Origin of the sequence: Shewanella sp. 1CM18E (genome assembly GCF_023161665.1) — a bacterium.
Lineage (GTDB): Bacteria > Pseudomonadota > Gammaproteobacteria > Enterobacterales > Shewanellaceae > Shewanella.
The window spans coordinates 338,515-382,095 of record NZ_JALNTW010000004.1 but is presented as its reverse complement, the minus strand read 5'-3'; the positions used below and the strand labels follow the sequence as shown (position 1 = coordinate 382,095).

The window sequence follows — 43,581 nt, the reverse complement described above, 5'->3', positions numbered from 1 at the left end:
GAACTCAGAAGTGAAACGCAATATCGCCGATGGTAGTGTGGGGTCTCCCCATGTGAGAGTAGGTCATTTCCAGGCGCAAAATAACGAGAAAGCCCGCTACAATTGTAGCGGGCTTTTTTGCGTCTGCGATATTGTCTGGAAAGATGACAACTTGAATATAGAAAGTCCGAACGTAGTGAGGTTCAGTACCTATGTTTTCGCTTAGATTATTTCCAGACTTTAAATTAAGTGAAGAAGCCACCTACTCTTATATGATAAAAGCAGGTGGCTTTTTTGTGCAGGAAGTACTTATCCTCGAATGCCATGGATGGCATCGGAGAAGAGTTGCGTTTGGGCACTTGTAAAAGACTGTTTGGTATTATTTCAGTAGGGCTACTCTATACAGCTAACCTTGTCTTCGCTATCAATAGTTAGCTCAAGCACTTTCATGTATTGGTCATGAGTCACTGAGCCGCATCGACCATTTATGTATTCACCTGACGATAAGCGTATGCGGTAGGCATATTCTCCATCGGCCTGATCTGTGCTGTGATGAATGCGGGCTGTTTTACTTGGAGCGATATTATCAAATACGAGGTTATTGCTGGGGAGTGAAATTTCTACTCGGGTGAGGATCTGCCCTGATTGATTGACTACTTTTACGCTTGGCATAACAAACAAGTACAGGTTGTAAGCGATAAATATGCAAATAGCTGAAGCGAACAGAAATAATAGGCAATTGCGCATTTATACTCCTTATAAATTAGCAAAGCAGGGACGATATACACTTATATTGATTGGTGTAGATAGCTAAGTATAGAAAATAGCTCAGTTATTTCATTTTATTTTTAAGAGTGACTTCTGCAGGCTTGTTAGGAGCGAATTTTCGCTCCAATAGAAAAATAGCTACTAGCCACGGGTTATAGTGATATCGCTAATATAACCGTGTTCACTGGCTTGTAGTGCTTGTTTTAGCATTGTGGCCGCTTCGGTTGCACTCATAAAACTCTCGGTATTTGCCGGTTTTCCACTGGTGGGCCAAAAGCCGGTATCCATACCGCCTGGGTAAACTGCTATTAGCTTCATTGGACTTGTTTTTAGCTCTAATCGTACTGATTCTACTAAGCCCTTTACCGCCCATTTTGCTGCACAGTATGTTGACTCTTCGGCTTTAGCGGCAAGTGCTGCTGTAGACATCACAATGACGACTGTAACTGCTTGGTCTTTATAGCGTTTAACAGCTTCGCGAAGCATCAAAACCGCAGAGGTAATATTGTTGTCTAGTAGTTGCTTGATTTGCGTTACTGATTGAGTCTCGATTGGACCAAAGTAACCGCTGCCTGCGCAGTGGATAATCATACTCGGCGTGCTTGGTAAGGCGTCAAATAGGTGCGCAACCGATTGCTCGTCGCTTAAGTCGCAAACATAGGAATTAGTCTGAGGTTTAATAGATTCGGCAACTTGTGCTAAACGTTCAGCATTACGCCCTGTAATTGCAATATCATCTTGCTCGGCATAAAGTTGAGCTAAAGAAGCTCCTAAACCACTGCTAGCGCCGGTAATTAATATCATTGCATTAGAGTCCTTTATTGAAGCTTGTTCAGCCGAATATTTAGATTAGTAGATTATTAGCTACCCAATGGATTTATCGTGTTGGTTATTACTCTATTTCGATTAGCGGCTGCTCAAAATCAATCGCTTGGCCGTCATCAACTAAAATGGCACTAATCACACCGTCTTTATCTGCTGCAATACGGTTACTCATAGTCATAGCTTCAATGATACAAACGATATCGCCAGCCTTCACTGTTTGACCCACATGGCAAAGTGGAGCTTGGCTTTGCTTATCAATTAGATAAACAATACCGACCATAGGCGAGATTAGCTGGTGTGGCTCATCGTCGTTATAGCTATTATCAGAATCACTATTATTACGTTTGATTTGTTGGTTAGGTATTGCTGCAGCGACGCTACTAGCGGGGGCAAGGTAAGTCTGGTTATTAGCTTGTATAGGTACCGGGCTATGGCGACAAATACGTACTGACTCTTCACCTTCTTTTATTTCAAGTTCAGCAATATCTGATTCTTGCACTAACTCGATGAGTTTTTTGATTTTACGAATATCCATACGAGACTAGACCTTAATGTTTGTCTGAAGTGCTTAAGCGTGCAACAGCGGCTTGCAGAGCAAACTGGTAGCCTTGGGCGCCTAATCCACAAATAACGCCGATAGCTTTATCTGAAAAGTAAGAATGATGGCGGAATGGTTCGCGACTATGCACGTTTGAAAGGTGCACTTCAATAAAGGGAATCGCTACACCAAGTAACGCATCACGCAGCGCAACACTGGTATGAGTAAAAGCAGCAGGGTTGATAATAATCATATCTGCATCAGTGTTATGGATTGCTTCAATTAATAAGTGCTCGGCGTTTGACTGGATATGCTCTAACTGAACATTGGCCTGTGTTGCACTTTGAGTGAGCTCCTGCACAATTTGGTCAAGCGTATGGTGGCCATAATGTCCGGGTTCACGGCGCCCAAGTAAATTTAAATTAGGACCATTAACTAATAAGATTTTTGCTTGGTTGCTCATGGAAATTCCCTTGCAATACATAAGTGTGGCGGTAAAGAACAGTTTACCTTTACCACTGATTTCAACAAAAAAACGTTGGTTTGTCGATTATTGTTCTGTGAAAGGTAAAAAATGTAACTTTGCTGCTTTGGTTGCTAGTAACTGGCTTTGTTTTGCCTTAGGGCTTTAGTTGCCCCTTTTTGCTTTTTAGCATCGACTCGGCGGCGTTGGCTACCTTTAGTCGGTTTGGTTGCAATGCGCTTTTTCTGCACATTATTAACACTGGTGACTAAAGCAATAAATTGTTCAAGCGCGGTTTGGCGATTAAAGTCTTGGCTGCGACTTTGTTGGCACTTAATAATGATTTTGCCGCTTTTGGTAATGCGATGGTCAGCTTTGGCAAGTAAGCGTTGCTGATAAAACTCAGGTAGTGAAGAGCTGCTAATATCAAAAATAAGCTGGGCAGCAGTAGACACTTTATTGAGATGTTGCCCGCCTGCACCACTTGAGCGAATGAATTGCCATTCTAGCTCACTGTCTTGAATCGATACTGAATTTGATATTTTGATAAGTGCCAAAGCAGTACGCCTATTATTGATGGTTTACCTTACGCGTAACTAGGCGTAGGCTCTTAAATTTCCTTTGCTCAATATTAACAGACTTTTAGTCGAAATAAGGCAATGCTTAACTTTTCCTTAGCGGCGGGTTTGCTATTATCAAGCAATGTTCCAATCACTATTGATAATTACGGAGCCGAAGTATGCTGTGTAAGATCCCTGATATTACTGAGGGTGTGATCAGTTTATTTGCCAGTGGGCGCTTATCTACCGAAGATTATGGCCAGATAATGCAGCCGCTTATTGAAAGCTACCGCGACTCAAGCGGCAAGATTTGTATTTACGTAGAAGCAGACGTGTTGCTTGAAGGCTGGCAACAACAATCGTTAACCGGTAGTGGCGAAGTGCAATTACCTAATTTTGATGCCTTAGTGCTGGTTGGCGGGCCTGATTGGTTTGGTAATGCAGTGAGGTTGATGGGACCGTTTATGCAAGGCGAAGTTGCATGGTATCCATTAGAGCAAAAAGAGTTGGCTATAGAATGGATAGCTGCGCGAACTTAACGTGGATCTTGTTATAATCGCTCTAAGCAGATTTAATTTTAGTCATCATTTTAGAAGGATTTACCCATGTCGTTATCTAAGCTGTCTGGTTTGTCATTAGTTTGTGCATTAGTTTTTGGCCTAAGCGCCTGTGCTCCTGAAGTAGGCAGTGAAGCTTGGTGCAAGCAAATGAAAGAAAAACCATCAGGTGATTGGACGGCTAATGAAGCCACTGACTACGCTAAACATTGCGTATTTAAGTAAATATTAATTACTTAATTAGTAAAAAAAGAAAGTGAGAGCAAGTTCACTAACAACTCGATAATATCTTGTTTGCAGTGAACTTTCGTTTATTATGCGGGTCAGAAATGTTACCGCTAGCTAATGCAGTAGCATAGCCAATAATACAATAGGTCAACTTTGCGTCTATTTACTCCTCAATCTCTATACAAAATGGCAGCTGCGCTGATTGCCGTTGTTGTTCTGCAATTTGCAGGCGGCAACCTTGGCATGCACCAGTTACATTTGGGAGATCATGAAGAGGAAAGTGCACCGCATCCGCATATTCAATTTACCGCTGATGTGATTACGCTTGCAGAGTGTGTTGATTGCGCTTGTGCATTTGATTCGCCGGAGCAAGCAGCTGAGCTAGAAGTTGCTCATAGCCATACGGTAAGTAAAACTGAATCTAAGAGCTTTGACCTTTGTTTAGATTGTCCGTGTCATGGTGGTCATGTCACTGCTATGTCTCACGTTGCAATCGTTCCATCAGTTCCGGTTGGTGATGTGCTAAATAGCATTGATGGCCAATATCTACCCCCTGAACAACTTCCTAATTACCGCCCTCCAATCGTTTAATCCTTCGATATTGAAGTTTCCACTAAGTCTTAATCATTACTGCTGATTCGGCTGTGATATTAACGCTTTAACTCATGCTTATATTGGCGCTTTTACTCGCCCGGATATTGGCATAAAAGTCATACTTCAATGTCGTTAAATCTCTATCAAATACTGTGTGTTTTTTGCGGTTAACTTACTGATCTCGAGCGTTACTGAATCAGGTTGACTGGCTAAATCTACACCAAGCTAATATTGATTTAGGCCCTTGTAATCACGCCTTTGAACTTCCGGCTAGCGCTATTGCTAGGCCCGAGCAATCACGTGCTTATTACTGGGTAACAGGATTTTTGATGAAAAAAACGATAATCGCGAGTCTGCTGCTAAGCATCTTAGGCGGTGCGACTAATATTGCTATTGCTGCAACCACTGAAAATGGCGCAATGACCTCAGCAGTAATGGCAAGCGCAGTAGTTCAAGCACAGCAAATTGAGCCAAATGCTCAGTTTAGCCAATGGCTGCCACAAGTGATGGCACGCTTTAATAATTTACCTGAAGTGCAAGCGCAGGCCGCGCAGGCTGAACAAGCTAAGCTCAGTATCGCGGCCGCCGATAAAGCTGTTTATAACCCTGAGCTAGGTTTGGGCTATCAAAATGCGACAGAAGATACCTATAGCATTGATATCAGCCAAACCATTGATTGGGGTAACAAGCGCGGCGTGGCGACTCGTATTGCTCAGCTTGAAAGTGAGATCCTATTTTCGAGTATCACGCTTGAGCGTAACCAAATGTTAGCCGAAAGACTGCAAGCTTTGACCAATCAAAGCCAAGCACGTAAAGCATTAGAGTTTCAACAGCAGCAGTTTAACTTAGCTAAAGGCCAGCTTGATATCGCCCGTCAACGTACAGAAGTGGGTGACTTGTCGAGCGTTGAATTGCAACTTATGCAGCTTGATGTGGCTAGTAATGCTGCTGATTACGCGTTAGCTGAGCAAGAGTCTATCGCCGCTGACGGTACCGTTCTAGCCTTGTTTGGTGAGCATGATCTGCCGTTTGCTGATTTTGTTAATAGCTTAACTCAGCAAGCCAGTAACCTTGAGGTATCGCCACAATTGCCGGCACTCAAAAGTGCTTACCAGCAAGTGTTAGTGGCAAAGGTCACTGCAGAGCAAGCCAAAGCAGATACAAGTGCCGACCCGAGTATTAGCCTAAGCGCAGAGCGCGAAGGTAATGAAAATAAGGTAGGGCTTGGCTTATCTATTCCCCTGCAGATCCGCAATAACTATAGCGAGGCGATTGCCGTTGCCAATCAAGGCATCATCATTGCCGAGCAAACATATCTGGCCCAAGAGCGAGCCTTACTGCAGCAACAAGCGCAGTTTTCATTGAGCTTTCCAAGGCTTGCTGCACGTTACCAAGACTGGAGTGAGCTTGTTCTAACCTCAGGTGCTCAGGCAGCAAAGTCATTGTCACAACAATGGCAGTCTGGCGACATCAACACCAGTGATTATCTGCAAAGCCAAAGGCAAATGAGTGGCAGCTATTTAGCCGGCTTGTCGCTCGAATCAGCTCTTTATAAGAGCTGGCTCAGTTGGATGGGCGATAGCGGGCAATTAGAAGATTACTTGAATCGCCAATTACCAAGTCAAGGTGCTGTTGCATCAGCTCCGGTGCAGAATAAATAAGGGCTTTGAAAATGAAAACAAAAACTAATCTAGTCACACAAAAAGCGATGTGTACCGATATGAATTGCGCAGTGAAATTGAATACCTCTAACTTTAATCTTTTCGGTTTAAATGCCATTACTCGAGCAATGAGTTTTGGCTTGTTCATCTCCTTGTCTACAGCATTGGCGTTGCCTGCAATTGCAACCGCTGGTGATGGACATGATCACGGCGCAGAAGCTGCTGTGGTTAAGGTTGTTAAAGAGGCTGATGATGGCCACGGTCATGGCGTGGAAGAAGCTGAAGATAGCCATGGCATTGTATTAACATCGGAGCAAAAAAACTTAGCGGGCATTAAAGTTGCGCAGTTAAGTGAGCAAACCTTTAGCTTAGAGGCTGTGGCAACTGCTACTTTAGTGGTTGATAGAGACAGAACCGTGACTATTGCACCACAGGTTGATGTGCGTGTACTTAAGCGCAGCGTAGTGCCGGGGCAAGAAGTGAATAAGGGCGATGTGTTACTGACATTGGGCGGTGTTGCCGTTGCACAGGCACAAGCTGACTATATTAATGCCGCTGCAGAATGGAGCCGAGTTAAACGCATGAGCGCCAGCGCTGTCAGTGCGAGCCGCCGCTTACAAGCGCAAGTTGATGCTGAGCTTAAGCGTGCCACGCTAGAAGCGATGAAAATGACATCAGCACAGATTAAAGCGCTAGCCGATGCACCAGAAACCATAGGTAGCTACCAGCTAATCGCGCCAATCAGTGGCCGCGTACAAAAAGATATCGCCATGCTAGGGCAAATCGTGCCAGCAGGCACAGCCTTGATGCAACTAACCGATGAGTCTCACCTATGGGTAGAAGCAGAGCTGACGCCTGTACAGGCTGAAAAAGTCAGTATCGGCAGCAAGACTGTGGTTAAGGTGGGTGATAAGAGCCTAGAGGGCACCATTATTGGTCGCTCGCATGAGCTTGATAGCGTGACTCGCACAGAACAAATTTTAGTGGCATTTGAAAATGCGGGCCATGTATTACATGCGGGGCAATTTGCTGAATTGTATCTGCCAGATGCGTCAGAAGGCGGGGTAATTTTACCGGATTCGGCATTAACTCGCAGCAGCGATGGCCATTGGCAGGTATTTATTCAAGGCGCAGAAGGCTTTGAAGGGGTTGAGATTGAAGTGGTTGAGCGTCAGCGCGGCATGAACTTAGTGCGCGGCTTAGCTAAAGATGCGCAGGTGGTGATCTCTGGTGCGTTCTTCCTAGCATCAGAGCAAGCCAAATCTGGCTTCGATATTCATAACCACTAAGAGGCGACTGCTATGTTACAAAAACTCATAGACGTTGCGGTACGCAACCGTCTGATAGTAGTACTTGCACTGCTGGGTCTGATTGTTGCCAGCGTTGCCATGTTACCTAAATTGAACTTAGATGCCTTTCCTGACGTGACTAACGTGCAGGTGACGGTAAACACCGCCGCTGAAGGCTTAGCGGCTGAAGAAGTTGAAAAACTGATCAGCTACCCCGTTGAATCGGCCATGTACGCTTTGCCTGAGGTAACCGAAGTTCGTTCACTTTCACGTACCGGTCTGTCGATTGTGACGGTCGTATTTGCCGAAGGCACCGACATTTATTTTGCGCGTCAACAGGTGTTTGAGCAGTTACAAGCGGCTCGTGAAATGATCCCTGATGGTGTTGGGGTGCCTGAAATCGGCCCTAACACCTCAGGTCTTGGGCAAATCTATCAATACATCTTACGTGCAACGCCGGAGTCGGGCGTAGATGCGTCAGAGCTACGTAGTATTAACGACTACATGGTTAAGCTGTTGCTGATGCCAGTTGGTGGCGTAACTGAAGTCTTGTCATTTGGTGGTGAAGTCCGTCAATACCAAGTGCAAATTGAGCCTAATAAGCTGATGAGTTACGGCTTATCAATGGCGCAAGTGACTAGCGCGTTAGAGAGCAATAACCGTAACGCTGGCGGCTGGTTTATGGACCAGGGGCAAGAGCAATTAGTGGTGCGCGGTTACGGCATGTTGCCAGCAGGTGATGCAGGCCTTAAAGCGATTGCACAAATTCCATTAACCGAAGTTGCAGGCACGCCAGTGCGCATTGGTGATATTGCTAAAGTCGATTACGGCAGTGAAATTCGTGTCGGCGCAGTGACCATGACTCGCCGTGACGAAGCAGGCAGTACGCAAAACTTAGGTGAAGTGGTTGCTGGCGTTGTGCTTAAACGTATGGGCGCCAATACCAAGGAAACTATCGACGACATTAGTGAACGCACTGCCATGATTGAGCAGGCTTTGCCTGACGGTGTGTCATTTGAAGTCTTCTACGATCAATCAGACTTAGTGAACCAAGCGGTAAGCACTGTACGTGACGCGCTATTAATGGCGTTTATGTTTATTGTGGTGATCTTAGCGCTGTTCCTTGTCAATATTCGTGCGACCTTACTGGTGCTGTTGTCTATTCCAGTTTCAATCGGTCTAGCATTGCTAGTCATGTCTTACTTTGGAATGTCGGCCAACTTAATGTCGCTTGGTGGTCTCGCGGTCGCCATTGGTATGTTGGTAGATGGCTCGGTGGTAATGGTGGAAAACATCTTCAAGCACTTAACTCAATCGAGTAAGGGGAAACAAGATGATCCGGCACCAAGCTCAGGTATTGTTGGCCAAGTGATGTTGGCAGCAAAAGAAGTATGCAGCCCAATCTTCTTTGCGACCGCAATTATTATCGTGGTATTTGCGCCGCTGTTTGCCCTTGAAGGCGTTGAAGGTAAATTATTCCAGCCAATGGCTGTGAGTATTATTTTAGCCATGCTTTCTGCACTATTAGTGGCATTAATCGCTGTGCCTGCATTAGCGGTTTATCTGTTTAATCGCGGTGTGGTGTTACGTGAAAGCGCAGCGCTTAAGCCAATTGAAGCGCTATATCGTAAATTGCTGAGCACGACGATGGCACATCCAAAGGTACTATTGAGTGCCTCAGTGGTGATGTTCGCCTTGAGTATGATGTTACTACCAAGACTGGGTACTGAGTTTGTGCCTGAGCTTGAAGAGGGCACCATTAACTTACGTGTGACCTTAGCGCCAACAGCAAGTTTAGGAACATCTCTTGATGTGGCACCAAAGCTTGAGGCGTTAATACTTGAGTTCCCTGAGGTTAACTATGCGCTGAGCCGTATTGGCGCCGCTGAATTAGGTGGCGACCCAGAGCCGGTGAATAACATCGAGATTTATATCGGTCTTAAGCCTGTTGATGAATGGACCAGTGCCAGCAACCGTTTTGAATTACAGCGTAAAATGGAGCACAAGCTTAACGTTTATCCAGGTTTATTGTTCACCTTCTCTCAGCCAATTGCCACTCGCGTTGACGAACTACTATCGGGTGTTAAAGCGCAGCTAGCGATTAAGATCTTTGGCCCAGACTTAGATGTACTGTCTGAGCGTGGTCAGGTGTTAACTGATTTAGTGGCGCAAATTCCAGGTGCGGTGGATGTATCGCTTGAGCAGGTGAGCGGCGAAGCGCAGTTAGTCGTGCGCCCTAAGCGTGATCAACTAGCACGCTATGGTATTAGCGTCGATGAAGTGATGGCATTGGTTAGTCAAGGAATTGGTGGCGGCAGTGCTGGGCAAGTGATTGATGGTAATGCGCGTTACGACATTTATGTGCGCTTAGCTGAAAAGTACCGTAGCTCACCTGATGCGATTGAAGATCTATTACTAACCGGTGTTAGTGGGGCAAATGTACGTTTAGGTGAGGTCGCGGATGTTGCCATTGAAATGGCACCGCCGAATATTCGCCGTGATGATGTGCAGCGCCGTGTAGTGGTGCAAGCTAACGTGGCTGACCGTGACATGGGCTCAGTGGTAAATGATATTTACGCTATTGTGCCAAAGGCTGACCTACCACCGGGATACACTGTAGTGGTCGGTGGTCAATATGAGAACCAGCAGCGTGCACAGCAAAAGCTAATGTTGGTTGTACCTATCTCTATCGCGCTAATTGCCTTGTTACTGTTCTTCTCATTTGGTTCGGTAAAGCAAGTTGGTTTGATTATGGCTAACGTACCTTTAGCTTTGATTGGTGGTGTGGTTGCGTTATTTGTTAGCGGCACTTACTTATCTGTGCCTAGCTCGATTGGCTTTATCACTCTATTTGGTGTGGCAGTGCTTAACGGGGTAGTGCTGGTGGATTCAATTAATCAGCGCCGTAAAATGGTGATTAATGAAACTGACTCTTCACTCTATGAGGCCGTTTATGAAGGAACTGTTGGCCGTTTACGTCCAGTATTGATGACGGCGTTAACATCGGCATTAGGCTTAATTCCTATTTTGTTATCTTCCGGTGTCGGTAGTGAAATTCAGCAGCCTTTAGCTGTGGTGATTATTGGTGGCTTGTTTAGCTCAACAGCGCTGACATTGTTAGTGTTGCCAACAATGTATCGTTGGATTTACCAAGGGCGTAACTAAGCTCTAAGCGGCCATAATCCATTTATGTTGTGGCCGCTTTATTTGAATAACACTCCATCTGGACGGTGGAGAAAATCTGAGAAAGTCAGTGATGCATTAGTCTGCCATCATATATTCTTGGTTTTTTTAGCTACGGTTTACCAACAGATTTTATGCACATTATTTGCTAGTCGATGAGTTTTTCTCAAGGTTATGCCTAACCTACACAAGTAAATAGTGCTCCTAGAGGTTTGGTATATTTAGTACGCGGAGCAGGACTGCTCCGCATTTTTTGCCTATCTGTTTACTTGCTTGTTTTATCTATAACTTAGTTTTGCTGTTTCTCTATATAAAATGGTTCACCAGTCAGTTAGCGACGGCTTAGCAAATGTTCACTAAATTGGCTATTTGAGCTGGCTTCACTACACTCAGTGCAGGGCAATTATGGATGATTGCTATCAGTGCAAGGGAGGTGCAATGTGCTATTTAAGTTACGCTGGAGCTTAGCCGCGATTCTAGTGTTGGCATTTAGTTTATATCTGTATGTCACAGTGAGTCAGGTTGATGCCAGCTTACCCTCGGTTGCCAAGTCGGCAGAAGCTTGGAACTCTAAGACTCTTTCAAGCGATCCCTTTTCTGTTTCTGCCATTCCTGTAAGCGTAATTACTCCTGAACAAAAACCGATGCTTAAGCTGGGGATGCGGCTATTTTTAGACCCTCGCTTATCGTCAAACGGTGAGGTTAGCTGTGAATCTTGCCATCATATTGCGGATAACGGCGCTGAGCTTATTGCCGTATCGACTGGAGTAAATGGTCAAGGTAACCGTAATTCTCCCACAGTATTCAACGTTGCATTTAACACCCGATTTTTTTGGGACGGCAGAGCGAACAGCTTACATGAACAAATCGATGGACCTATTCACAATCCGTTAGAAATGGATAGTAACTGGCAAGCAATCCGTAATCGCTTGGCTGAGATCCCTAGTTATAAAGCAGCCTTCAACCAAGTGTATGCCGATGGTATTACTGAAACCACAATTAAGCATGCCATCGTAAGTTTTATGATGCAGCTTAATACCCCCGGCTCAGCATTTGATGATTACCTCAATGGAGATGAGAAGGCGTTGTCAGCAACCGCACTAAATGGTTGGCATAAATTCCGCTCCTTAGGCTGTATTTATTGCCATCAAGGACAAAATATTGGTGGCAACTTATTTCAAAAGTTTGGCAACGTGCATGCTGTTGCAACAGAAAGCGAAGATTTAGGTCGATTCTCAATTACTCAGCAAAGTAATGACAAGCATGTGTTTAGGGTGCCGAGCTTACGCAATGTTGCCGATACTCCACCGTATTTTCATGATGGCAGTGCAGCGAGTCTGGAAGAGGCTGTAATTGTGATGGCAAGAGTGCAACTTGGTAAAGAGCTCGAACCTGCAACCCTGATTGAGCTGGTGGCTTTTCTAAATTCACTTTCAGCGCCAGTGCCAAGTGTTATTAAGGAGCTTAATCAATGAAACCCTTAAGCTATCAGCAAAAGAGTTATGCTTCAGTGATTATGGCTGTGGCGGTACTATTAGTGCTGGCAACCTTATTTGCAAAGTTGAATTTGGTACAGCAGTATCAATACGCCTATACCGAACTTAGCCATCAAGTGCAGTTTATCCGAGATCAAGTTTATAAAGTTAAGGTTAGCGATAATCACAGTTACGACAAAATCACTCAATCGTTAGTGAATGTTGAGCGCCAAGTTCAACAATTACAGCAGCGTTTACAACCATTACACGCCTCAAAAATCGGTAGCTCAATTATTATTGATGAAAATATGCGAGAGCATGCAAAGCAATATTCATCGACAGTTAAGGAGCTCATCGCCAACTTAGAAACCTTATTACGCCTGAAGATCTCCCAAGAGTACTCGGTTCACACAGTTAGCCTGTTGCAGCAAGATTTACTTAATAGTTACACAGATGCTGATAGTAAAATGCACATTTTTGCTTTGGCTGCGGGCAATCCGCAAATTAATACCTCAGAAAACCCACTTTTTAACACCAGCCAATATCAGAGCCTTGCTGTACATATTGAACTATTGGCAAAACTCGATGAGCAAATAAAGCTAAAAAGTCAGCAAGTGTTTAATGCCAATGTAAGTGACAGCATAGCTGAGCAGGCAAGGTTTTGGTTGGTATTGGTTGATGATATCAAGTTCTATCTACTATTGATGAGTATTTGCTTACTGGGAATATATGCCATTAACTACCGCATTCAGCTTCGCGAACAAGCTCGAAAGGAAAGTAAGATACTGCATGACTTATCTAAAATTGAACAAGAAAAGGCGCAATTGTCGTTAGTGGCTGAGCACGCTCAAGACGCGATTATTATTACAGATAGTAGCGGCTGTATCACTTGGGTTAACAAAGGTTTTGTAACCTTGTCAGGCTATAAACCAGAAGAAATTAGAGGTAAAAAGCCGGGTAAAATATTGCAGGGTAAAAACACATCTAAACAAGAAGTTGATAGGATCCGTCAAGGCATTAATCGGCAAGAATCGATTAAGTCTGAGCTGATTAATTATCACAAAGATGGCAGTGAATACTGGATTGATATTGCCATCAATCCAATTATTAACCCTAAGGGGCAGGTCACCCATTTTATTGCGGTTGAAAGAGACTCTACCGCACGCAAAAGGATGGAGAGCCAATTAGCACAAGCGGTAATTAAAGCCGATGTATCAAATAAAGCTAAGTCGACTTTTTTAGCCACGATGAGCCATGAATTACGTACACCTTTAAACGGTATTTTAGGGATGGCACAGATTATTGAGCCTAATCTTGAAAACCCAGAACACAGGCAGCAGATCCAAATCCTCTTAGAGTCTGGCAACCACCTTACATCGTTATTAAATGATATTTTGGATTTTTCCAAGGTCGAAGAAGGCAAGCTATGTCTCGAAAATGAGTTATTCCAGCTTAAAACGGTAATAGAACCAATCATCAGTACCTATGAGCCGATTTGTGCAGAGAAAGACATAAGCTTTGAAGTCAAAAATAGCATCAATGAGGCGCAATCATTTAAAGGCGATAAAGCTAGAGTTAGGCAGATTATTTATAACCTATTGAGCAACTCTGTAAAATTTACCGAAAGTGGTCGAGTGACTTTGTCATTTAAGCAAGCGGTAAATGAGGCGGGCACCTCAGGGGTTGCTATGTGTATTCAAGACAGTGGTATAGGTATTAGACAAGAACGTTTAGACAGTATTTTTGATCCCTTTATTCAGGCTGAGTCATCGACCACTCGTCAGTATGGCGGCACAGGATTAGGTCTATCGATTGTTAAGCAACTGGTAGAGCTGATGGGAGGCGTGATAACCGTTTCGAGCAAAGTTGGCTTAGGAACTCGGTTTGATATTTTTATCGCGTTAGAGCGGGCACAAATGCCAGTGAATACTTCGAGTGAAACGAGCAAAGTTAAACAGGCTTTGCCTGAGAATATTCGCATACTTATTGCAGAAGATAACAAGGTTAATGCGCTGGTTGCTAAGACCTTTTGCCAACGGTTAGGCCACAATGTTGAAATTGCTTATAACGGACTTGAAGCGATTAATATCCTTAAAACCAAGCCATTTGATTTGGTTATTATGGATAACCATATGCCAGAGATGGACGGTATTGAAGCGACAGAATACATACGTAAAACATTAAACTTATCGGTGCCAGTTTTTGCTTGTACTGCAGATGTATTTAAAGAAGCGCACGATAATATGATTAACGCAGGAGCTAATCATGTATTAACTAAACCATTGCAAGAGCAGAGTTTTAGAGATGCATTAGCGCAGTTCGCCCACTTAATTGGCAAAGAGCAACAGCTGAAGGCTAACGACAATAAAGTCGTTGCTTTATCGCGCCATCAACCACAAGAACTTAACACGACAGAAGCAGATATTGATTATCGTCAGTTGCGTGCAGCACTTGCTGATGCAGAAACGTTTAGCCAGCATATAGCGGAGTTTAACGAGTTTGCAGAGGGCTCTATTACTGAGTTAATTGCGGCTTACGATGATGATAATGCAGCTGATATTTGTCAGTTGGCGAGTATGATTCGTGATAAGGCTGAAGTGTTTTTCTCTGCGCGGATCTATACGTTAGCATTGGAGATTACTGATACTTTAGCTGGCGCAGAGTCGGTGTTTGAAAGTCAGCTAAAGTTAGAGCGTCTGCAGCAATTGATTAATTTGCTAGAAGTGAATATCCACCAAAACCAAAGACTAAAACAAGGGCAAAGTATCGAGCATAAAAATGATGATGTAAGCAATGTTAGTTAGAAGATAGTCGTAGCGTCTGCATCAGGTTAAAGCAAGAGTAATAGCTTTATATCAAACGCTCGCTTTAAAAGTATGGCTCAGCAATCAAAATTTAAGCAGGAAAAACTGGGCTCAAACTAACTCAACACCTAAGCTTTATTGATATTAATCTGATTGGGTACTTAAGAGCATGATGCGCAGATATTTAACACTGCTAGCTTTATTAGGGATAACAATTTCTAGCTGTTCACTTAGTGCTAACCCGTGGGAAGAGATTGATACTCCGTATGGTGAAAATGCGGGGGCGATAGGCAGTTACGCCAATGGTTGTTTACAAGGTGGCCAAGCTTTGCCGTTAACTGGAGAGGGTTATCAAGTGCTGCGCACCGAGCGCCAGCGTTATTATGGCCATTCAACACTAGTAGAGTTTGTGAGTAACTATGCCTCGGCACTAAAGCTGCAAGGGTTAGATGATGTATTAATTGCTGATATGTCGATGCCTAGGGGCGGTAATTTTACTCAAGGCCATAGCAGTCATCAAATAGGTCTTGATGTCGATATTTGGTTTAAACAAGCTACTAAGCCATTAACTAAAACTGAACGCGAGCAGCCTAAGCCACTAAAGCTTGTTGATAAAAAGAAGTTTTTGCTTGATACCCAGATATGGTCTGATGCACAAACCCAAATGGTCAAAACGGCTGCCGAAGATAAACGCGTCGCGCGAATTTTTGTCAGTCCGGTAATTAAACAGCACTTATGTGATTTAAAATTAACTGACGATTCTTGGCTTAAAAAAGTACGCCCTTGGTGGGGGCATACCTATCATATGCATGTACGCTTGCATTGTCCTGAAGGTGACACTCTTTGCCAAAATCAGGCTCCAATAGGTGCTGGCAATGGTTGTAATGAACTTAGCTGGTGGAAGCAGCAATTAACAGGTGCTCCCGCTCCGCAACCGAAAAAGCCGGCAGCTAAACCTAAAAAGAAAAAGCCAAAAGTTAAGCCGCAGCAGTGCAGTAGCATTCTTGCGGCTAAATAGTATTAGCTAAATAACTCCAGTATTGGGTTATTCATTTTACTGGCGGCGATCATTATGCACTGAGTGCATAACCGCCTTTTAAGTGAGCGACCTGTGAAAAACCTAAACGATGCATAGCTTGAGCTGCGACAAGAGAGCGACTACCGCTGCGACAAATCAACACCCAAGGTTGTTGTTTTTGGTGTTGATGCTCTTGTATAAATTGCACTAAACGCGTTAATGGTACGTTTTGACTTGCGCCCTGTGAGTGATTGAGCGCGTATTCGTGAGGCTCTCGAATATCAATAATACGCAACGCTGTGTTGCCATTCATCGCAATGTTTAAGCTGTTTGCATCATACTCTTTGATTGCCGATTTATCACAATTGCCAACGTAGGCACCACACATTATCTCGCTACCGACTTCATCAACTAGGTGACTATCTAATTGTGCTTTGCGGGCGATAAAATCGTTTTCAGTGATTTGGTCATTGAGCACCGCATTGAGTAATGGATTACGCGCCATTTCAGCATTCAGATGAGTGGTAAATTCGTTGTTATAGTCGTGGCTGGCACAGATTAACGTGTTACTCGTTATAGTGCGTTTTAGTTGCTTAAGACTATGAAATAACGCCGCACTTGAGCTTGAGTCGAAGTTAGTTCTACCTAAGCTCCCCATTAAAATGGTGTCACCGCAAAATGCGTATTGAGCAGAGCTACTATCGTGTTTGTCATCTGCTGAAGTGCGTAGGATTAAGCTGATACTGTCGCTAGTGTGCCCAGGAGTGGGTATTTTAATGAGTTGCATTTTACCAATTTTGATAGCATCAAATTGCTCACCAGCATGGCTTGTTGTTTGAGCGAGATAAGGCCAGCCAAGAATGTCACAGTCTTGCTCAGGTAAGTATCGATTGGCTAACACTTCACGCCCCGATTGGTGGTCTGCATGACCATGGGTATCAATAATGGCTACTGGCTTGAGTTGTTGGCATTGCAGCAAGGTATCTAATCTTTGCTGCAGCTCTGGTAATGGGTCAATAATTAACGCTTGCTTACTGGCTTGGTCAACGTAAACCCAAGTGCAGCTGGCGCCAAAACGTAGCTGTAATAAGCCATCGAGTGCCACTTTATTGCTGATGTCATTGTTAGCATTTACGTCGTTACTCGCGTCGAGCAACATGCAGCTTTGGGTTAATGCCTGGGATGCGGACTTAATGCGCTGACAGGCAGCGTCAACCTCAGCTTGTGTTATCGCAGGGCCGAACGACATTCTAATTGCAGACTCGCTTTGCCATGCCGGTAGCCCCATGGCGTCGAGCACAAAGCTACGAGTGACTTTTGAGCTGCAAGCTGAGCCTGAGCTGACACGAATATTGGCGGCATCAAATAGATCCATAATCTCTTTGCTGCTAAAACCTTGAACGGCAAAGTTAAGGGTAGTAGCAACGCTATGATTAAAGCTGTTGTTAAATACCACTCGAGGAAAGCATTCTGTTAAGGTTTGAGCTAGCTGATTACGGTAGTTGTGTAGGGTTTGGCTATCGCAAAATGCAGAGTTGCTGGTGCGTAATAACATATCAAAGATAACATTTAGTGCCGCCATTCCGGGTAAGTTTTCGGTACCAGAGCGCAAACCGCTCTCTTGCCCTCCGCCAGCAATAAAAGGCGTAAAAGGTGCGCTATCACGGATATAAACGAAGCCTATTCCTTTTGGCGCATAGAGTTTATGACCACTAAAAGGTGCGTAGTCGATAGTGGTTGTTTGTAAGTCTAGTTGGGTTTTCCCTAAAGCTTGTACGCAATCAACCATCCAGAAAATATTAGGGTTAGCAGTGCGAATGGTTTGCTCTAATAACTGCAGGTCTTGAAATACACCGGTTTCATTATTGACTGCCATAGTACAAATCATTAAAGCATTAGCGGCGTGCTGGCTAATAAACTCGTGATCTAAGATGCCATACTCATCAACTGGGATAGCAATGACTTCAGCCTTGATATTCAGTACCGATAACCAATGTATTAATGATTCTGGTACAGCTTTATGCTCGGTTGCACCATACAGCACGCAATAACTTTTATCCGCGCTAAGCAGTGCTGCATCAACAAGCGGTTTTGCGGCAATAAGCGCAGATAAAATTGAGGTTTGGATCCCTTCGGTAGCCCCACTGGTAAAAATGAGTTTGCCCTTGCCTGTACCAAGAAGAGTTTGTGCTCGACGACGAGTTTGCTCCATTAAGTCTTTCGCTTTTAAGCCTGTTATATGGCTACTACTTGGATTACCAAAAAGGGTTTGCATCGCAGCCATAGCGGCGGAGGCCGCTTCAGGTAAAACAGGGGTTGTTGCATTAGCATCAAGATAGATCTGGGTTAACTCGTTGTGATTGCTCATTATCTTCGGCTCTTTATTGTTATTCTTAGCGGATAGATTTTATATTTCTTTTTGGTATAACTAATTCTTGGTGGTTATATTAGCAGTTTGAAGATAATGATCAAGATCACGTTTTTGGTTGGGTAAGAGCTAAGCTGAGTGAGCTTATATATTCAGCGTAATGGCTTTGAAATAGCCAATAAAAAAGCGCCTTGAAAGGCGCTTAACATTCAGTTTTTACAGTCGTTACCGTAGTTACTGTAATTAGTTTAGATCTTGCTTAACTTGCTCTATTAACTGTTGCCACTGCGGATACTTGGCAAAGGTTTGTGGTAAGTTGCCCCAAGGCGCCATGACCTGTTGTTGGTAAGCCGTTGAGTCGACTTGGCCTTGCTTTAACTGGTAAAGGTAATAGAAAGCCGATGCGCGGTAGTTGGCTGCGCAATGCACTAAAATCTGTTTATCTTGATTGGCATCCATGATGGCAAAAAACTGTTGCACATTTTCTTGAGTCGGCTGCTGCCAGTCTACATCAATTTGTGCGTAGTCCATGCCTGCTTGTTTAACCAGCTCTGCTTCATTTGTATAACCTGTAGGGTTGTCTTTGGGAATAAGGTTAATGACCAAATCAACACCTGACTCTTTAAGCATCTTGAATTGAGACTCGGTTGGCAAGCCTGCGGTTATTACATTGTCGCTACTAAAATGCACCGCTTTAACTTGCTGTAACGCATCCGGTGTAATGGCTGCAAAAGCCAAAGGGCTAAGCAAGCTACTTAGTAATAGAATAAAGCGCATCTTGAATTCCTGTTGTGTACTTATTATCAATTGAAATATAAGAGCTTGTTTCAAGAATAAAGTTCAAGCCTAACGTTTAATGCGGCACTTTATGCTGAGTAGTATTAGAGAGAATTACTCAATTTAAGAGCTAAGCTAGATAATTAGCTTAGCTCTATATGGCGAGATTGGGGAAAAATTAAACCTTGACCTTAATAACCACTTTGCGCACTTGTGTCGCGTTGTCGCCAGCGCCTGGCATATGGATATCACCAGGGAAGAAAAGTGCAAACATACCAGCTTTTAGCTGAATAAACGCCGCATCGTCTTTGTTTGATTCATAGTCATAATTGGCGTAATCGTGTTCAGCGAAATAGGCTTTAGACGGCGTTTGGCCAGCTAAAGGTAAGTAGCCAAATTCTTCTTCACCACTTACCACATACTGCACATCAATATATTGCTCATGGGCTTCAAATGGCTGCTGTTCTTTAGGCTTTGTTTGGTAGTCGTTTACGATAACAAATAGGTTTTTGCCATCTAGCTCATACTTGCCGGCTTCTAGTTGGCTAAAGTCTGTCGTGGCTAAATGCTCTAGCGCGCTAGCAATACGTGGGTTAATCGCGGTGTAGATCTCGCGGTTAGCTAAAGTATCAACAATCATGGTATTTCTCACCCTTGGCCGAACTTGACCGAAAATTCATTTAATAAGGACACCTAAAAAGTGCCGTTTAGAGGGCGAAGTGTAGCGCTAACTAGCTTTAGAGGATACAAGAGTTGACTTCAAACTCGATGCCTTTTGCTTCGAAAGTCTGTTTCAGCTTTTTGGCTAAGGCTGATTTTGGCCTTAAGGGAAAGTTGACCTTACCTTTGGCTGAATGGATAAAGAGGTGATCGCCAAGTAGGCGCACAGAGTCAATATCTTGATAGTGTAGACTTAAGGTTGTTGGTAGGCTGAAATCTGAGTTTTGCTGCATCTTAATAAAACTGACTTTTGAATCGCCAAAAATCACTTTTTGTTGCCAGCATACACGTAAGAGAATAAAGCTCATTATGCATAGCGGCGCTAAAAATGCGTAATCCCAAATGGTGGTTACATCATTGAGCTGAGAGCCGACAAGCCCCAAGGTAATCAAAATGATGAAGTAACCTATCTTAGGAAAAGTGTTAACCACAGTCGTGTTAGAGGCTATTGTATTATCCATAATACTTTCTTTAGTTGTGTCCATTTGGCGTAAAGAATAACCTTATACAAAGGTCGATTTAAAGTAACAATAATAAAAAATAAGGATATATGTGTCTTCATTACGGTTTATCGCTGGCCCTAAAGCCTATAAAACGCTGAGCGAAAATGACTTTAAACCTGAGCTGTTTACTCAATTGCTAGCTGCATCTGGTGGGCCCAAATGGATAGGCATTGCGGCGTTAGATCGCTATTTATTTACTGAGTTTTTTAAAGACTTAAATCAACCTCTACATACTTTAGGCGCTTCGTCAGGCGCATGGCGCTTGGCTTGTTTAGCGCAGAGTAATCCAAATGCGGCTTATGACCGATTAGAAGAGCTGTATATCGGTCAACGTTATGATACTAAGCCAACATCAAATGAGATCTCGACTCAAGTTGCTGGGATCATCAGCGGCTTGCTCGGCAGTGACGGCGCCGCTGAGATTATCGATAATCCACATATAAATAGTCATTATATTGCTTGTCAGGCAAGGCATATTAATCGTGCTGGTGGGCGCTTAGCATTAGGTGCGGGTTTAGCTACTGCCGCAATTACCAATTTAGCCAGTCGTAAGAGCATCGCTTGGCACTTTAAGCGCTGTGTGTTTGGCGTTAATCAGCAAAGCTCAGCCTTTGCAGGTCTTAAAGATTTGCCGAGTTGTTACTATGGTTTATCCCGCGATAACATCCATCAAGTGTTGCTAGCTACCGGTTCTATCCCTTTAGTGCTTGCGCCGGTGACTCAAATTAACGGTGCGCCAAAAGGCCATTATTACGATGGTGGTATTACCGATTACCATTTTGATTTACCGTTAGTCCAAAACAAAGGGCTGACTTTGTATCCTCATTTTTACCCACATATGGCACCGGGTTGGTTTGATAAATCACTTGCTTGGCGCTTTGCCAAGCAAAATTATGACAACGCACTGATCTTGGCACCAACCGATGCTTACCTACAGAATTTGCCTTATAACAAATTGCCGGATAGGGAAGATTTTACCCAGTTGGATAGCGATAGCCGGATTAAATATTGGCGTGAGTCTGCTGCCATGAGTCAGGTTTTAGCTGATGATTTAGCTGAGGTTATTAGTAAAGGCACACTGTTAGAGCGATTAGAAACCCTTTGATGTCAGTTTGAGCGCTGCAATAAATTGCTGATAACGCCTGTCTGTTTAGTAAGTAGTTTGAGCTTATGTGTTGCTGGCTGAAATGAGTTCAGCTGCTACACTTTAGCTTTACTTAAGTCGATTACTTGAGCATTGCCAAAATGATACAGCCTACCTAGTTAAGGGGGGAGGTGATTATGCATACACAAGAAATGGCGTTATTAACACACGACAGCTTGTTGTTACCTGAAGGGCGGGTAGAGATCCGAGTGATTGATCCTCGATACCTAAGCATGATTGCCGAGATCTTAAAAGGGCATTACTCGTTAGTGTTTGGTATGAGTAAAGCTAACTGTGAATTGCCCTGTTACGAGATGGCAACTCAATGTGAAATTATCGATTTTAATCAGCTTGATGATGAATCCTTGGGCATTGTGCTAGAAGGCAAGCAGCGGGTTAGAGTGCTTTCTGCCGCACAGCGCCGTGATGGAGTGTGGATAAGCCGAGTGCTTCGTAGCCATAATTGGCAGCAAGAGCCCATTTATGGCGAGTTTGAACTGATTAGTGCGGCGTTAGAGCAGTTTTATGAGGTTAACCCCGATCTATTTGGTTTATATGAAAATGATGTGCACCTTGAAGACGCCTCATGGGTTAGTCAGCGCTGGCTTGAAGTGTTACCGCTTTATAATCAAGACAAGTTACGTTTGCTTAACCAACCGAATTGCCATAAAACCATGAACTTCGTTCTTGAATTGATAAAGTCGCATGCGAGAGATAATCAACATTCTTGAGTTAGCTACAAGTCATGGCAAAACACTGCTTTAAATTGCCTAAGGCGAGCAATGATTATCAGCTTTAAGTCGATTTTGACAATAGACAGGCGTTTGCTACAGTAGCGCCACTTTTATTTCTCCCTTTTTCTGATATTCGAGTCCTATGAGTTCCTCTGTACGCGCCGCCCAAGCCTCCTACATTGTGCTACCTGAAACTGTCACTGATAAACCGACAGTGTTGAGCTTTTTAGTGAGCCAATTTCCAGCCATTACAGCTACTGTTTGGCAGCAACGTATTGTTGATGGCAAGGTACATTGGCGTGACGGCAGCTTGATTACGCTAGAGTCGCAATTTATTCCTCGTGAGAGGGTTTACTATTACCGAGAAGTCGCCCAAGAAAGCCTAATCCCTTTTAAAGAGCAATTACTGCAACAAACTGATGAATTTATGTTGGTGTTTAAACCACACTTTTTAGCGGTCAACCCTAGCGGGAATTTTGTAAACGAATGCTTAGTGAATCGCTTACGCCTAAAAACTAATATTCAGCAGATTGTAGCAGCCCACCGTCTAGACCGAGCCACTGCTGGTGTTATGCTGCTGAGTGTTAATGCGCAAACACGTCATGATTATCATGAGCTATTTAAGTCAGGAAATATTAGTAAGACTTATCAAGCCATCGCGCCTTTATCGGCCGAAGTAAAGCAACAGCTAGAGCAGACTGAATTGCCATTGCAATGGACTGTGAAAAACCGCATGGCCAAAACCATTCCGAGTTTTAGAATGTGTGTCGCTGAGGGCGAGGCAAACAGCCATTCAGAAATTCGTTTGATTGAAGTATTCGATGGATATGGGCTGTTTGAGCTAGAACCTATTACTGGCAGGACTCATCAGTTACGAGTGCATATGATGAGCTTAGGTATGTCTATCCTCAATGATAGGCTTTACCCTGAGTTACTTGATAAAGCGCCTGACGATTTTGATAAGCCGCTTAAATTGATGGCAAGACGTCTATGCTTTATCGATCCAATCAGCCATAAGCAAATCGATGTGAGTTGTGATGGCTTTAACTTACAAGATGAAGTCGCATTACTATAGCGCGATTTCACTCGATAATGAGTCAAAAGACGGCATAATTGCCGACCTACAAACAGATATCACATTGCTTTTACCTAGGATCTAATGCCTTGGCGGTAAAAACTCAGTTTCTGTCATATCGCCATGCAGTACTGCAACCTTGGTTGGCGCGCCGCTCGGGGCAATTTCAACAATGCCAATGCCGCTTTGGTTGACTAGGCGCTTACTACGTTCGCCATTAGGGCGGCGACCTCTAATCGACATGCGTTTACGCTTGGTGAAGAAGTTAAGCGGTGAAAAATGGCCGTAAAGCCAACCGTTTAGCTTATCAAAAACAGGTAATAGCTTTTCTGGGAACTGGTTTTTAAAGCCACTACAAGTAATTTGATAGATCTGTGGCCCGCCATGGCGAAAACGAATACTGACATCGTAGCTAAATGAATAGTGCACATCGCCGGACAAAATAATAAATTGCTCCGGGGTTTTTCTATGCTGGAAAATACTCAGTAGCGTATTTGCTGTGCCTGGGTGCGCCATCCAGTTCTCGGCATCTACCAATAATGATCCGCCGCATAAGGTTGCCATTCGTTGTACGGTTTCAATCAGTTTTACGCCATACATTGGCGCTGCAGACACAATAATCACATTGGGCTGGTTAACGAGCTCTGCCTGAAACTCCATCAGCGCTTCCCAGTCCATTAACCCAGACGGTTTACCTAAGTTAGACTCGCTACGCCAACGACGGGTCCGGGTATCTAGCACCAGTAGTTTGGGCGTGGTTTGTAAGCTGTAATGCCAATGTTCAAACGCCAATAATTTTTCAATCAAGGCATCTTGCGCTGTTGGGTTTGGGCTTGCAAAGAATGCATCTAAATCTGGGGTGATTTCGCTATCAAAGCGAGCAGGGGCGTTACCTAAACCTTGAAATACCGTATAGGCAATTAAGGCATTACCTATGATGCGTTTTGAAAACGCATGCTGATACGCCGCTAGCTCCCACCTTGCGGTGAGATTCCAATCATCGGTGACATCATGATCATCAAAAATCATATAAGTCGGTACATGCGCCATTAAGCGGCGTACTTGCTTGAGCCCAGCTTTAAATGCTAACAGGTGGGTCCATTCACGCTGCCACCTTTGGTTATGTGCCGCGCTAAGGCCGGGCACCTCTTTGGGGATATCGATTAACTCCCATAGCTCTGGTGACCAATAAAGCAGGTATAGCGCCATTAATTCATTGAGGCTAACTAAATGATTCTCAGCCAAGGAAGAAGTAAAAATAGGATGGTTAATATACCAACGCGTAATCGCTGTCTTAGCTTTATATTGGGTCTTTGGCAGCAGATTGAGATGGCGTTTATACATGGCCTCGGGTTGATAACTTATCTGAGTAGAATCTGCAATTGGCGCATCCACAAACTGTTCTTGCTGCAGGCCAAGTAACTTAATCACTTCGCCAATGGCATACAGCATAGGCCCGGCAATATCGTCAACATAAACTTGGTCGCCACTCATCATGAGTAATGCTGGACGTTGCTTGATATCGCTACACCCAGCTAGCTGGGTATCGGCAGCCACTAACGCATCGCTACTGTGGTGGTGGGCGTTACGGCACGAGCCATGTAATAGCTTGTCGATGTGCGGCTTGACGATAAATTCGCCTAAAGGTCTTTGTGGATAACTGAGTTCATCTATATCAGCGAATAGCGAACGCGCAGAATTGGACTCGAACAGCTCATACGTGAGTGGGATATCTTTAGCTAATAGGGCCTCTTCTGAGACGCGAATTAAATACTGGTATGCGTGCTGACCAAGAGGGATGCAGTGGACTTCGCTAGCGTTTAGCTCTCGGTCAAAATCAGCACCTAATATCGCCAAGCGTAAACAAGATAAACGCTCACGGCAAACAAACCACAGGGTAAAGTGTTGCTCATCGCAATGACGTAAAGCGGGCCCTGCGATGATGCGTGGAATAGGTTTAGCTGCTGGCATAAATCAGTTCTTTAGCAAAAAGTTATCTTTATCAAGAGTAAACCAGTGCTTAGAAGATGAAAAGCCCTTAAGCTAGATGGCAAAGTTTTGCACAAGGAGCAGCAGTTATGGCGAAAATTATGGTTACTGGCGCGACAGGCTTATTGGGGCGTGCGCTGGTAAAGCAATTGCAACAAGTTAATGCACACCAAGTTATTGCGTGTGGTTATAGCCGTGTTGGCGAGGGAGAGTTTCAACTCGACTTAACCCAAAATCAGCAAGTAACAGATTTTATTGCTCAGCATCAACCACAAGTGATTGTTCATTGCGCGGCTGAACGCAGACCTGATATTTCAGAGCGAGATCCACAAGCCGCATTAGCGCTTAACGCCGATGCTACTCGAACCTTAGCCCAAGCCGCGCGCGATAACGGCGCTTGGTTACTGTATATCTCTACCGACTATGTGTTTGACGGCACGCAGCCTAAATATACGGAGCAAGCAGCTACTAATCCGGTTAATTTTTACGGTGAGTCTAAGTTGCTGGGGGAAAAGATCATTGCTGAAGTCGCGGCGCAATTTGCAGTGCTACGCTTACCTATTCTTTACGGTGAGGTGCAAACCCTAGAGGAGTCTGCGGTAACAGTATTGCTGCGAAGTCTGCAAGATGGTTTCAAGCCGAGCGTTGCCAAACCTGCGACTTTACCTGTGGATGACTGGGCAGTAAGAAGCCCAACTTCGACAGAAGACATTGCATTAGCGATAGAAAAGTTACTCAATCTGCAACTGGCAGGTGAGTCGATTACAGGGCATTACCACTTTAGTGCAGCGCAAACCATGACTAAGTACCAGATGTTATTGCAGATGGCTAAAGTGCTAAATGTATCGACTGAGCACCTGCAGCCTGTGACTTCCCCCACAGATAGCGCTAAACGCCCTAAAGACTGCACCTTAAGCTGTGAGCGACTTATGAGTTTAGGGATCAAAAGCACGTTACCTTTTGCAAGTGGCATAACCAAAGCATTACAGCAGTCGGTCGTTGTTCAACAATGGCTAAAGCAAGTCGATGAACGCCAGAGTTAATGCTAAATATTAATGTTTAAAATCAATAACAATAGATAAAGAAAACCTCCTAATGCTAAACCTGCGCGTTAAAAATTTACTCATCCGTAATCTTGGTGCGGTTGATCAGTTGGCTCTATTAAGATTTGCAGGGCTGTTATTAAAAATTGGTCTGACATTTTTTGCGGCAGACACCTTTGGTTTGTCATTAACAAGCCCACTGTTGTATTGGGGCATGAGCCTAGAGGCGTTGTATTTAGGTTTTACCTTTTGGCATCGCAGCGCTATCGCGCGGTTAGGCTCAGGTTTATTTATCGTACTCTTGATCGACACCCTATTTTGGATCTCTTGGCTATATTTCACCGGCGGGGCAACGAACGCTTTTATCTCGTTATTGTTACTGCCAACGGCAATCGCCGCGGTTGTGCTGCCAACATGGGCGCCTTGGGTCTTAGCATTAATATCCACGTTAGCTTATAGCTTGATGATTTTCTCCGTGCCCGAAAGCCAGATGAAACACCATGGCATGGACATGAGTTCTCACTATCTAGGCATGTGGTTTAACTTCTTAATCTCGTCATTGGTGTTGACCACCAGTGTGGCTTATATCGCCCAGCGTATGCGTAAGCAAGAAGTCGAGCTGGGTTATATGCGTGAAGCGCAGCTGCGACAAGAGCGGTTAATCGCGCTCGGTACTGCCTCAGCGCAAATGGCTCATCAACTCGCAACACCATTAGCCAGTTTGCGTTTATTGGTCGATGAAGCTGTGGAAGATGCGGTAAGTGAGCAGCAAGTGCTGCAAGAGATGGATACGGCACTGGTGCGCTGTGAGCAAACCCTTAACTCCTTGCGCATGGCAACGGAATCTATTCGCCAACAAAGAAAGGCGTTAATGAGTGCTGAGCAACTCGCGGCGACGATTAAGCAACAAGTGTTACTACTCATGCCTGAAATCAATTTAGAGCTAAGTTTAGTCCATGAGCTTGATGAGACTGAAAATGAGCGAATGATCCAAACCGATGCGAGCTTATTGCCTGCTTTATTAGCCTTAATTGAAAATGCCGGTAGTGCCAGTTTGGCTCATTGCGGCGAGTCGCGAGTATTAGTGTCAGTGCAGCTTGACTCGGGTCGCAACCGCTTGTGTATTTTGGTAAAAGATTTTGGCGCAGGGATCCCAAAAGAGATGTTGTTGCAATTAGGACATAAGTTGATTGAAAGTGAACAGGGCATGGGAATGGCACTCTTGTTAAGTAATGCCAGTTTCGAGCGTTTAGGTGGCCAGTTATTACTGAGTAGTGCTGACGAAGGCGGGACGATTGCTAAGGTATGTTTCCCGGCCTGTGAGTCTATATCAGCCTCCCAAGTTGGAGCCGCGTAATGACGACTACAATGCTAAATAAGTTGTTAATTATTGAAGATGATATTGCTTTAGCGAGTGTTTTGACTCGGCGGATGAGCAAGCAGGGCTTTGAATGCCAGCAGTGCCATGATGCGACTCAAGGTTTATTAATGGCTAGGCAGTTCAGGCCAACGCATGTGCTGCTTGATATGAAATTAGAGCATGAAAACGGCTTGAAACTTATCTCGCCATTGAGGCAGTTACTGCCAGATGTCACTATGGTGTTGTTGACGGGCTATGCCAGCATCGCCACCGCTGTTGAAGCGATTCGTCTTGGAGCAGATAACTATTTAGCTAAACCGGTCGACACCCAAACCTTGCTTAACGCTTTGTCGGTTAATGCCGCTGAATATGAAATTGAGCCATTAACTGAAGAGCCGTTATCGCCAAAAAGATTGGAATGGGAACACATACAGCAAGTACTTAATGCCAATAACGGCAATGTATCCGCGACCGCAAGGCAGCTTGGTATGCATAGGCGTACTTTACAACGTAAATTATTGAAAAAACCGACAGCTGATCATCGAGATAGTTAAGCATTTATTTGAATGATTTGAGGAGAGCTTTATTTGTGTGGTTATACTGTAATTAAGGAAGCGCTTAAAACAGGATGTACCATAACCGATGAATACTGACTCAATTTTTACGACGGATCTGTTTTTGCTGGACAATCCTAATGACTTAATCTCAATTGATAAGTGGCAGAAAACCGTCAACCTGCTAGCTGAGCTGTTTGAGGCTCCAGCAGGTTTTTTGGTTCAATATACGCAAGAAGGCTTTCAAGTCACTATTGCTAGTGAGCAAGAAACCAATCCATACCCCTCAGGTATTGTTATTGAGCCCCAAGCGAATATCTTTTGTCGTAAAATTGTTGAAACCGGCGAAGCGCTTTACGTTAATAATGCATTACTCGACCCTTGCTGGGACACTAACCCTGAAGTACATAATGACGGTTTTAGATCTTACTTAGGAGTCCCTGTTTTTTGGCCATGTGGAGCCGCATTTGGTACTTTCTGCGTGATGGATTATAAAGAAACTGATTACAAAAAAAGTTATATCGAATTAATTACTCAGCTAAAAGAGCTTTTAGAGTCTGATCTTGCGTTAATCGGCAGTTATGCGCAAATGCAACAATTAGCCATTACCGACCCTCTCTGTAATGTAAATAACCGACGTGGCTTTAATATTTTGGCTGAGCAGCGTATTAAACTTGCGAAACGTACAGGTGGCTTGCTCTGTTTGTTATACCTAGATATTGATCAGTTTAAATGTGTTAACGATAAGTTTGGTCATGGCGTTGGTGACGCAGTTTTGCAATCTGTTGCGCAAGTTTTAAGTGACTGCGTACGCGAGGCCGACGTGGTGGGGCGCTTGGGAGGGGATGAGTTTGTTGCTTTGATTGCTTTAGATAATATGTCTGAGCTTGCTAACATCAAACAGCGTTTAACTGATGCTTTTGAAAAGGTACAAAACGCATCTTCTATCCCTAAGGTTACCGTGTCTATTGGCAATACTTTTATTACTGAGTCAGAAGACATTAGTGATTTATTAGATGCTGCAGACCGAGATATGTTAGATAAAAAGCGAGGCTTGGCTAGGTAAAAGAGTCGTGTATCGAATGAAACTGCACTGGCAACACTGTACCAGTGCAGTTTTTAGTTAAGATTTAATATCAGTAAATACAAGCCATTGACGTCGGCCCATTTCAAGTACAATGCCGGTTGCTAAACCAGCAGCGGTATTAACCAGTAGACAAATCGCCGCCGTTGATAAAATCACAAAAATACAGAAAGGTTTACCATCGATAAATCGCTGCGACCATGCCAGTTGCGTCCCCGCAATCGCCAGTAAACTACCTAAAACGGCCAGTGGGATAAGGGATAACACACCTGCGATACCTTGTCCCCAGAACGCAGCTATCAGTAAGCAACTGCTACCGAAAATCGTTGGCGCTAGCCAAGTTCGTGCGCCAAAGTGATGTTGCACAGCAAGACCGCCTGCACCATGACACATAGCGGTAGCGCCAAATGGCGCGAGCAGTAAGTTAGCCCAGCCAGAGCTGGTGGCAAAGCGCTTAGGGGCAAAGGCCGCATCACCATCTTCTGGGAACTTCTGTTTTGCCATGGCTGAGGTGGCAATAACGGCATTGGTGAGTGTTAGCGCGAGTTGCGGAAGTACTAATAAGCCAGCCGCTGAAGTCCATTCATCAAGGCTTGGCCAAATAAATTGCCAAGGGGTTGAGACGGACAGATCAAAGCTAGGTGCTGTGCCGCTATTAAGCTGCCAAACGATGCCAAGCACAATGACTAATGGCATCGCTAAATAACGCATCGGCAAGAACTTACTGGCAAATAACGCAATAAAAGCAATAAGACCCACAAGCCAAGTTTGACTCATCATCTGACCGCCCATCCATATAAGTTGCAAACCAATGGCTAGCTGAATACCTATGCTGATGGCAGGTGATAACTGCTTGGCCATCCAAGTGATGGCGCCGCTGTAAGCAAGGACTAATAGAATAATCCCCATTAACATGCCGCTAGCTTGCAGCATTCCAGGTGTTAGCCCTTGCGCAATAACTAGAGCGGTAATTACTTTCATCGGCTGCACAGGAATAGGGCGTCGATAAAAGTAAGCGGTAAATAGCGCAAATAGACCAAAGCCTACAAATATCCCTTGGGGGGAGAAATGATTAAGAGCTATTAGACCTAACGCGAGGGGGAGAAAAGTACCTAGATCGGCAAAAGCGCCGCTAAACTCTCCTGAATACTGGTTAACACTATCAAATTTATTGGTCTTACATCTCATATAGCTTGCCGTAGGAAAAGAACGCTATAACTATCGCAAGATTGATGCCAGATTTTAAAAGGAATAATGGGAGCAAAATGCTGTTAAGGCGGCTATTGTCCAACCGAGTTGAGACAAGTTGGCTCCCGCTTTTATTTTAAATGGTCAATTGGTCTAATATTCGTAATGACTGAATTTACCGAGATCTATTTTGCTAGCAGATTGTAAAGTGTAAACAGAGCAAAATTTATACTTTACAATGAGCTAGCTATCATTCACCTGCTTTTTAAAGTTGGTTATGCATATCGTTTAATGCCTGATGCAACAAGTCATCATCACTAACCTGATCGTGGTGAGTATTATCTATGTTGTCATCGAGTGTAGCTAAGTCGAGCGCTTGGTGTTTATGTTCGTCATCGAGCAGCGGGTTTTCAAAAGCATCAGCCTGAGTCACATCTAACATATCTACATTGATATCACTGCTGTTTAGCACTTCGAGCGCAAGCTCTTCGGTTGCAGGTTTGTCAATAGAGGGCTCGATATCTTGGTGAGCAACGCCCACCATATTGAGATAGTGGTCTATTGGTGCGCATGCTTGATTACTGGCTATAGGCTGTAACTCGTCAAGACTCTGTTGGTCTGTATCATTATGCACCTCAGTGTTTACACTGCTGTTTGCTTCCGGGGTTGTATTGAGCTCATTGTCTTGTAGAGTCTTTTCTTGAGCAAGCTGGCTGGGATTATCCGGAGCATCCTCTCGATGTGAAGCCGTATCACCTACAACAATCAAATCATCGACACTGACTGTTAGCGCAGAGTCTATTGGTTCATCATGCATGACTGGGGCCGGTGGAGGCGGAGGAGGTGCTTGATGACCAATGACGGGAGTGACCGTCATATCAAGCACTTCAGAGCCTAAAGTGAGCTTGCCACTGTGACCAGGACCATGGCTCAAGATGCTGACCTGAACATGCATGACCACATCGTCGTGATGTGAGCCCTGCAAGGCGACTTCAAATCTGTCTTCATGCACGCCAACATTCTGAGCACTACCATGAGGTCCTGTATGGGTATTTCCATGTTCTTGATAGCTTAGCTGGCCAGTTTTTGGATTAATAGATAGGGTGCCCCATTGACTGGTATAGGAGGTTTGATAATGGCCGTTGACTAAAATTTTCCAGCCTTGTTCAGCGATAGGTACCGGAGTTTGGCCGGGTATAATTGTTGGTACGCCTAGTGAGGCGCCAATATGGTGACTGCCAGGTGGTGCAGTGACAACTATGGGTTCAGGTTTAGCGCCTGCTGCCATGTTTAAGGCGGAGTTCACGTTGCCATGCTCATCAGTCATGATGGCTTTGATTATGCTACTTGGAGCGACTTCGAGTTGAATTCCGTGGGCTAAGCTCTTTGCGTCGAGAATGTGGTCAATGCCATTAATGTTTAGGTGTTCTCCTACCTTGGCATCGGTTGCAGCATGCACTGTGGCAGTAATCGTACCAGCATTACCATGGGCGATTTCTGCTTTACTGTATAAGTTATCACTGCCGGGATTTTCAAAGGTGATGCTAGGTCGGCCAACTTGAAGATCGGTTTCATACTGCAGAGTCTGACTCGCTTGAGTTGAGTTGCCTGCATTATCAGTACTCGTCACACTGGCTGATATTGATGACTGCGACGCTAATTCGCTGCCTGTAACAACAATACTAAACTGACCATGGCTATCAACCGTACCTGTGTGTTGCTGTTGATTAAGGGTTAACGTGACCACGTCTCCTTGCTGGGGATCACCACCGACTTGGCCGGTTACATTCACTGCAGTGTGGCTCTCTTGTGCATTGATAACATTGTCGGCGGTAATCGGATCAAGCTGGATAGTGGCGCTGGCATGGGTATCAATCTCAACATCGAGCGCCGAGGATACCGCTGGCATTATGGATGATGGTGCTAGCGCTTTGGCTAATATATTATGCAGCCCTTCAGTTAAGCTTGATAAGGTTGCAGTATAGTCACCATTGGCATCAGACAGTGCATGAGCAACAGGGTTATTACCGTCGTAAATAGTGACTCTAGAAAAGGGAATATCTGTGTGACCAGTAATGTCAGGTGTGGTGTCTGAGGTTAAATCATCGCTATGACTTTGGCCTGTGTCACTCGTTGTACTGAGATTGATACTTACATGATTGGTGGGTGATGTTGCAACAATATGGCCGCTTGGCAAGCTGTCAGTTACCACTGGTTGAGTTGGAACACTGCTTGTTATCACTATTGTGCCAGCCGTGCTGCTTAGGGTTGCTTGAGCATTAAAGCTGATAAATTGACTTGCTGTACCGCCGTGATTATCACTCACCTTAACTTCAAATACATCGACACCGCTATAGGTTGCTGTGGCAGGGTTATAGCTCATATGCGCCACAGAATTATTCTGGGTATAGATATAAGCGCCGCTATCAGGGTCAACAGATAAATTGCCAAAGCTGCCAGTCAGAATTGGCGCTGAAAATGTATGGGTATCGCCGGTATCAACATCGGTTGCGACTAAGTTTCCTTGGGTGTGACTGGTCTGGTTAATGGTTAACACTGGCAAATCATTAACGGCGCTAACGTTGAGTACTGCGGTATGCGCGGCTGAATCTTGATGGCCGTCATTGGCGACATAGCTAAAGTGAGCGTCACCATTAAAATTAGCAGCAGGCCTAAACAGCAGATGATCAATATTATTGGCATTAATGGTTTGCCCTTGGCTTATAGCATGGCCATTAACAAATAAATGACCATTAGCAGGATCGGGTAGTTGAGTGATTGTTAGCCCTGCTAAAGCATCATTGTCGCTGTCTTGGTAACCAAAACTAGCAGTGCTAAAGTGATAATCAGTGTCTTCCGCTGTGCTGACGTTTAGGGTTTGTACCGTCGGTTGGTGGTTGGCGTCGATATGAATGTTTAGCGTATTTTGGCTTTCATCTTTGTAGTCGCCATGGGTATCAACCACACGATAAATAAATCCAGGTACATCACCACTAAAGCCTGCTTCTGGAGTGAAGCGATAGTCACCGTTTGTAGCAATGTGTATTTGGCCAACACCTGCAATCGACACGTCCTGCCCAGAATGTACACTGACGTAATGATGGGTTGTCGGATCTTTAAATTGCAGATCTTGTAAAATGAGTTGTGCACCATCGTCTATATCGGTTGCACTTTGCAGTAAGTTCCCGGTTACTGGGCCACTATATTGATCTGAATTGGCTTTGAAACTATGAATAATAGGCTGGTCACTGGTGCCGTTGATAACCACTTGTGCTTGTTGGCTCGATTGGTGAGTGTTACTGCCGCTGCCCTCCTGTAGTTGGTAGTTGATCCAGATCTTGTGTTGAACACCATTAGCTAAGTGATCGTAGGCAGAGTGAGCCGGATCGACCTCTAACGTATGTCCATCGGCTGCCAAACTAAACCCTGCCGGGACCTGACTACTAAAATTGATCCCGTCAGTAGAGTATTGTAGTTGGCTAACTTGATTACCTTGAATGCCAGCATAAAGATCTAATCCTTGGGTTGTGCCCGCTTCTTGTAGTTGTAGAGTCGGGGTGTCGCTATGGCCGTGGATGGTAATCGCAATGGTCTTGCTAGCTGTGCCATCGGGTGAGGTTACGACTATTGTGTCGGTGAGTTGCTCCCCTGCATTTAAGGCATTGACCGCTGTGGCAGCGTTATTGAGCGCGTAATGCCAGCTGCCATCTTCATCAACTGCGAGCTGACCATATTGACCACTGAATAGGGTATTGGCTGCAAATTTGTCTTCGCCAGTATCAGGATCCACTAACGTTAATTGGCCCGAAATTGTGCTGGTGGCTGAATCTTCAGTAATTGAAGCACTGACTGTGGACTGTGTTTGTCCATCAATGTTGGCTGCATCATTGACAGGAGTTATATGCAGAGTATTAGTTGCTTTGGCTGAATTGGTATGGCCGTCGTTAACGGTATATGAGAAGTTCACATCGCCATTAAAATTATGCGCAGGGATAAACTGCAGTTTACTTATATCTGCAGTGGCAATACTTTGGCCAGCGGTAATGTCGTGTCCATCGAGTAAAAACTTACCTTGTGTTGCTGGTGGTAGGTCTGTGATTGCTATGGAATGAAGCGTATCGCCAGTATCGATATCTGTGAACCCAAACTGACTCGCTTGCATTTGATAGTGAGTATCTTCAGTACCTTGAGCAAGCGTTGTCACGGTAATTGTGGGAACATCATTGATACTGGAAAGGTGCATTGTCGCTGATGCTGGTGTTGAGCCTCCATGATTATCATGCACACTGTAATTGAAGGTGACCTTTCCGTGGAAGTTGGTTTCAGGTGTGAAAGTAAATGTACCATCATGATTGTCAGTGACCTGACCATGGTCAGCGCGTAAAGCGCTCACCTGTAAGCGATCGTAATCATCAATATCACTCGCGTGAGCGAGTAAATCTTGCATATGTAGGGTGACGGTTTGATCTTCATGGTTGCTAGCAAGAGCAATAGAGCTGGTAATAATAGGGGCATCATTGGTTGGAATAATGTTGATGCGTAAATTTTGCGTTGTGTGCAATCCTTCGCTATCAGTGACTTGAACCGGAATTAGAATATGTATATTCCCAACTGATAAAGAGGCATGTTGATAAGCTTTATCTGAAGAGTCAAAGGTATAACTGCCATTAGTATGAAGAGTAAAGCCTGCTATGGCTTTTAGAGAAGTGTAGGTAAGGAGTTGTTGTTCGCCATGATCAGGATCGATACCATGTAAAGTGCCATGCAACAGATTACCATCTTCCATCACCGCTTGATGCAAACTAGCATTAGATATATAAGGGGCGTCGTTGGTACCTTGAATGGTGAATTCAACTTGTTTGGTGGTGCCATCAGCACTGCTGATAGTAAAGACATCTTTAGCGACCTCTCCGGCTTTTAAAGCATCCACATTGTAGTTGCTGATGTCGTAAAAATAATTGCCACCTTTATAAATTTGAAGTGTCCCCCCGAGTGAGCCTGTATAACTAATGTCTTTGCCTGCAGAGTTAGTTGCAAAGAAGGATTGTGAGGCTCCATCAGGATCGACAACTTGAAAGTGTCCTTCAGAGTGGAGGAGGTGAGTGCCAGATAAGAGGTTATCTTCTTGTAATATATCACCAACGGCCGTGATCTGAGCAGCATCTGGTGTAGAGCTGAGTTGCAGCGATGCCCCCGTTGCTGTTGTGCCCCCATGAGCGTCTTTTACGTCATAGCTAAAATGAATTTGACCGTTGTAATCTTTTTCTGGCGTGAGAGTGTAACTACCATCGTGATTATCCCGAATAGATCCATGATCGACATGAAGATTCGCAATAGTGAGTTTGCCTATATCGTTGGTGTCCACGTCTAAAGTATTTGCTAATAGTTCGCTAGCCGTAATGGTTTGAGCCAGATCTTCTTTACCGCTGTTGAGCTGCACCTCAGAAGAGCAATATGGGCGGTCATTGTCGCCATGTATGGTGATAACAATGTCGTGTGTGGTGCCATCTTTACTTTGCACGGTTACCGTGTCAGTGAGTTTTTCTCCGGCACCCAGTTGATCAATTATTCTTCCTACAGTGGTCGTTAAGCCACCATTTACATCTGCTGTACCTGTAGCAACAGCATAAAACCATTCTCCATTTGAGTTGAGGATCAGATGTCCATATTTCCCATGATAGGTATAGCCAATACCTTTAGAGTCAAAGCTATTTTCACCAGTATCTGGATCGACTATTGTTAGTTTGCCATCCGTGTGAATCATATTCGTTGTTAAATGTGCCATACCCGGCTGGGCATAGTCAGGCGACATATTAGGATCTACATGCTCATACACATCACCGGTTGCTGTGCCTGATATAATCGCTGCGTCTCCCACTGCATTAAAATGGAGTGTATTTGTAGCTTCTTGTGAATCAATATGGCCATCATTAACTGTAAATTTAAACTGTACATCGCCATTAAAATTATGCGCAGGCACGAATTGAAGCTTAGCAATGTCGTTGGCCGTAATGCTCTGGCCAGCAGTAATGCCGTGTCCATCGAGTAAAAACTTACCTTGCGTTGCTGGTGGTAGGTCTGTGATTGCTATGGAATGAAGCGCATCGCCAGTATCGATATCTGTGAACCCAAACTGACTCGCTTGCATTTGATAATGGGTATCTTCAGTACCGTTACTGAGTGTAACTTGGGTAACGGTTGGCGCATCATTGGTACCTACAACGTCAATATGTAACTCGTATGCCGTTCCATCATAGCTATGAACACGGTAGACAACAGTTTCCGTTTGTCCTTGGGCAAGATGCTGCAGAGCTGCATTATTAACGCTATAACCCCAATTGCCGGCACTGTCTATTCGTAGCATGCCGCCGAACGGATCGTGTATCGCTGATTCACCAAACTGGCTGTATTGGAATTTATCCTCTCCGCTGTCTGGATCGATAACTTGTAGTTGCCCATTTGCGAGTTCAGTTGTAACGCCTGCATTGTGTCTGCTATGTGGCCCATCTTCAATGACATGCCCAGTTGTTACTTCTGAAATGATGGCGCCGTCAGGTGTGGCTGTTAGTGTGGTGGAAGCGCCTGTATGCGTAATACCACCATGAGCATCTGTTACGTCATAGCTAAAATGAACTTTGCCGTTATAGTCTTTGGTTGGGGTAAAGGTGTATGTGCCGTCCTTATTATCAACAACAGAGCCGTGATCTACTAACAGATTTGCAATGGAAAGCTTGCCCGCGTCATTTGCATCAACGTCGACAGTATTGGCAAGTAAATCGGCTTTGCTGAAAGTAAGCGCTGTATCTTCTGTGCTTGTGGCAAGTGTTACTTCAGAACTGATATAAGGTCTATCATTATCGCCATGAATGGTAATGACTATGTCGTGAGCAGTACCATCTTTAGAGTATACGGTAATGGTGTCGGTTAGGGTTTGATTGTCACCTAACTCATCAATGGTAGTACCGATAGTTGTCTTACGATTACCAACCCAATCAACACTGCCTACGGTGACATGGTAATGCCAAGTACCATCTGGGTTTAATAGTAAGTGACCATATTGACCATGGTAAGAGTTATTCCAAGCACCACCTTTAGAGTCAAACTGAGATTCACCAGTATCGGGGTCAACAATATCCAATTTACCATCAGCAGTTAATGCAGATTGCCCTAGTCTAGCCATGCCTGCTTGTGCGTAATCTGGTGACATATCACCATAGCTGCCATGACCTTCATCAACATTACCTGTATCAACGCCATTTATTATTGCAGCGTTGTTTCCCCCTGTTATGGTGAACGACAGGGTTTGAGTCGCACTGGCATTATGCTCATCAGTCACGGTGACTGGAATCGTTAGCGTTTTTGTCGCCCCAGCAGCCAGTGATTGATAACTTACATGGCTAGGGTCAAAGCTGTAGCTGCCATCAGCATTGAATGTCAGTCCATCGATTTTTGGGGCTGAGTAATGAAGTTGCGCGCCCGTATCAATATCTTGGCCGGCCATCTGTCCCTGTAATAGAGTGCCGCCTTCAACAACTGTATGTGATTGTGCTGCAATCGTTGGCTTATCATTGGTTCCGTGTACCGTGAGCTCTATGGTGTGGGTTGTACCATCGGCAGAGCGAATAACCGCTGAATCTTGTTTCGTCTCTCCCGCTGCGAGGTTTTGAATGTTGCGATTATCTAAGGTGTAGGTGTAATGGCCATCTCGCATCAATAATACGTGGCCGCCTAACTTGGTATCGTAACCAATACCTTGATAAGTTTGTGGGCCAATATTAGGGTCAAAACTACCTTCTCCTTTATCGGGGTCTTGAATGTTCAACTTGCCTTCATAATGAAGATCGTAATGGGTATCGATATAACCTCGATCTTCGGTAACACCGCGTAAATTGATATCTATCTGAGCATCTGTAATCACTGCACTATCGTCCGTACCGTTGATGGTGACTTTGATCTTTTGCTCAGTGCCATCCACTGAATGTACCAACAGGGTATCAGTCAGCGACTCGCCAGTTTTCAGTCCTTGAATGACAGGTTGAGAGTTGTCAGCAGTGTAAGTCCAGTGGCCCAAATCATTAATTGAAAGCGTACCAAATTTCCCTTGCAAACTTTCTGCATTGAACTGGGCTTGGCCGTTATCGGCATCGGTGACGTTGAGTGCGCCATCGACACGAAGTTGTCCTGAATGAACACCTTTATCTTCTGTCAGAGAGGCGGTTGATGTGCCTGCAATAACCGCTTTGTCATCAGTGCCATTGATGGTCACGGTAATTTTTTGCTCGGTACCATCAACGGAATGCACCAATACTGTATCTGTGAGTGACTCACCCGTTTTAAGCCCTTGAATACTGGCCTGTGAGTTATCTGCAGTGTAAATCCAGTGGCCTAAATCATTGATGGATAGTGTACCAAATTGGCCTTGCAAACTTTCTGCGTTGAATTGGGCTTGGGCGTTGTCGGGATCGGTGACGTTAAGCGCGCCATCCACGCGAAGTTGGCCGCTGTGAACGTCTTTATCTTCGGTGAGACTTGCAGTCGAGGTGCCCGCACTGCTTGTGGACGAGATATGTGCCTTATCGTCAGTGCCATTAATGGTGACAGTGATTTTCTGTTCGGTGCCATCGATTGAATGGACTAGCACTGTATCGGTGAGTGACTCGCCAGTTTTAAGCCCTTGAATCGCAGCTTGCGAGTTGTCTGCGGTGTAACTCCAGTGGCCGAGATTATCGATGCTTAGTGTACCGAACTGGCCTTGCAGTGACTCGGCATTGAACTGGGCTTGGCCGTTATCGAGATCGCTGACGTTAAGTGCACCATCAACACGTAATTGACCTGAATGCACATCTTTGTCTTCGGTGAGGCTTCCAGTACTGGTACCCGAAATCAGTGCCTTGTCATCAGTGCCGTTAATGATGACAGTGATCTTTTGCTCAGTGCCATCAACGGAATGCACGAGTAGCGTATCGGTGAGCGACTCGCCCGCTTTAAGCCCTTGAATCGCGTTTTGTGCGTTATCCGCGGTGTAACTCCAGTGGCCGAGGTTATCGATGCTAAGTGTACCGAACTGGCCTTGCAGGCTTTCGGCATTGAACTGAGCTTGGCCGTTATCGAGATCGCTGACGTTAAGTGCACCATCTACTCTAAGCTGGTCGCTGTGAACATCCTTATCTTCGGTGAGGCTTGCAGTACTGTTACCCGAAATGACTGCTTTATCATCAGTGCCGTTAATGGTGACAGTGATTTTTTGCTCAGTGCCATCAACAGAGTGCACCAGCAGGGTATCGGTGAGCGATTCACCCGTTTTCAGCTCTTGAATCGTAGCTTGCGAGTTGTCAGCGGTATAGATCCAATGGCCTAAATCATTAATTGATAGGGTACCGAATTGGCCTTGCAGGCTTTTGGCATTGAACTGAGCTTGGCCGTTGTCAGCATCAGTCACACTGAGTGCGCCATCAACCCTAAGTTGGCCGCTATGAACATCCTTATCTTCGGTAAGGCTTGCAGTCGAGGTGCCATCAATCACAGCCTTATCGTCTGTGCCGTTAATGGTGACAGTAATTTTTTGCTCGTTACCATCAACAGAGTGCACTAACAGGGTGTCAGTGAGCGACTCGCCGGTTTTTAGCCCTTGAATGCTGGCTTGAGAGTTATCTGCAGTGTAAATCCAATGGCCTAAATCATTGATGGATAGTGTACCAAATTGGCCTTGTAAACTTTCAGCACTGAACTGGGCTTGGCCGTTGTCAGCGTCAGTCACATTGAGTGCGCCATCAACCCTAAGTTGGCCGCTATGAACATCCTTATCTTCGGTAAGGCTTGCGGTGCTCGTGCCACCAATCACAGCCTTATCGTCAGTGCCGTTAATGGTCACAGTGATCTTTTGCTCGGTACCGTCAACAGAATGTACCAGCAGCGTATCTGTGAGTGACTCTCCGGTTTTGAGCTCCTGAATTGCAGCTTGTGCGTTATCTGCTGTGTAAGTCCAGTGGCCGAGGTTATTGATTGATAGTGTGCCGAATTGACCTTGTAAGCTTTCAGCGTTGAACTGGGCTTGGCCGCTATCAGCGTCAGTCATACTGAGTGTGTCATCAACACGAAGTTGACCTGAATGAACATCCTTATCTTCGGTAAGGCTTGCGGTGCTCGTGCCACCAATCACAGCCTTATCGTCTGTGCCGTTAATGGTGACAGTAATTTTTTGCTCGGTACCATCAACAGAGTACACCAGCAGGGTATCGGTGAGTGACTCGCCCGTTTTTAACCCTTGAATCGCCGCTTGCGAGTTGTCTACGGTGTAACTCCAGTGGCCTAAATCATTAATTGATAGGGTACCGAACTGGCCTTGTAAACTTTCAGTATTGAACTGGGCTTGGCCGCTATCAGCATCAGTCACACTGAGTGCACCATCCACACGCAATTGACCTGAATGCACATCTTTGTCTTCGGTTAGGCTAGCGGTTGAAGTGCCTGCAATCACAGCCTTATCATCTGTGCCGTTAATGGTGACAGTGATCTTTTGCTCTGTGCCATCAACAGAGTGTACCAGCAGGGTATCAGTGAGCGACTCGCCCGTTTTAAGCCCTTGAATCGCAGCTTGCGAGTTGTCTGCGGTGTAACTCCAATGGCCGAGGTTATCGATGCTTAGTGTACCGAACTGGCCTTGCAGTGACTCGGCATTGAACTTAGCTTGGCCGTTGTCAGCATCAGTCACACTGAGCGCGCCATCGACTCTAAGCTGGCCGCTGTGAACGTCTTTATCTTCGGTGAGACTGGCTGTTGAAGTGCCACCACTGCTTGTGGACGAGATATGGGCTTTATCATCAGTGCCATTGATAGTGACGCTAATCTTCTGCTCGGTACCATCAACTGAGTGAACCAGTAGGGTATCAGTGAGTGATTCACCGGTTTTTAGCCCTTGAATGCTGGCTTGAGAGTTATCTGCAGTGTAAATCCAATGGCCTAAATCATTGATGGATAGTGTACCAAATTGGCCTTGTAAACTTTCAGTATTGAACTGAGCTTGGCCATTGTCAGCGTCAGTCACACTGAGTGCGCCATCAACCCTAAGTTGGCCGCTATGAACATCCTTATCTTCGGTAAGGCTTGCGGTGCTCGTGCCACCAATCACAGCCTTATCGTCTGTGCCGTTAATGGTGACAGTAATTTTTTGCTCGGTACCATCAACAGAGTGCACTAGCAGGGTGTCAGTGAGCGACTCGCCGGTTTTTAGCCCTTGAATGCTGGCTTGAGAGTTATCTGCAGTGTAAATCCAGTGGCCTAAATCATTGATGGATAGTGTACCAAATTGGCCTTGTAAGCTTTCTGCGTTGAATTGGGCTTGGGCATTGTCGGGATCGGTGACGTTAAGCGCGCCATCCACGTGAAGTTGGCCGCTGTGAACGTCTTTATCTTCGGTGAGACTTGCAGTCGAGGTGCCCGCACTGCTTGTGGACGAGATATGTGCCTTATCGTCAGTGCCATTAATGGTGACAGTGATTTTCTGCTCTGTGCCGTCAACGGAGTGCACTAGCAGGGTATCGGTGAGTGACTCTCCGGTTTTTAACCCTTGAATCGCCGCTTGCGAGTTGTCTGCGGTGTAACTCCAGTGGCCTAAATCATTAATTGATAGGGTACCAAATTGGCCTTGCAAACTTTCGGCATTGAACTGGGCTTGGCCGTTGTCAGCATCAGTCACACTGAGTGCGCCATCCACACGAAGCTGACCTGCATGGACATCTTTGTCTTCGGTAAGGCTTGCGGTGCTCGTGCCACCAATCACAGCCTTGTCGTCAGTGCCGTTAATGGTGACAGTGATCTTTTGCTCGGTACCGTCAATAGAATGCACCAGCAAGGTATCGGTGAGTGACTCACCGGTTTTGAGCCCCTGAATTGCAGCTTGTGCGTTATCGGCGGTGTAGGTCCAGTGACCAATGTTATCGATGCTTAGCGTACCAAATTGGCCTTGCAAACTTTCGGCATTGAACTGGGCTTGGCCGTTGTCAGCATCAGTCACACTGAGTGCGCCATCAACACGAAGTTGGCCGCCGTGCACATCTTTGTCTTCGGTGAGGCTTGCTGTGCTCGTGCCACCACTGCTTGCGGACGAGATATGTGCCTTATCGTCAGTGCCGTTAATGGTGACGGTAATTTTCTGCTCGGTGCCATCAACAGAATGTACCAGCAGGGTGTCGGTGATCGACTCGCCAGTTTTCAGCCCTTGAATCGCAGCTTGGGAGTTGTCTGCGGTGTAAGTCCAGTGGCCGAGGTTATCGATGCTTAGTGTACCAAATTGCCCTTGCAAACTTTCAGCATTGAACTGGGCTTGGCCGGCATCAGGATCGGTTATGCTTAGCTGTCCCTTTGCATGCAGGGCTCCTAGGTTATCTAAGTCTTTATCCTCAGTGACCGCTGCGCTATTAACACCTTGGATCTGTGCAGTTTGGTTACTACCTGTAATATCGATAGTGACAAGCTGACTAACGCTTTGCCCTGAGCTATCAGTAACCTTGACAATAAATTGCTCTGAGGCTTTATCCCCTTGATTTAGCGCTTGCGTATTAGGCAATTGATTATCAAGTTGATAATGCCATTGGCCTGTTTGTGAGTCGATAACCAGTTGACCAAATTGGCCTTGGCTCTGGGTTACGCTCCAAGCTGCGGTGTCATTGTGATCTGGGTCTGTTGCAAGTAACTGACCTGAAGCAGTATCGATACTGCCCATTTCATTCAACGATGCATGATGGATGCCGGAAATCGTGGGGAGATCATTGCTGCCTGCAACGCCTACTGCGATAACGGTGTTGACTTGATGGCCTTGAGCATCGGTAGCAATAACAATAAATTGTTCAGTATGTTGTTCACCGGCAGCTAAGGCGTCGGTCGAGCTTAATGTGTTATTGAGATGGTACTGCCATTGCCCCGTTTTTCCGTCAAGAATGAGTTCGCCAAATTGGCCTTGGCCTTGATGGATTGACCAAGTAACCGATTGGCTATTATCGCCATGAGCCACTAATGAACCTTGTACTGTATCGACTGAGGAGTTTTCTTTAACTTGTTGAATTTGTTGTTGACCATCGATAGTTAATGGCTTTTCATTAGTG

At 45.0% G+C, this 43,581-nt stretch carries 29 protein-coding genes; 17 read left to right on the top strand and 12 right to left on the bottom strand.

All coding sequences use genetic code 11. The features are described from left to right. Positions 1 to 205 (top strand): hypothetical protein (locus MSG37_RS08840; protein ID WP_248470228.1); only part of this gene is annotated, 205 nt, incomplete at its 5' end. Between the two features lie 167 nt (positions 206 to 372). Here the strand turns inward: MSG37_RS08840 and MSG37_RS08835 are convergent. The 5 genes from MSG37_RS08835 to arfB form a co-directional block, all read right to left on the bottom strand. Then, the gene (locus tag MSG37_RS08835; RefSeq protein WP_248470227.1) at positions 373 to 726 is read right to left on the bottom strand and encodes a hypothetical protein; all 354 of its coding nucleotides are present in this window, start codon (positions 724 to 726) and stop codon (positions 373 to 375) included. A 162-nt stretch (positions 727 to 888) separates the two neighbouring features. Further along, positions 889 to 1,551 carry an SDR family NAD(P)-dependent oxidoreductase gene (locus MSG37_RS08830; protein WP_248470226.1) on the bottom strand — a complete coding sequence of 221 codons (663 nt, stop codon included), beginning with the start codon at positions 1,549 to 1,551 and terminating at the stop codon, positions 889 to 891. A gap of 88 nt (positions 1,552 to 1,639) precedes the next feature. Next, positions 1,640 to 2,107 (bottom strand): acetyl-CoA carboxylase biotin carboxyl carrier protein, encoded by a 468-nt coding sequence (gene accB, locus MSG37_RS08825; protein WP_248470225.1) that lies wholly within the window; start codon positions 2,105 to 2,107, stop codon positions 1,640 to 1,642. A gap of 13 nt (positions 2,108 to 2,120) precedes the next feature. Then, a complete protein-coding gene (gene aroQ / locus MSG37_RS08820) occupies positions 2,121 to 2,573 on the bottom strand; it encodes a type II 3-dehydroquinate dehydratase (RefSeq protein ID WP_248470224.1) in 453 nt (150 codons plus the stop codon). Positions 2,574 to 2,707: 134 nt separating this feature from the next. Then, the gene (gene arfB / locus MSG37_RS08815) at positions 2,708 to 3,130 is read right to left on the bottom strand and encodes an alternative ribosome rescue aminoacyl-tRNA hydrolase ArfB (protein ID WP_248470222.1); all 423 of its coding nucleotides are present in this window, start codon (positions 3,128 to 3,130) and stop codon (positions 2,708 to 2,710) included. A 182-nt stretch (positions 3,131 to 3,312) separates the two neighbouring features. On the opposite strand from arfB, the gene MSG37_RS08810 reads away from it, so the two are divergent. The 9 genes from MSG37_RS08810 to mepA all read left to right on the top strand — a co-directional run bounded on the left by MSG37_RS08810 (position 3,313) and on the right by mepA (position 15,942). Further along, positions 3,313 to 3,672, top strand: coding sequence for an STAS/SEC14 domain-containing protein (locus tag MSG37_RS08810; protein WP_248470221.1), 360 nt, complete (start codon positions 3,313 to 3,315; stop codon positions 3,670 to 3,672). A gap of 66 nt (positions 3,673 to 3,738) precedes the next feature. Next, positions 3,739 to 3,915 carry a DUF3012 domain-containing protein gene (locus MSG37_RS08805; RefSeq protein WP_248470220.1) on the top strand — a complete coding sequence of 59 codons (177 nt, stop codon included), beginning with the start codon at positions 3,739 to 3,741 and terminating at the stop codon, positions 3,913 to 3,915. A 189-nt stretch (positions 3,916 to 4,104) separates the two neighbouring features. After that, positions 4,105 to 4,509, top strand: coding sequence for a hypothetical protein (locus tag MSG37_RS08800; RefSeq protein WP_248470253.1), 405 nt, complete (start codon positions 4,105 to 4,107; stop codon positions 4,507 to 4,509). Positions 4,510 to 4,841: 332 nt separating this feature from the next. Further along, complete coding sequence (locus MSG37_RS08795) at positions 4,842 to 6,173, top strand: TolC family protein (RefSeq protein ID WP_248470219.1); 1,332 nt, start codon at positions 4,842 to 4,844, stop codon at positions 6,171 to 6,173. A 128-nt stretch (positions 6,174 to 6,301) separates the two neighbouring features. Beyond that, the gene (locus tag MSG37_RS08790) at positions 6,302 to 7,462 is read left to right on the top strand and encodes an efflux RND transporter periplasmic adaptor subunit (protein WP_248470252.1); all 1,161 of its coding nucleotides are present in this window, start codon (positions 6,302 to 6,304) and stop codon (positions 7,460 to 7,462) included. Positions 7,463 to 7,474: 12 nt separating this feature from the next. Further along, complete coding sequence (locus tag MSG37_RS08785) at positions 7,475 to 10,627, top strand: CusA/CzcA family heavy metal efflux RND transporter (protein WP_248470218.1); 3,153 nt, start codon at positions 7,475 to 7,477, stop codon at positions 10,625 to 10,627. 458 nt (positions 10,628 to 11,085) lie between these two features. Continuing rightward, complete coding sequence (locus MSG37_RS08780; RefSeq protein ID WP_248470217.1) at positions 11,086 to 12,120, top strand: cytochrome c peroxidase; 1,035 nt, start codon at positions 11,086 to 11,088, stop codon at positions 12,118 to 12,120. Then, positions 12,117 to 14,924 carry an ATP-binding protein gene (locus MSG37_RS08775; protein ID WP_248470215.1) on the top strand — a complete coding sequence of 936 codons (2,808 nt, stop codon included), beginning with the start codon at positions 12,117 to 12,119 and terminating at the stop codon, positions 14,922 to 14,924. The genes MSG37_RS08780 and MSG37_RS08775 overlap by 4 nt, the downstream gene beginning before the upstream one ends. 172 nt (positions 14,925 to 15,096) lie before the next feature. Beyond that, positions 15,097 to 15,942, top strand: coding sequence for a penicillin-insensitive murein endopeptidase (gene mepA, locus MSG37_RS08770; RefSeq protein WP_248470214.1), 846 nt, complete (start codon positions 15,097 to 15,099; stop codon positions 15,940 to 15,942). Between the two features lie 52 nt (positions 15,943 to 15,994). On the opposite strand, the gene MSG37_RS08765 is transcribed toward mepA, so the two are convergent. The 4 genes from MSG37_RS08765 to MSG37_RS08750 form a co-directional block, all read right to left on the bottom strand. After that, positions 15,995 to 18,310, bottom strand: a complete 2,316-nt coding sequence (locus tag MSG37_RS08765) for an aminotransferase class V-fold PLP-dependent enzyme (RefSeq protein ID WP_248470213.1) — start codon at positions 18,308 to 18,310, stop codon at positions 15,995 to 15,997. 243 nt (positions 18,311 to 18,553) lie between these two features. Continuing rightward, positions 18,554 to 19,087, bottom strand: a complete 534-nt coding sequence (locus MSG37_RS08760) for a protein tyrosine phosphatase family protein (RefSeq protein ID WP_248470212.1) — start codon at positions 19,085 to 19,087, stop codon at positions 18,554 to 18,556. Positions 19,088 to 19,265: 178 nt separating this feature from the next. After that, entirely contained in the window at positions 19,266 to 19,727 is a 462-nt protein-coding gene (locus MSG37_RS08755) for a YhcH/YjgK/YiaL family protein (protein ID WP_248470211.1), read from the bottom strand. 97 nt (positions 19,728 to 19,824) lie between these two features. After that, a complete protein-coding gene (locus MSG37_RS08750; protein WP_248470208.1) occupies positions 19,825 to 20,268 on the bottom strand; it encodes a hypothetical protein in 444 nt (147 codons plus the stop codon). 91 nt (positions 20,269 to 20,359) lie between these two features. Between MSG37_RS08750 and MSG37_RS08745 the strand changes: the two genes are divergently transcribed. From MSG37_RS08745 to MSG37_RS08735, 3 genes are all read left to right on the top strand, one after another. Further along, positions 20,360 to 21,415 (top strand): patatin-like phospholipase family protein, encoded by a 1,056-nt coding sequence (locus MSG37_RS08745; RefSeq protein ID WP_248470207.1) that lies wholly within the window; start codon positions 20,360 to 20,362, stop codon positions 21,413 to 21,415. Positions 21,416 to 21,591: 176 nt separating this feature from the next. Beyond that, on the top strand, positions 21,592 to 22,185 hold the full coding sequence (locus MSG37_RS08740; protein WP_248470206.1) for an LON peptidase substrate-binding domain-containing protein: 594 nt from the start codon (positions 21,592 to 21,594) through the stop codon (positions 22,183 to 22,185). Positions 22,186 to 22,330: 145 nt separating this feature from the next. Then, positions 22,331 to 23,263 carry a pseudouridine synthase gene (locus MSG37_RS08735; protein ID WP_248470205.1) on the top strand — a complete coding sequence of 311 codons (933 nt, stop codon included), beginning with the start codon at positions 22,331 to 22,333 and terminating at the stop codon, positions 23,261 to 23,263. Between the two features lie 81 nt (positions 23,264 to 23,344). On the opposite strand, the gene MSG37_RS08730 is transcribed toward MSG37_RS08735, so the two are convergent. Continuing rightward, positions 23,345 to 25,234 carry an alkaline phosphatase D family protein gene (locus MSG37_RS08730; RefSeq protein ID WP_248470204.1) on the bottom strand — a complete coding sequence of 630 codons (1,890 nt, stop codon included), beginning with the start codon at positions 25,232 to 25,234 and terminating at the stop codon, positions 23,345 to 23,347. Between the two features lie 107 nt (positions 25,235 to 25,341). Here MSG37_RS08730 and MSG37_RS08725 point away from each other — a divergent pair, with 107 nt between their 5' ends. The 4 genes from MSG37_RS08725 (at position 25,342) to MSG37_RS08710 (ending at position 29,275) form a co-directional block, all read left to right on the top strand. After that, positions 25,342 to 26,295, top strand: a complete 954-nt coding sequence (locus MSG37_RS08725; RefSeq protein ID WP_248470203.1) for an SDR family oxidoreductase — start codon at positions 25,342 to 25,344, stop codon at positions 26,293 to 26,295. 52 nt (positions 26,296 to 26,347) lie between these two features. Further along, positions 26,348 to 27,652 carry a HAMP domain-containing sensor histidine kinase gene (locus MSG37_RS08720; protein WP_248470201.1) on the top strand — a complete coding sequence of 435 codons (1,305 nt, stop codon included), beginning with the start codon at positions 26,348 to 26,350 and terminating at the stop codon, positions 27,650 to 27,652. A gap of 11 nt (positions 27,653 to 27,663) precedes the next feature. Then, positions 27,664 to 28,209 (top strand): response regulator, encoded by a 546-nt coding sequence (locus MSG37_RS08715; RefSeq protein ID WP_248470251.1) that lies wholly within the window; start codon positions 27,664 to 27,666, stop codon positions 28,207 to 28,209. An 88-nt stretch (positions 28,210 to 28,297) separates the two neighbouring features. Beyond that, complete coding sequence (locus tag MSG37_RS08710; RefSeq protein WP_248470200.1) at positions 28,298 to 29,275, top strand: sensor domain-containing diguanylate cyclase; 978 nt, start codon at positions 28,298 to 28,300, stop codon at positions 29,273 to 29,275. Positions 29,276 to 29,332: 57 nt separating this feature from the next. Here the strand turns inward: MSG37_RS08710 and MSG37_RS08705 are convergent, their stop codons facing one another. Further along, on the bottom strand, positions 29,333 to 30,481 hold the full coding sequence (locus MSG37_RS08705; RefSeq protein WP_248470199.1) for a putative sulfate/molybdate transporter: 1,149 nt from the start codon (positions 30,479 to 30,481) through the stop codon (positions 29,333 to 29,335). Between the two features lie 265 nt (positions 30,482 to 30,746). Further along, positions 30,747 to 43,490 carry a VCBS domain-containing protein gene (locus MSG37_RS08700; protein WP_248470198.1) on the bottom strand — a complete coding sequence of 4,248 codons (12,744 nt, stop codon included), beginning with the start codon at positions 43,488 to 43,490 and terminating at the stop codon, positions 30,747 to 30,749. Positions 43,491 to 43,581 lie beyond the last annotated feature (91 nt).

Excerpts from the sequence above, each read along its gene's own strand:
- MSG37_RS08835 (WP_248470227.1), bottom strand. The coding sequence starts at position 726 with ATGCGCAATTGCCTATTATTTCTGTTCGCTTCAGCTATTTGCATATTT.
- MSG37_RS08830 (WP_248470226.1), bottom strand. The coding sequence starts at position 1,551 with ATGATATTAATTACCGGCGCTAGCAGTGGTTTAGGAGCTTCTTTAGCT.
- accB (WP_248470225.1), bottom strand. The coding sequence starts at position 2,107 with ATGGATATTCGTAAAATCAAAAAACTCATCGAGTTAGTGCAAGAATCA.
- aroQ (WP_248470224.1), bottom strand. The coding sequence starts at position 2,573 with ATGAGCAACCAAGCAAAAATCTTATTAGTTAATGGTCCTAATTTAAAT.
- MSG37_RS08810 (WP_248470221.1), top strand. The coding sequence starts at position 3,313 with ATGCTGTGTAAGATCCCTGATATTACTGAGGGTGTGATCAGTTTATTT.
- MSG37_RS08805 (WP_248470220.1), top strand. The coding sequence starts at position 3,739 with ATGTCGTTATCTAAGCTGTCTGGTTTGTCATTAGTTTGTGCATTAGTT.
- MSG37_RS08800 (WP_248470253.1), top strand. The coding sequence starts at position 4,105 with ATGGCAGCTGCGCTGATTGCCGTTGTTGTTCTGCAATTTGCAGGCGGC.
- MSG37_RS08795 (WP_248470219.1), top strand. The coding sequence starts at position 4,842 with ATGAAAAAAACGATAATCGCGAGTCTGCTGCTAAGCATCTTAGGCGGT.
- MSG37_RS08790 (WP_248470252.1), top strand. The coding sequence starts at position 6,302 with ATGAGTTTTGGCTTGTTCATCTCCTTGTCTACAGCATTGGCGTTGCCT.
- MSG37_RS08785 (WP_248470218.1), top strand. The coding sequence starts at position 7,475 with ATGTTACAAAAACTCATAGACGTTGCGGTACGCAACCGTCTGATAGTA.
- MSG37_RS08775 (WP_248470215.1), top strand. The coding sequence starts at position 12,117 with ATGAAACCCTTAAGCTATCAGCAAAAGAGTTATGCTTCAGTGATTATG.
- mepA (WP_248470214.1), top strand. The coding sequence starts at position 15,097 with ATGCGCAGATATTTAACACTGCTAGCTTTATTAGGGATAACAATTTCT.
- MSG37_RS08765 (WP_248470213.1), bottom strand. The coding sequence starts at position 18,310 with ATGAGCAATCACAACGAGTTAACCCAGATCTATCTTGATGCTAATGCA.
- MSG37_RS08760 (WP_248470212.1), bottom strand. The coding sequence starts at position 19,087 with ATGCGCTTTATTCTATTACTAAGTAGCTTGCTTAGCCCTTTGGCTTTT.
- MSG37_RS08755 (WP_248470211.1), bottom strand. The coding sequence starts at position 19,727 with ATGATTGTTGATACTTTAGCTAACCGCGAGATCTACACCGCGATTAAC.
- MSG37_RS08750 (WP_248470208.1), bottom strand. The coding sequence starts at position 20,268 with ATGGATAATACAATAGCCTCTAACACGACTGTGGTTAACACTTTTCCT.
- MSG37_RS08740 (WP_248470206.1), top strand. The coding sequence starts at position 21,592 with ATGCATACACAAGAAATGGCGTTATTAACACACGACAGCTTGTTGTTA.
- MSG37_RS08735 (WP_248470205.1), top strand. The coding sequence starts at position 22,331 with ATGAGTTCCTCTGTACGCGCCGCCCAAGCCTCCTACATTGTGCTACCT.
- MSG37_RS08730 (WP_248470204.1), bottom strand. The coding sequence starts at position 25,234 with ATGCCAGCAGCTAAACCTATTCCACGCATCATCGCAGGGCCCGCTTTA.
- MSG37_RS08725 (WP_248470203.1), top strand. The coding sequence starts at position 25,342 with ATGGCGAAAATTATGGTTACTGGCGCGACAGGCTTATTGGGGCGTGCG.
- MSG37_RS08720 (WP_248470201.1), top strand. The coding sequence starts at position 26,348 with ATGCTAAACCTGCGCGTTAAAAATTTACTCATCCGTAATCTTGGTGCG.
- MSG37_RS08715 (WP_248470251.1), top strand. The coding sequence starts at position 27,664 with ATGCTAAATAAGTTGTTAATTATTGAAGATGATATTGCTTTAGCGAGT.
- MSG37_RS08710 (WP_248470200.1), top strand. The coding sequence starts at position 28,298 with ATGAATACTGACTCAATTTTTACGACGGATCTGTTTTTGCTGGACAAT.
- MSG37_RS08705 (WP_248470199.1), bottom strand. The coding sequence starts at position 30,481 with ATGAGATGTAAGACCAATAAATTTGATAGTGTTAACCAGTATTCAGGA.